Source organism: Anaerotardibacter muris (assembly GCF_943192915.1).
Classification (GTDB): Bacteria; Actinomycetota; Coriobacteriia; order Coriobacteriales; family Eggerthellaceae; genus Anaerotardibacter; species Anaerotardibacter muris.
In genome coordinates, this window is record NZ_CALPCD010000001.1 from 344,714 (window position 1) to 402,384 (window position 57,671).

Consider the following 57,671-nt stretch of genomic DNA (forward strand, 5'->3'; position numbering starts at 1 on the left):
GTGCTGGCCTTTTTGTTTGCCGCGAATCTGCCGGGGGTGCTGAAATCCCTCTGAACTTGGCGAAAAGGCCGTTTCCTGAAAAACCCAAAGTGTAGCCTACATGGGTCTTCCGTATTCGGAAGCTTGCGCCTCAACTACAAGGTCCAAAGAATCAGAATAAGGGCTCTTCAACAGGCCCTTTAATCTGTCGCCATATCTCTCTGTCAAATCCAAAATCAAGTCTTCCATATCGCCTGACCACGGCTCAAATGGAAGTTCGTTACCATCGCTGTCAAGCATCTCAAAATAGTAGTAATCATCCTCATCGATATATGCTCTCACCGAAATGATGCTTCCATGCTCAGATTGTCCTTCATTGGTAGACGCTTGAAAACTATCTGCCGCATCCTCGCTATTAACTTCAAGAAGCATCTTAGCTAGTGAGCCATCAGGGTCTTCAGGGGTGCAATTGCACAAATCCTGATCCAGCCACCCAAGATAGAAAAGCTTGATCGATCCGACCGATTTGATACTAGGATCGTATTCGATTCGAAAAGGAATACCCTTTCTATAAAACTCATCAAAGCCTTTATAGTCAGGAATGGAATTTCCTTCCTCATTCGCTTTTTCGTATTCTTTTTCGAACCATTCCACATAAAGCTTCGCAAGAAGAGCTGTGCTGAGCGGATATTCTTCTGTGCCAATAATAACAGCGTCAACACCGCAATAAGGGCAAAGAGCTGTATCTTTGCCATGCTGCTCTTTTAGCCAATCTTGAACTTCTGAAGCCTTGAACGAGGACCCGCAGTGAAAGCACCCGCAATAGCCTGCATCCTTTATGATGTCTCGATTGAACGCACTCTGCTTGTTCAGCTCATGCTTGGCCTCAAAGTCAAGAGACGGAACGATGGTCGTAGGCGCGTCCTCGATAATATTTGTACGCTTCATCATCAACACCACCTGATCGGGTTGCCGCTTTGAATCGACGCAATAAGCAGATTCTTGATTCTTTCCGCCATCCAGTACTTCCCCTCAAAAAGAAACGGGGCTTTCTTGGAAGCAACATAGAATTCTCGCTCGATTTTCTTACTGCCATCAGGACCTATGGAGTCAAACGAATACGTCTCGGCTCCTGTATCGAGACAGACGATGCGCATGGGCTGACAACCTTGGTTATCAGGGTGACCTATTGGAATCTGTTTGAAATGCGTCGTTTCAACTACAGGCTTTCCCGCCTGAGCGAAAAACACCCTATCACCCGCCATGCCTATCCTGGAATCATAGCTAAGCATCCACACAAAAGAGGCATGGGTTGTGCATGACCAAACCTCTTCTTCGGTCTCCATATCGCACAAGACCCACTCGTTAACATTGCTTACAACATCAATAAAACGATTCAATTCTTCAAGCGTCTTGAGCGCCTTTTCGACAGGGTAAATACCGCCATTTGAATACGGAAGCAGCTTGCTAAGATAGGGGAATTCCTCCTCACCACCCACTTCTTTGACCAGCGATTTAAAATGGGCGCAAGCAGCGATATTTCCCACCCGTTCTGAGCATAATTCACCACTCTCATGAGAGCAGCCATTGCGTGCCCATTCGTCAATCTCTTCCTCGAGCCGCTCGTATCGCGCAAGAAACCGACGGAAGTCTAATGCTCTTGAAGCTTCATCGAGCGTTCTAGATGCAAGGTAGCCATCTCCATCAACATAAATATCGGCTATATCAACAGGGCATGGCCTCATAAGGCCCTTCTCAAAACAATCACAACGCACTGTTGCATCAAGCCCCATTTGAATCACTTCCCTTCATCAGCACAAAACACTCTAATGGAACAGAATGGTTTTCTATGGGGCGTTTATGGGACATCGCATCTTAACGTCTTGTCATACAATCAAAAGATAAGGACAGGATGCAGTTTCTGCCAATTTTTCATACCGTACAGAAAAGCAGTGTAGGAGATATTCGTGTCTGGGAAACCCGAAATATGCCCCGAGTGCGGAGGCACCAATATCGCAGCCATCTTATGGGGCATGCCCGCCTTCAGTGATGGATTGCAGAAGGATCTTGACGACGGACGCGTCGTTCTCGGTGGCTGCTGCGTCAGTGAATTCGATCCAGACTGGCATTGCAACGATTGCGGTCACGAATTCGGAGTACGTGTCGAAGCTCTTCATACTCAAGAAGCAGTCAAGCGAAATAAACTGAGAAGCGTCATTTACGGAGCTGCTGTTGGCGATGCTTTAGGTGTACCTTATGAATTTTCAGGTCGGGACTCTTTCAGCTGCACTGGGATGATCGGCGGAGGTGTCCATGATCAGCCTGCTGGAACCTTCTCCGATGACACTTCCCTTCTCCTTGCCACCTGCGCAAGCCTTAAGGAAAACAATAAACGAATAAACATCGAAGATATGCGTGCTAAATTTCGTTCATGGTTATACGAAGGCGCATTCACTCCTGATGCATTCATATTCGATGTTGGCAACGCTACCGCTACGGCACTTGACCAGGGATTCGGTTGCTCTAACGAACAGTCCAATGGAAATGGTTCGCTTATGCGCATTGCACCGTTGGCATTCATCCATGCTACCGATAATGATATACGTGCAGTGTCGTCCATTACGCACGCGCACTGGATCTCGACGGAAGCCTGTGTGGCATTCGTGCATATTCTTCGTAATGTTCTTGATGGGACATCCTTGGCAAAAGCGATCGAGACGAACAAACCCAAGTCAAAGATATTCGATTGGCTGCATGACCTTAAAAACCGACCGAGAGGAGACCTGCGATCGGGAGGATTCGTGCTCGATACGCTGGCTGCAGCCTTTTGGTGTGCGCTAAACACTACGAATTATAGAGACTGTGTTCTAGCTGCTGTTAATCTAGGAGACGATACGGACACCACAGCTTGCGTCGCGGGCGCGGTTGCTGGCGCACTTTATGGATTTGAAGATATTCCCGAAGATTGGATTGATGCCCTACGTGGTAGAAACCTGATCGATGAATGCCTATTCTAGCAAATGGAGGAAGAATATGGGAAACGACAAAGAGATATTTTGGTCCGCGATCAGCAAGGATGATCTTCTGTTTTTAGGGGAAGCTGCTGGATACCAAACCAGCTTCATAGAAGAAGATGAAGGTTCTGACGCTGATTCGCTAATCCCCTACGAAAAAGATCCTACAAAGATCATTAAGGAAATCTCAGCCAAAGCCATCTCGGAAACACCTGAAGATTTCTGCCGATTCGTCACGGAGAATAAAGAGGAGATATGGCTTGCAGCAGTCTTTGATGATGACGCAATCCGAGCCTTGATTACTGGCTATAAGTTCGGCATCGGGCAGAAATGTGGAGCAAGCGCAAACGATTTGGGCACTCTCTATTATATGGGCGAGCTGGTTGAACAAGATTATGCGAAAGCCGCCGAACTCTACGAGCTAGCAATCGGATGGGGCTGCGATCAGTCCATCATCAATATGGGTTACATCTATGAATATGGACGAGTGGGAAAACCTGATTATGCTAAGGCATTCGAATATTACTCTCTTGGAGTGGCACTCAGTGATAAGAGTGAAGCTTTCTACAAACTAGGAGATATGTATTCTCGAGGAAAAGGCGTGTCGAAAGACCTCAGCAAAGCAGCAGCCCTCTGGCAAAAAAGCCTGAACAGGGCCCGCGGTCTTGTAGAGGTTGCCCAACCAGCTATCAGGCTTGCACCCCTCTATCTTGAGGGTTCAGAAGAAGCAAAAATCGATAAAGATGCTCTGCATGCTCTTCGTCTTTATCAGGATGCAGAAATCGGACTAAGAATCGACATCAAAAACGGGCAAATCTACTACAAGGATCGACTTGTTCAAGCTATCGAAGGCCAAGAACGGGCCAGACGCGTACTTGATACGCTAGCCAATTTCGAAACAGCACAGCTTTCCTAACTCCAATCTTCCAACCTGCATTCCGAACGGAGAATCACAATGCATAGAGCACTCACTTGCTTGGATCTTGAAATTGTTCGTGAACCTAGTACGGACCCCAGGCGCAAGCAGGCTTATATCGAAAGGGTTCCTAAACTTGCGGATCGTCTTTATTCGAACAGTTTTGCCGTTGAAGATTACGAGGCAGTTCTGCTGAAGCACGAGATCAAGATCAAGGATCTGAAGCCCGATTGCTACTCGGATCTCGACATTGACCAAATGGATGAAGAGGCCGTCCTTGCCCTACTAACTGCACTCGTGAAGAAGGAGGAAGCTGTTGGAGGAGACTTCTTAGCAGCGTGCGTGCGCAGCGAACTTATCGACAGCATCTTAGGAAGACTCGAGACGCTGGATTGGGAAAATCGCAAGATTCCACAATGGATCGAGCAAGCAGCTGACAAAGCACTATCCGATCTTGAAAACTTTCCAAAAAATGAAGAGACTTCCTCATACATTGCTATCGAACCATATTTGAAGTATGTCGACAAAGAAGGACGAACAAAAACCCGTGGCTTATCAACACAAGATGAATTCGATATTGACCATGCGCTCCGTCGTCAAGCAAAAGACCATGGCCTGTATCTTGATTCGTCAGCTTACGAAAGAATGATAATAGGCCTTCCAATCAACATCCCATTTAGAGTTTGTAAAGTTGAAATTGGAAGCGAAGGACCTAAAAATGTTTTTAGTTTCAGCATTGGTGACTCGCTCATCACTCGAACTTCTTTTCATATCCTTCTATACGCCAACTCTATTGAAGTCGAATACTACCCCATGGATTTAAATTCCCGCAAACGTATCACCGAGCCAACTTCCCAGCAGTTGAATGCACTTCGTAAATGCGCAATAGATGTAAACTTACAGGACTGGAATGAAGATTATTCAACTCCAACACTGGATGGCTGGAGTTGGTCACTCACGATCAATACAGATGATCTGATTCTCACATCTACCGGCATCAATGCCTACCCTGCTGGCTTTAAGGACCTTGTCCTCTGCATCGCAGATACTTTTGGCTGCGGTGATTTCAGAACCATCCTCGATTCTATCGATCTGGAAGCCTGAGAATGCGCGCTTGGCGCAAAACTTATACGCCGAAAGCAAGAATGCCAGCTCTTAAGCCGGCATTCTTTTCGTAAGGTTGGAAGATTCCCTGAGGAGGATATGGATCGTGTGCCTTATGCAGGCTTTACTGGAGCTCGATCCTCTTCTACCTCGATGTCATCACCCAAGCGGATGCCGCCTTCTTCCTTGAGGCGAGCGATCGTCGCATCGTCTGCGCCGACCTGCTTGAGGTACTTCTCGGTGTCTTCGCCGAGCATCGAAGGAGCTTCGAATTCGGAGATCTCCACCGGGATAGTTGAGATGTGATGCGGAAGACCAGTCTGGAGGACACGGCCAACACGGGGGAATTCGACCCAAGCCAAAGCTTCGGGATTCTCGCGCGTGATCTGCTCGACTGCCTCAGTCTTAGAGTTGACCTTAGCGATGCAGAAGTCCTTATCCTTGAGCCATTCGACCCACTCATCGGTGGTCTTGCCCTTGATGGTCTCTTCCACGATCTCGAACGCTTCAGGAGCTTCCCAACGACGCATCAGGCCTGTGGGCTTGATCTCGGGATGACCGATAGCATCACAGAAGGGCTCCCAGAACTTTGCCTCGACCATGCCAAGTGCCAGCTTGCCGCCATCCTTCGTCTCATAGACGTTGTAAGCGGTAGAAGGATATTCGAGGTCGTCGCGTGAGCAAACACCGTCGTTGAAGCACCAGCGGCTATCGAGCAGGGAGTTCCACCACACGAAGCAATCGAACATCGAGATGTCGATGTAAGCGCCTTCACCAGTGACCGTACGAGCATAGAGTGCAGCGAGCAGCGCCTGACCAGCAACCATGCCAGAGGAAAGGTCGCAAAGATGCAGCGGCGAGGTAGAACCATGGTTGAGCGAGAGGTAGCCCGCGTCAGCCTGCATGTTCAAGTCGTGCTGCGCCTTCTTGGAGCGCGGATCGTTAGCGCCGTAGCCCGAGATGGAGCAGTAGATGATGCCCGGGTTGAGCTTCTTGACTGATTCATAGTCGATGCCCAGCTTTGCAGTAACGCCTGGACGGAAGCTCTCGACGATGATGTCGGCTTCTTTGGCCATCTTCAAGAACCAATCAACAACTTCTTCGTTCTTCAGGTTCAGCGAGACAGACTTCTTGTTGCGACCAAGTGCGGTGATGTAGTAAGAGATACCGCCGCCCTTGGTGGGATAGTCGTGACGCATGAAGTCGCCCAGACCTGTGTCCTCTACCTTGATGACGGTAGCGCCCAGGTCAGCGAGGACCTGCGTTGCGTAACCGCCCGGAAGATAGCGGGAGAAGTCGAGAACGGTAATACCAGAAAATGGAGTTTGTTTTGCCATTATGCAACCACCTTATTTCTTCTTCGAATTCGGACCATAGCTGGGCTCGAGCACCTCAGGAGGCAGCGGATCGCCGTCATATTCCATGACCGCACCGTCTGCTGCAAGCTTGTCCACCTCAGCGTCGGTATAGCCAGCGATGTTCTTCAAGATCTTGCGGGTGTCGTAGCCGATGGGGCGGCTGCGATAGAGCACCGGATCGCCGATGGAGTCCAGACGGAACGGCGGCGTGGTGACGATATATTCATCGTCATCGGTGAACTGAGAGGTGGGACCCTGCTTGACGTACTTGATCTTACGCAGCTGGTCGTTCGCGAATGCCTCTTCGTCCTGCAACACGTCTGCGACGGTCTGGATCTTCTCGAAGGGGATGTCTGCTTCGCGGAAACGACGCTCGAGCTCATCGAAGTCGAATTTCTGAGTTGCTTCCTGCATTGCAGCAACAACTTCAACGTAGCGACCATTGTTGGCCAGTGCTTCGAGGTTGTTGAGCTCAGGATCGGTGTAGTACTTCGGATCCATCTCCAAGGTTTCGAACACCAACTGGCAATACTTGTTGTAGTTGCCGAAGCACATGAGGAACCAAATGCCGTCCTTTGAAGGATAGGAGTTGTTGGTGGGGCACTTTGCCTTTGCGCGGTCCTTAGGATGCTGATCGCCCTGCTGAGCGGTGATGATCGAGCAGGTCATACCCCAGGTACCAGTATGATAGAGGCTGGTGGTCACCTTGTCGCCCTGGCCGGTGCGCAGAGCACCTGCATATGCACCCAAGATGCCTGCAGCCAGTGCGCAGCCCGTATTCCAGTCACCGAAAGCGATGGGGGAATTGCCTGGCTCATAGTGTTCGTTGTTCTGCGGGATCGAAGCGACGAAGCCCGAACGTGCAGCGAACGAGGTTGCGTCGAAGCCCTTTGCGTCCTTCAGCGGACCGAACATGCCGTAGCCGCGGTTCTGAGCCCAAACGAGCTTCGGGAACTGCTTGCGCAGCGTTTCGTAGTCCAAGCCCAAGCGCTCGAGTGCACCGTCGCGCAAGGACGTGACGAAGATGTCTGCTTTGTCCAGAAGGCGCATCATAACTTCTTTACCTTCGGGGCTCTTGCAGTCGATAGCGGTCCATTCCTTGTTGAAGGAACCGCAGTCATATGCGACGTCGTCGAATTCGCTCTTGTAGTTCATACCCCAAGCCATGCCCTGGGTGCGCTGTTCGTCGCCCGTGAACGGTTCGACCTTGATGACGGTCGCGCCCATTTCGCCGAGCAGACGGCTTGCAGCAGGACCTGCAGCATACTGAGTGAGGTCAACGACGATAACGCCTTCCAAACCTGCCATGTATTTCTCCAATCGTGAAAAATGAAACTTCTCTAATAAGAGCCCCGGCGAAACACCGGGGCTCTCGGATTCCCCTTATTCGGGAGATAGCACTATATCGAATGAGATTCGATTAGGGCTCGAGGATGACGCGGAGGCCGTCGCCTGCGTCGATGAGCTCCATGCCCTTTTCGAAGTCAGCCAGCGGAAGGACGTGACTTGCGATAGGAGCGATGTCAAGACCATTAGCGAGCAGTGCCAGGCCCTGACGCCAGTGCTTACGCTCGTAAGCGCGGGAACCGATGATGCTGATCTGGCGCATTGCGATCGGGTTCATGTGGATGGAGGAAGGCTGTGCGGGAAGACCGGTGATGCCGATCTTGCCGTTCTTCGCTACCATTTCCACTGCCTGTTCAGCAACGGTGTAGTGACCAGCAGCGTCCAAGATGATCTCGGGGCCCTTGCCATTGGTGAGCTCTTTCACGCGAGCAACAACGTCTTCTTCAGAACCGTTGATGGTGATAGCGCCCAGCTCTTCAGCGACCTTCAAGCGCTTGGTGTCCATTGCAAGACCCGAGCAGATGACCTTCTGGATGCCATATGCCTGCTTGAGGACAGCAACCATGAGCAGGCCGATCGGGCCAGGGCCCATGACCAATGCGGTGTCACCAGCTTCAGGATGCACACGCTCAACAGCGTTCAACGCAACACCCAGCGGCTCGAGGAGCGCGCCCTGGACAAAGGAAACGTCGTCGGGCAGAGGGATAACGTTGCTTGCACGCATGGGCATGTACTTTGCGAATGCGCCAGGCAGGTCGGTGCCATAGAACGGACGGTTGTCACAGATGTTCACCTGGCCCTTGTCGCAGTAGGAGCAAGTGTTGTCGAAGAGGACCGGATTAGCGGTGACACGCATGCCAACCTTCAGGTTCTCAGGAGCGTTCTTGCCCACTTCAGCGATAACGCCAGAGAATTCGTGACCAAAGATTGCCGGGAAGGTGATGTCATAGGAATTGAACAGAGCTTCCTGACCGCGATGGAGCGAATGGTCGGTGCCGCAGATGCCGCACGCCTTGATCTCCAACAGTACTTCGTCGTCTTTGATCTGAGGAATGGGAGCATCCTCAACATACTGCCAAGGTTCGGTACGACCTACGCAGTGAACTGCATTCATTACACCCTCCATGTAATACCCCTTTCAATAGGTAAGAAAAATGCGGAAGAAAAAGATGCAGCCGCCACGAGTTCTGGCAGCTGCATAAGACATTCGTTTACTGGATGGACCAGCCACCATCGAGGATGAGCGTCTGACCGGTGGTGTAGTCAGTGACCGGCGAGCAGAGGAAGTAGATGGCTTCTGCCATTTCCTCGAGAGAGCCCATCTTGACCTTGCTGGGGGTACGGCCATATACGTACTCCTGCTGAGCGGGATTGTCTGCGAAGACCTTCTCGACCATCGGGGTCATAACGTAGCCCGGAGCGATGCCGTTGACCTGGATACCATAGGGAGCAAAGTCGACAGCCAGGGAGCGGACCATACCCATGACAGCAGCCTTGGTGATGCTGTAGAGTGCGATGTTCTCCATTGCGGAGATACCACGCTGGGAGGAGATGAGGACCATCTTGCCGCCGTGGCCCTTGTCCTTCATGACGCGTGCAACTGCAGTTGCCAAGAAGAAGTTAGCCTTAGCGTTGACTGCGAAGATCTTGTCCCAGTCTGCTTCGGTCGCATCCATAGCGTTCATACGAGGCAGCGAAATGCCTGCGGTGGAAATGAGCATGTCGATATCGCCGAACTCTTCGAGCGTCTTATCGATCATAGCCTGTACTTGATCGGCCTGAGTACCATCGCATACCATGCCGATGGCGTTGCCGCCAGCTGCGCGGAGCTCTTCAGCGGTGTCGACGCAGATCTGCTCAGGAACGCCGCAGATCATCAGATTTGCGCCTGCTGCGTTGAACAATTCTGCGGTTGCCTTACCGATGCCAGAGCCGCCGCCCATGATGATAGCGGTCTTGCCTGCAAGTTGCTCCTTAGGAGCTTTCGAGAACCAATGTGCCATGTTTACCTTCCTTTTCAATTTACGTTCAGACGCAGTTCCTTGGCTTATTCACAAATGATTTCATTGGCTTTCCCGAGCCACCCTTGTGATGAATAAGTAAGGAGAACGACCCCTGAAACAATTCCCTCCGACTACGTATTTGAGTCTGTTCCCATTATCAAGTTAAAAAATGAACGCGTCCAATAGGCGCGATGGACGAACTCATAGCCTGCGTGAATGATATAGGAAGGGTTTATTGGTTGATATTCTATTCATAGGTTAATTGCTATGAATAGGGGTGATTTGCGCCCCAAAATAGGGAATTCGTCCCATAATTCGCAAGAATCAATATGCAAAGTTCTATAGTTTCAAGTGATGAGGATTCAATGGAAGCAAAGTGCTCGGGCTAAGAACCTATGACTGGCTGAGATTAGCGCTGAGCCCATAGCTAAGGCCAGAGCATAAGCTCAGGCTACGACCGAAGCCGCACGTTATTTGCTATCGAAGCCCGCGCAGGGGATCTTCTCGCGCTTGTAATAGTCTTCGAGCGAGCCCACCTTGCCTGAAGGGAACTGCGCGAACTTATCCGCGAATTCGATGAGCTGGTCGGTCACGCAGCTACGGAACGCCTTTTCCTTGTAGGCCATATAGATGGTATGAAAGGGCTTTGGCGCATCTTCGATGGCCACGGACACGAAACCGCGCGTTTGGATGTCGTCGAGGGTCTCGAGCATGATAGCCACCATGTCGGTCTCGGAGACCACCAGCGATGCGGCACTGATCTCGTCATTGAAAGCTTGCTTGGGGTTCAGGTCGGCACGGCGGAAGATGCCCTCGAGCAGCGTAGATGCGAACGATTCCTTACGATAGGACATGAGCGAATAATCCTTCAGCTCTTCGAGCGTCACGCTCTTGCGTTTAGCCAGTTCATGATTCTCCGAAACACCCACTACCAGGTTCTGGGTGATCATGGGCTCGTAAACGATGTCGCGCTCATCGAGCACCATGCCGCAGAATGCGATATCCAGCTTGCCATCGACCAGGCCTTTGAGGCAATCATAGGTAGTGCCCTGGTGGATATCGAAGTCGATGTTGTCGCCGAATTCCTTGCGGAAGGAACTGAGCAACAGCGGCAGGAAGTTGCGCTGGATAGAGATGACCGCGCCTATGCGGATCTGACCTGAAAGGCCGCTGGAGTAGAGCTTCATCAGATCCACTGCTTTATCGATCTCGGAAAGCGCGATGCATACGTGCTCATTGAATTCTGCGCCATAAGAAGTAAGGCGTACGTTGCGGCCCACGCGCTCGAACAGGGGCACGCCCAGGTCCTTCTCCAAGTTGCCGATAGAATTCGACAGCGAAGGCTGAGTGATGAAGAGCTCTTCTGAGGCTTTACCGTAATGTTCGAGCTCTGCAAGTTTTCGGAAATAATAAAGCTGTGACAAGTTCATATCAGGTCCTCTGATTCAAACATGAAACCAAGTATCGCCATTCGTTTCGATGCGCAAGCCAGCTTCGTATGGACGAAGCTTCAGGTGACGAAACGCTCAGTTGCGAAGCGCCGCGCCCACCGCCTGGGCAAGGAAGACCGCGAGAAGCATCTTCAACAGATCTGGGATGACGAAGGGGGCAACTGCCGCAGCGAATGCCGCGCCAGCAGACAGCTGACCAGCGACCATGAGCCACAGCCAGCCGAAGATATAGTACACAGCCGCGAAGAAGATGCCCACTACGAGGTTTCGCAGGAGGAATCCTTTCTTCACCTGACTGCCAAATAGAGAAACGGAGGTGGTGGAGGCGAAGGCCTTGTGCTTCTCGAGCACTGGGCTTAGGAAGAGCAGCAGAAACGCACCGATGACATAACCCATGATGAAGCCACCCGTGGGACCGAAGACCGCACCCAAACCGCCGCGAAAACCAGTGAATACCGGCAGGCCGATAGCACCGAGCAGCACATAACCGCAGATAGCGATAAGAGCATTGCGTGGGCTCAAGGCGAACAGCGTGAAGAATACTGCAAGCGGTGCGAGCGAAAGCGGAACGGGGCCGATCGGCACTGACACCCATGCGGTGACCGCCATGCAGGCGATGGCTGCCGCACAGTACACGATGGTGTGACTGCGAGACTTCGCATGAACGAGAGCTTCGGACATGTGCGTTCCTTTCTTCAGAGGGAGGCTATCGATTCGCCGTGGACCGATAGCGTTATAACTATAGATGATTTCGATAGGTTATGTATATAGGATCGCCGATTCCCTGTATGAATGGTTGAAGTTGCTAGACAAACTTCTTTGTTGGCAAGCGATATGACAGAATGGAACAATGAGCATCACTGAGATCATATTGCTAGGGCTGGCGCTTTCGATGGATGCGTTCGCGGTCACGCTCTCCAACGCCGTGGCGTTTCGTGGGACGGGACGGGCGCGGCGCTTCTTGATGCCAGTGTTCTTCGGCGTGTTCCAGGCCGTGATGCCCGTGATCGGGTTCTTCCTCGGGTCGCTGGTGAGCGAATGGGTAGACCAGTATGCGGGGCTCATCACATTCGTGATCTTGGGCTTCATCGGCGGCAAGATGATCTGGGATGCGCTGCGTGACAAGGGCGAAGACGAAGAGGGGTCAGGCGCACAGATCACCATTCCCGTGCTGTTCTTCCAGGCTATCGCGACCAGCATCGATGCGCTTGCAGTGGGTGTGAGCTTCGCGATGCTATCGATCAACATCGGGATGGCGGCGAGCATCATCGGCGTGACCACCTTCTTGTGCTGCATCGTAGCGCTGTTCATCCAGAAGGGTGTGGGGCGTGTGCTGGGCGACAAAGCTGCCATCGTCGGCGGCCTGGTCCTGATCGCCATCGGCCTAAAATCCCTCTTCCTCTAACCGGGGACGGGTTCATTTCTGTCCGGGACAGAATTGAACCCGTCCCCGGTTAATGGCGGGTGTGGACTTCGCCAGAATTGGCGGCGATACGGGTACCGTCCTGTTGTTCGAGGATGAGCTCGCCAGTTTCGGAGACACCGATCACCTTACCTGTGTAGAGAGTGGTGCCATCGATGGCCTCGAGCGTGACGGCTTGACCAAGATTGAAGAGTTGCGCGTTGTATTCGGGAATGACCTGAGCGATCCCCTGCTCGAGCCATGCATGATAGAGGCCTTCGATCTGAACTAAGAGCTGAGAGAGCAACTGGTCAAGATCGACCGAGTCCGCAACTATATCAACGAGATACGCCGGGGTATTTTCAGCTGGAGCAACGCTTGTCTGGCTCGCTTCAGGACGTGATATATTGATGCCGATCCCGCAACAAAGCTTCTTGTTGATAGCTTCAAGAGAGATCCCGCACAGTTTACCCACCGCTCCCGCTCGAACAACGAGGATGTCGTTTGGCCATTTGATCTTGATCGCATCACTGCCCGTGAACGCCGCTAGGGCAGACTGTACAGCAAGGGACAACAGAAGGCTGAGCGCAGGAAGATCTGCAAGGGTCTTGCCCGCATTCGCATGAGTTCCCAGCGGGTCGAGGATGAACGAGAAATAGAGACCGCCTTCAGGGCTTGACCAGGTCCTTCCCTGCCGACCATAGGCTGCGGTCTGTCGGCGCGCAACAAAACAAGTACCTTCAGGTTCACCTTGCGCTATAGCTTCTTTGATGCGCGTGTTGGTGGAATCGACTTCATCAAAGGCGCGCACATCCCAAAACCCGCTCGGATCCTTTGGCTGCGAAGCACCGCTTGCCGCAACAGGGTCTAGCACTTCCAGGCCTTACCGTATCTCACCTGCTCTTCGGTGACCGCTTCACCATTTGCAAGTTCGTGCTTCGGGAGCAGTTCCAACAAAGGCTTCACCACGAAATCACGCTCGAGCAAGAGCGGGTGTGGCAAAGTGAGCACTTCCAGATCGGACACATAACCCTGGTAGTCGAGGATATCCAGATCGCACGTGCGCGGGCCATTCTTTTGCGTGCGCACGCGACCAAGGCTGTTCTCGATGGCTTGCAAGTAGCCGAGCAGTTCTTGTGGTGGCAGGCCAGTGCGCATCAGCACGACCGCGTTCACGAAAAGATCCTGATCCTCGAAATACGCGGGCTCGCTTTCGTAATAGCTCGAAATATCGATGATCTGCGTATCGGGCAACATGCACATATCCCCGATAGCTTTATTGAGCATGGCGATCTTGCCTTCGCGCTCTTCCCCTTCATCGGCCACAAGTGCTACGTTGCAACCCATGCCGATGAGCGCATACGGGCGCAGATTCTCTTTCAGAGCTTCTGCGGTGAGTGCCACATTGTGCGTACGAATGACCGAAGCGCCCAGTTCGCAAGCCATGAGCGCTTCAGCAGCTGACGCAGCATCGCGCTCTTTCGGGTCTTCGATATGATAAGCATCGCCGATATAGCTCTTGCGCGAGACCGCCACCATCGTGGGAAAGCCCAAACGATTCAGCTCGTGGAAGTTTCGCATCAGCTCTATGGTCTGCTTGGTGGTCTTGCCGAAACCTGGACCTGGATCAAGGCAGATGCGCGTGCGATCGATGCCATGCGCCATAAGGGCTTCTGCTTGCCCTTTCAGGAAATCGCGCACTTCAGCAACCACGTCATCGTAGTGGGGAGCGTCCTGCATGGTGCGCGGATCGCTACCACCCATATGCATGACCACAAGGCCCGCATCACAATTCGCTGCTACTTCGACCATCGCCTGGTCGCGAAACCCGGTCACGTCATTGATGATAGAAGCACCTGCTTCGACCGCCGCCTGAGCAACCGCAGCATGACGCGTATCGATGCTCACGCAAATGCCCTTTTCAGCGAGTGAGCGCACCACTTCGAGCACGCGCTCTTTCTCTTCAGCCTCTGTAACGGGTTCAGCGCCAGGGCGCGTTGATTCCCCGCCCACATCGATGATGAGCGCACCCTCATCGACCATTGCCAACGCATGAGCGATGGCATCTTCGGTAGATGCATAGGCCCCACCATCGGAAAATGAATCGGGCGTAAGATTCAAGATGCCCATGATAATGGGCATCTTTGCGTCGAAATTGTACTGGGAACATTTCCAGATCATCTAAGCGGTCCTTCGATTATTGGGGCGATCCGTTGCTGTCATCCTTGTTATCAGACTGGATGTCCTTGATCTTCTGCTCAAGACTGTTCAGGAATGCATCGCCTTGTTGTGCGGGCGCATTCTGATCGCTTTCAGGAGCCATGGCTTGAGCGGGCATCACCGGGTCACTGGAAGTTGCCTGGTCGTCCGCCGCGGGAGCTGGCTGAGATGCAGGAGCTTGCGCTTCAGTGGCTTCAGGGGTGGTGACTGCGGTAGTAGTGCCCTCTTTTGGAGCCAGCGTATTAGCCGCCTGTTCCAACGTACCACTCTGTTCGAGCTTCAGATAATCGCTCCACTTGTTGTCGAGCAACGCTTCGCACGCCTCGCCATCGACCGTTTCGCGCTCGAGCAGCACGGTTGCCATCAGGTTCATCTGGTCCTTGCGCGAAGAGAGGATCTCGTAAGCGCGATCATGCGCCTCACGCATGATGCGGGCCACTTCTTCGTCGATGCGACGTGCGGTCTCTTCGGAATAGTCCTGGGTATTGCCGTAGTCACGACCGAGGAATACTTCATGATTCGGCTGGCCGAAGACCTGTACGCCCAGATCAGAGCTCATGCCGTAGTTGGTCACCATGGAGCGAGCCATCTTGGTAGCGCGTTCAAGGTCGTTCGATGCGCCCGTGGTGATATCGTCGCAGAAAATCTCTTCAGCAACACGACCACCCAAGAACACGGCCAGTTCGTCGCGCATTTCGTTGCGCGAATTCAGCACCTTATCTTCATCGGGGATCGAAAGAGTGTAGCCCAATGCGCGACCGCGCGAGATGATAGAGATCTTATGCACGGGATCGGCATTCGGAAGCAAGTGGCCAACGAGCGCATGGCCTGATTCATGGAAAGCGATGGTGCGACGGGTATTCTCGTCCAATACGCGACCCTTGCGTTCGGGACCTGCGATAACACGTTCCATGGATTCGGTGACCTCTTGTTCAGAGATGATGTGCTTATTGCGACGAGCCGAAAGGATCGCGGCTTCATTCAGCAGGTTAGCCAGGTCAGCACCCGTGAAACCAGGGGTGAGCTTGGCCAAGCGCGGCAAGTTCACGTCAGCGGCCAGCGGCTTGTTTTCCGCATGGACCTTCAAGATCTTCTCGCGGCCCTTCACATCGGGAACATCCACGACTATCTGGCGGTCGAAACGACCGGGACGGAGCAGCGCGGGATCGAGCACGTCAGAGCGGTTCGTTGCAGCGATCAGCACGACCGAATCGTTCGCCTCGAAACCATCCATCTCCACGAGCAACTGGTTCAGGGTCTGTTCGCGTTCGTCGTGACCACCGCCAAGACCAGCGCCACGCTGACGACCTACCGCATCGATCTCGTCGATGAAGATGATGGCAGGAGCAGCTTCCTTCGCTTGCTTGAACAGATCGCGTACGCGAGATGCACCGACGCCAACGAACATCTCGACGAAGTCGGAGCCAGAGATGCTGAAGAACGGCACACCTGCCTCGCCTGCGACCGCGCGTGCGAGCAAGGTCTTACCTGTTCCCGGAGGGCCTACGAGCAAGCAACCGCGCGGGATCTTCGCACCCATAGCCTGGTATTTCGCAGGATTATCGAGGAAATCCTTGATCTCTTGCATTTCCTCGACCGCCTCGTCGACACCTGCAACATCAGAGAATTTCACGTCAGGATGTTCCTCGACCGACTTCTTGGCTTTGGCTTTACCGAAGGACATCTGCGAATTGTTCGCCTTGTTCATCTGCGAGAAGAAGAAGAACAGCAGGCCAGCGATGAGCAGGATGGGCAGCAATGAGAGCAGGATCGAACCCCACGGCGAAGGCAGGGTGATGCTGTATTCGATCTCGGGATGAGCCGCCATCAGTTCGCCGAGCGAATCCTGGCCGACCCAGGTGCAGGTGAAGTTATGCTTGCTGCCAAGGGTCTTCGCAGACAAGATGCTGGGCTCGATGGTATCGAGACGCGCACCGTCGACCACCATGGTACCCAGCTGGGAGTTGATAGCTTCGATACCAGTGTTGAAGGCATCAGCTGCGGTAACGCCAGCAGTCTGAGCAGGATAATAGGTGCCCGTGACCGTTTCGCCACCTGCGTCGTACACAACGGTCTCGACGCGACCTTGTTCAACAGCCTGCGTGAATTCCGAAGTGACCAGCGCATCGGTTTGCGTGATGCCGTCTTCGGTGCCCGCGGGCATGCGCGTGATCATCGAGAAGAAGAAGATGGCCACCAACGCGAACACCACGATGGTGACGATATTGATCTGCTTGGGCCTATTAGGCTGCTTGTTCGATGACTTGTTGTTCTTTGAGCTTGGATCCTGTGTCATAAAGTTGCGTTCCTTGCGTTTTACGTTCTTTCTTACGATGCATCGACGACCACGCTTGAGCGCAGGACGCCGATATACGGTAGGTTTCGGTAATGCTCTGCGTAATCCATCCCGTAACCCACCACGAATTCATCGGGGCATTCGAACCCAACATACTTGCACGGAAGATCGGGTTGACCAGGGATATCCTTGCGCAGAAGCGCAGCGATCGAAAGCGAGGCAGGTTTGCGCGACTCCAGATTGTCGAGAAGATAGCGCAGCGTCAGGCCGCTGTCGATGATGTCTTCCGCAATAAGAACGTGACGGCCAGATATGTCGGTGGTCAAGTCCTTCTGGATACGCACGATGCCCGAGCTCTTCGCCGCTTTGCCATAAGAAGAGATAGCCATGAAATCCATCTCGAGCGGAAGATCGATCTTGCGGACAAGATCGGCCATGTAGACGGCCGCACCGCGCAAGATCGAGACGACTACCAGATCCTTACCGGCATAGTCGTTCGTGATGGCAGCACCGATTTCGCTCACTCGAGCGCGAAGCTGATCTTCAGTGAACAACACACGCTCAAGATCGGGATGAATTCCTTGCACCGTTCCTCTTTCGTGGCAAACTGTTTACCCGTGCATAAACGTATAGGTAAGTGTATCAAAAGCTCTATGGGGAATGACCACGAGAAACCTTGCACGGCGCAATTCCGAGAAATACGCACCATTTCTTCACGTGATATACGAACTGGGGACTGTGAGCGTGGGGTGAGGGTACTAGGCAAGGGTCTCGGATTCACCCGTTTCGCTGTTCGCCTTCAGCTCATGCGCTGCACTGCCTCATGCTTTGTTCATGCGAAAGCAACCCTATGGGTTACTTTCTGCTTTTCAAGTTAGTGTTCAGAGTGAATCTACGACCCTTACCTAGTACCCTCACCCCACGCTCACAGCGGGTGCGCTTATTGGTCGGTCTTGGTGGAGACTTGGATGGGAACTTCGGTGTTGAGCAGGTCGGGGAAATTCTCGAGGAGCTTATCGACCGGCAGGCCGACGATATTGTTATAGTCGCCTTCGTACTTCTCGACCAGATCGCCGCCTCTGCCTTGGATGCCATAAGCGCCCGCTTTGTCGATGGTCTCGCCAGTAGCTACGTAAGCGTTGATGTCTTCGTCGGTCAGATCTTTGAACGTGACATAACTGGTCTCGGAGAAAGTGCGGAATCCGATGGACACATTACCATCGCCGCCGTTCTCTTCAGTTTCGTTGAGCAGCATCATCCAAACTGAAACCCCTGTGATGACCTGGTGCGTTCTGCCAGAGAGCTTGCGAAGCATCTCGCGAGCATGGTCAGCAGAATAAGGCTTGCCCAGCATCTCGCCATCGAGCACCACCATGGTGTCGGCGCCGATCACAATACCAAGACCGACGGGGTTCTGTGCGAGCACTTCCTGAACCACGGCGCCAGCTTTGCGCTCAGCCAGCTTCTTCACGGCCTCTTCAGGGTTTGCGAGTAGGTCGGGTTCGAGCGTCTCGTCCACTTCGGTCGAGCCGGTGAACGCAACGAACTTCACGCCCGCTTCTTCGAGCAGCTGTTTGCGGCGCGGCGATTTGGACGCGAGGATGATGTTGATCGGCATGGTGGGTTGCTGTGCCATGATTGCTCCTTATATGCAGTGCGCTTCGGGCGCTCGGCGGTTAGTGGTCGCGCTTGCGACGGGCACGAAATCGAACCATCGGCTCTATGAGAACGCCCTGTTTGTTCGCACTTATTGCAAGGTCACCCTGAATATTAACAACATAGCCACCGATCGGCACGCCTTGACGGTCAAAGGCCTGAAGCACCGCATCAACAGCAGCGGCTTCGATGCGCCCTTCGGCACCGATCATGGCTTCAAGGATGCGGCGGATAGCGCGACGCTGAATGGGGAGTGCCAGCTGACCGAACGAGGGCTCCAACTTGAAGAAGCCATCCCCTTCTTCCACGTTATCTGCGATCGCCTCTTCGGCGAGCTGTTCCATGAAATCATCTTCATCGCCGATCAGGTTCATGGTGCGACAGAGCGTATCGAGCAACTGCGGGTTCTGCTCCTTGGCAGCAGGAACGATGGTGTGACGCACATAAGCGCGGAATCGATCGGTATGAGCATTCGTGGCGTCTTCGCGCCAAAGATCGCCCGCTTCATCACGCACCACCAGTTCGCCACACGCGGCGCGGTCTTCCAGATAGGCACGAAGAGCCTCGCGAGAAATATCGAGCAGCGGTCGCACGACTGGACCATTCTGATAGCGCATCGAGCGAAAGCCGCCTGGACCCGTGCCCTTGATGGAGCGCATGTAGAAGTTCTCGACGCGATCATCCTGCGTATGAGCCGTAAGGATACGGCCCTCTGCCAGCGGCAACGCATTATGGAAGCACATGCTCTCGAGCGCTTCGTGCGCCGCAAGATAGCGCTCTTGACGTCCGATAGCTTCGATGTTGCCACCCGCTTCTCGTGCGAGCAGCGCCACGTCCACCTCGCAGCAGAAGAATGGCAGATCGAGCGCTTCAGCCAGCGCAGCCACGAAGCGCATGTCCGCTTCGGCCTCTTCGCCACGCAATTTGTGATTCACGTGCAGGCAAGCGAGCGGGCCGATGAGCCCGCGTTCATGCAAGTCGCGTGCGATATAGGCGAGCGCAGTAGAATCCGACCCACCCGACACCATCAGCAGAGCTGGTGAAGCAGGGTTGAATAGGTCGTGGTCGGTCACGGTTCGTTCGATGGTATCGAGCATCGCATCTCTCTCTTACAGATTGTTTTCAGTTCTGAACTGCTTAGGTCTATTGTGTCGCGCTCGCGTATCCTAAGGAAGCGATCTCATAAGAACGACAGAAGAAAGAGGGTGATCGCCATGAATTTTGTTCTCCGTACGATCGGCATCTTCGTTGCTGTAGCTGTTGCTGTTTGGCTCGTGCCTGGCATCGAGATCGGTGGCGAGGCTTCAACATGGGCCAGCGTGTTGGTCATCTCGTTGATCATCGCGCTCTTGAATATGACCATCAAACCGATCTTGCAAGTACTCGGGCTGCCCATCACCGTTATTACGCTGGGCATCTTCTACCTGGTCATCAACACAGCACTGCTGTATCTGGCGTCTTGGCTGGTAGGAACGCTGTTCGGTATCGATTTCTATATCGCAACCTTCGGATCAGGATTCGTTGCGAGCATCGTCATCTCCATCGTTTCGAGCATTCTCAATGGGGTACTTGGAGCGAACGAATACTAGGCCCTGGGGTGCTGCGGATGTAGGGCAAGGGCGCATAATTTACCCGCTACCCTACTCGCCCTATCGGGCTCGTGCGGTCGCTCTCCAGCTTCATTTACGCGAACCCAGCCAAGCTGGGTTCTCTTTTTTTGCTTGCTATACGAAGTAAATTTTGCACCCTTGCCCTACATCCGCAGCACTACACACGATCGATCTCGGTACTTTCCTGTCCCCAAAGTGTCCGACCGAAGGGCGTTAAAAAAGCTCCCGAATTGGGAGCTTTTTTAATGGGCTTATCCTTGTGCGCTCAGGATTATTCAGCAGGAGCAGAATAGGAGCGGGAAGCGCATTCCTGGTCGAGGTCGTAGAGCGCCTTCGCATCGCCACCGAAGAGCTTCATGCGGGTGACCATGGTGTCTGCGGTGTCTTCCTCTTCGCCCTGTTCTTCGATGAACCACTCGAGGAACTGCATGGTACGGTAATCCTTCACATCTGCAGCCGCAGAATAGATATCATTGATCAGCGAAGTGACATATTTCTCGTGCTCGAGCGCTGCCTCCAGCGGACCGATGAAGTCGGTAAAGGTCTTATTGGGCTGATCGATAGCCTTCAGCTGGATCTTCTGGCTGTTCTCCTGAAGGTACGCGATGAATTTCAACGCATGATCGCGCTCTTCCTGAGCCTGGATCATGTACCAATTCGCGAAACCGCTCAGGCCTTCGTATTCGTAGTAATTCGCAAAATCCATGTACAGATATGCGGAATAGAGCTCTTTGTTGATCTGGTCGTTGAGCAATTCATAGACTTTCTTATCCATGCCGTGCCCTTCCTTTCATCTTCGGCGCGCTCATGCGCGCGACAACGGTCGAATGCTCCAACCATAATACAACCGAACGCCACCACGCATTAGCTATAATTAGGATGATGTAATGAAGGCGTTGATTTGAAAGGAAGCTCATGGGAGAGGCCAAACGCACGAGCGAGCCAACTGGCGATACGGCGCAGAACACCCCTGGGCGCAAAGCCGCTTCGAAGGCCAATCAACGTCAAGTCATCACTGATGCCGCCAGCAAACTATTCCAAGAACAAGGTTATCGCAAGACCTCTTTGAGCGAGATCGCACGTCAGGTAGGGCTCGATCAATCGTCGCTCTATTATTGGTTCCCTTCAAAAGAGGCGATCTTCGAAGCACTCTTCGATGCGAACCGCGCAGTTCCTATCATCAAGCGCGTTAAAGAAGAGGTGGACGATCGCGTAGTTCAGCTCTATATGCTGATCGCTTATGACGTTATCCGTAAATGCGAGCTGCCCTTCGACTTCGTCGAACTGGAGAGCCTCGTAAGCGAACATCCTGAGAAATACCAGGGACTGATCGAAGGCTATCGCGAATACTATCAGGCCTTCGTCGATGTGATCGAGCTCGGCATCGAAGAAGGCGTATTCCGCGAATGCCCTGCCGACGAGCAGGCCGTTACCATCCTTTCGGTCAACGAAGGATTGCAGCACCATTTCCACGCGAACGTACGGGGTGAACTGCTGCTGATCCCTTGTGGCTACAAGGTGAAGCACCACAGTCCTGAGGCTGTTGGATTCATGGCAGCGCGCACCATCATACCGGGTATGCTGACCACGCCCGAAGATGTGAGAGCGATCCGCGACCGCGCCGTTGCTAAGCTTGCAGAAATGGGCTTTTAGGCGAACTGGTCGAAGCTCAGATCCTCGAAGCTTCGTATTGCGATGGTTGCATGATCGGACCACTGTTCGAACGGGATCCCTTCATGCGCATCGAACACTCCCACTGTTGGATAGCCTGCTTCTCTAAGCGCATGAAGCGCGTAGAGCGAATCATCGAAACCCCAGGTCTGATCTTTGGATGTGCCCAGCAATTCGCGCGCATGATGATAGATGTGCGGCTCACGTTTAGAGTGGCCGATATCTTCTACTGAGATGATCTGCGAAAAATAAGGCAGCAATCCCGTGCCCTTCAGTGCCGTTTGCAAATAGAGCTGCGGACTTGAAGATGCCACGGCCAGCTCAACGCCACGACGCTTACATTCTTCCAGGAACGCCTCTACGCCAGGCAGAACGCGGACCGAAGTCGAAAGGAAATCGACCATATAGTCGTCGATGGTCGCGCGCACGGCAGCGGCGCTCTCACCTAAGCCATGTTCGGTGTGAAACCATGCGGCGGTCTCGTCGAGCGTAAAAGTGGTGAGCTTACGGCGGTCTTCGGGCGTTACCTCGATATGAGCATCAGCCGCAAGCGACCCTTCAAGGCTTCGCCAAGCATCGAGCGAATCGACGATCGTGCCATCAAAATCGATGATAGCGCCTGATAGTGCCATTATTCGTAGTCTTTTTTCAGTGCAGCGAATGCGGGGATGGAGCGTTCGATGGTGTCCTGAGCGATGCAATAGCCTGCACGCACCCAGCCTCCCACACCGAAGCTGTCGGAAGGAACCAGCAACAGTTCGTGTTCCTTCGCTTTATTGGAGAAAGCCTGCGCATCGGGCTCGAGTGCCTTGATCCACAGATAGAACGCACCGTCAGGAGCGATGTATTCGTAACCCAGTTCGTCAAGCGCGCTCGTAAGGATCTGGCGGTTCACTGCATACGCTTCAACATTGGTGGGTTCATCGACCACGCGCTCGATGATCCTCTGGAAGAAGACTGGCGCACAGATATAGCCCAATGAGCGACCTGCACCACAGACTGCCAGGTAGACCGCTCGAGCATCATCCACTTCATCGGGAACGAGCACGTATCCGATACGATCGCCTGGGAGCGAAAGTGACTTGGACCAGGAATAACACACGAGCGTGTTGTTGTAGATCGCGGGAACCCACGGCACTTCAACGCCATAGGTGAGCTCGCGGTAAGGCTCATCGGAGATAAGGTAGATGGGATGACCGAAGGTCTTCTCCGCATCCTTGAGCACAGCAGCTAGGCCCTCAAGGGTCTCACGCGTATAGACCGTACCGACTGGGTTGTTCGGCGTGTTGATGACCACCGCCTTGGTCTTGGTGGTGATAGCAGCTTTCAGTGCATCAAGGTCGATCTGGAAATTGTCCTCGCGCGCGGGAACTTCGACGCACACGCCGCCCGCGAACTCGATCCACACACGATATTCAGGGAAGTAGGGTGAGATGACGATGACCTCGTCACCTGGGTTGACCAGCGCCGTGAAGCACGCGGAAAGACACGCGGCCGCGCCCATGGTCAAGTAGAAGTTATCGGCCGTGTATGAAGTACCGAAACGCTTGTTGAGGTTCTCAGCGATGGCCGCGCGCGTAGATTCAAGGCCCTGAGCAGCAGAATAAGCATGCAGTTCAGCAGGCGGAACATCGGCCAAATCGCGAATAGCTTGTGCGACCGAGTCGGGCGCTGGGACCGAAGGATTGCCGATGCTGAAGTCGAATACGTTATCATCACCGATCTGCGCCTTGCGCTCCATGCCATAAGCGAAAAGCTCGCGGATCGCCGAGGGGGCGCTTCCCAGGTTGTACATGGTTTCGTTATGCATCGCATCCGCCTTCATTTGCTCATTGAAATAACCGTATGACTATTATGGCAGAAATCGTTGCGTACGGCGCGCAGCAGCGGCGATTCGGGCGTGGCTTGCTTGCGCTGCGGACTTAATCCGTTATAATTAGTTTCCGCGCCCGAGTGGCGGAACGGCAGACGCGGCGGTCTCAAAAACCGTTGTCGAAAGACGTGCGAGTTCAAATCTCGCCTCGGGCACCAGTTGCATTGAAAGCTCTCATTCGGGAGCTTTTTTTATTGGCCTGAAGGGGACCGGGGAAGATCACAATTTACCCGCTACCCTGCTCATGATTGTGCTCATGATTGGGAACGGGTTCATTTTTTTATCCCGGACAGTTTGGGGACAGGCTCAGATGTTCGAATAGAAAGTTGAACCTGTCCCTATTTTGTCCCGGACAAAAATGAACCCGTCCCCAATCATTCGTGCGGTCGCTCTCCTGTTCTGTTTTTTCAAGTTTGCTATGCGAAGTAAATTCCGACATTCCCCGGTCTCCTCCAGACCGTGCACTAGTGCCAACTCTCGAACAAGCGCTGTTGGTGCCGTGACCGCGACGTGATCTGAAACTTATAGGGTGATCAAGAAACCAAGGCTCAAGGCGGGGCCGAAAGGGAACGTGTTGTCTTGACGGCAAATACGGAAATAGGCCGCCAAGATCAACGCTGCAAACGAAGCCACGAATAGTGCCGCAAGAGCTTGATCGAAGCTCAAGAACAGACAACAAGCTGCGATCAGCTTCACATCGCCAAGACCGAGTGCATCGGTGTGCGTGAATCGACCTGCCAGTGCTCGTGCCACAAGAACACCAGTCGTGAAAGCAAGGGAAACCAAGATCGAACGACCAAATAGGTGAAGCGCATAGACGCCTTCCGTGAATAGTCCTATCCCAAGCATGACCAGGCGTAAAGCAATCAACCCTAAGACCAGAACATTAGGGATACGACGAGTCTGCCAATCTATGAAGGCAACCGCGATCAAAATGATCGCCACTCCCCCATTCACCAGAAGGTTCGCCAGCTCGTAGGGTGAAGACGCAGACATCTTGTTCCTTTCCGCGCCTGCCGCAAAACAAAACGGGAGGCGCCGCATTCTGAGCACCTCCCGTTATTGTGTTGTCGTACCGTGCGGCTTTCCGTTGCCGCGCATCTTAGAGACCAGCTCTTAGAGGCTGAAGTCCTTTTCGCCGTTGAAGACTGCGAGTGCATCTTCTGCGGTGTAGTCCGCCAAGGTGATGGCAGAGATAGCCTTGGTCAGGCGCACCGCTTCATCAAGGGAACGCATGTGGATGTTACGGCCCGTTGCGTTACCGCAAGCGCCACCAACATGGATCTGATCGTAAAGATCGGACAGGAAGACCGAAGCATCAGCCTTGGAACCGCCTGCACAAACCAGGCCCGTACGGCCAGCAGCGGTAGAAGCGATCTTCAGGTTCTGAGCGGAAGTGTGACCATCGGTTGCCTTCGGAGGATTCACCTTCACGAAGTCCGCACCCAGGCAGAGCGCAACACCAGCAGCGCCTGCGATAAGATCGGGATCCTTCTCGTCCGGCACAGCCTTGCCGCGCGGATAGATCCACAGAACCACGAGCAAGCCCTGGGCGTGAGCCTCAGCGATGAGTTCGCCTGCTTCAGCCATCATGGTAGATTCATATTCAGAACCCAGGTAGATGGTGTAGCCCAGACCAACGATGTTCACGCCAGCTTCGCGCATAGCGAGCACTGCTTCCAGATCGTAGAGCTGAGGAGAATAGGGATCGTCCTGATCGCCCTTCACCAAGTTGGTCTTGGAGTTCATCTTCACGATGTAGTTGATCTCGGGATAGTCTGCTGCGTACTGAGCGATAAGACCGCGCTGACCAGCGAGCACACCGATGGTGCCCTGGCTGCCGATCTCGAAGAGGTGCTCAGGGTTCAGGTCGGAGGGGTCGATGCCCTCACCATAGAAGTCCTTGTTCAGGTGCTCGATCTTCTGATCGCATGCAAAGAGCATGAGACGGCCCGTACCACGGGTTGCCTTCATGTAGTTCTCGATGTAATTTTCACGAGCTTCAGGCATGACGTCCATAGGGACTTTGACCTGATCGCGAGTAATGGTAGGCATATCTTCCTCCTTGTTGAGCATTCGCATGATTGCTGAAATGTTGCAATTCATTATAGCGTAAAAGCGCGGGTAACCTCGGTTTCGTTAATCCTTGGCGCCCTTGTCCGTGTCGCCCTCGAGCGCCTTCTTGTATTCGTCCTTGAAAGCCGAGAACATCCCGCGCGTCTTCGAAAGCTGAACACCCAGGTTGTAGGCGCCTTTGTTCACTGCGTCACCTGCTTTTTGGGCAGCTTCTGTGGCCTTGGGCTTCACCTTTTCATTCACGGTATCCTTGACGTTGTCCTTAACGGTACCGACCTTATGAGCCACCACCGCAGCACCAGCGCCAGCCTTTTCAGCCATGCCACCGCTACGCTCGATCGAAAGCGCTTCTGGAGAGACAACGATGGCACCGCGGAAGAAGTCGTCTTCGGAGACCTTCGAAAGATTGTCTCCTATACCGATCTGGAAACCTTCGATAAGACCGGCAGGAAGTTCGGATTCGCCCAGCAGGAAGTCAGCCGAAGCACCCTTGTCGATCTTGAGCGAGATGACCTCGCCCGTCTTCGCATCGAACGAGACATCACCCACGTATCCTAGACGCTCTTCCTTGGCGGTCATCAAGGGAAGGCCCTGCCAGATGACGCATTCATCCCACGAAACGCCCAGGCGCTTGCACGCCGCCCGACCCGTGGACTGACTGTCGTCGTTGATCATGACCACGCCATCGACCACCTGATAGCCATCGAGCGCTACGAACACATCTGAGCGATGGAACATGAGCGCCGCATCAGGGCGCTTCACCGCGAACCCGATGATCCTATGTTCGGACGGATGGAAGATGAAGTGGCGCACGCGGCCGATGCGCTTGCCTGGCTTCTTCGCGTGCTCAACGCGCACTCCCACCAATTCACGTGTTGTATAGATATCTTTCATAGCCCCTCAATGGACGATAAGGCACTCCGAAGAGCGCCTTATCGATTCAAAACAGAGATTCTTTGCGGAATGCGAGCTACTTCTTCTTCGTAGCTTTAGCTGCGGTTTCCTTCACGGCCTTCGCAGCACCTTTTGCGGTGTCTGCTGCCGATGCGGCAACGCCCTTCGCAGCTTCAGCAGCCGTTGCTGCTGCATTCTTAGCAGCGCCAGCAGCGCTCTGAGCTACGTCTTTTGCTGCCTCGGTAGCAGATGCGGCAGCTTCTTTCACTGCCGTGCCTGCGCTCTTAGCAGCATCCACTGCAGCGGGAACCTTGTCAGCTGCGGTTTCCTGAACGCTTTCGGCGTTCTTGGCTACCTGGGCAGCGATGCGTTCACGTGCAGCGTCTATCTTGTCGCGCAGTTCGTCGTTCTTCTCGACGACCGCAGGAGTTGTCTGCTCTACGCGACTAGTTAATCCTTTTTTTACTTCAACACCTTTGTCCCAAACCGTGTTGATGACCTTGGTAGAAGTGTTAGCAGCAGCGCCGACCACCTGATTTGCTGAAGTGGTGACCGCCTTGACTGCCTCTGGATAATTCTCGTTGAGCGAATCCGCGATCAATGCGCGGTTCTCAGCACCTGTACGCGGAGTGGCCAGCAGCGCGATGCCTGCGCCGATCACGCCACCGAGCAGGAGCGTTCCAAATCTTCCCATCGTTCCCCCTTAAGAAGTGTTGCTGATATTAAAAACCCAAGCTCGAATCCAGTTTCGCGCGAAGCGATGATGAATTCGGCCTGGGTTCTATTATAGCCACTAACCCTGGGAAGCGCGGGAGAAACTAGCGCGCCCTTAGGTTTGTTGACGTCGCGTAAGAAGCCGCGACAAATTCTTCAAAAATGACCATATATCGGTTAGGGACAGAGGCAAAAGCGTCCCAGGGATACTCTTGCCTCTATCCCCGATCATTCGCCTTAGCGATCGTGCGTTACAAGGCTGTCCATTACGGCAGGCAGGCTAAGACCAGCAGCTTCGCAGGCCATAGGGAACAACGAATGTGTTGTCATGCCAGGTGAAACGTCCACTTCAAGGATGCGCGCCTGGGCACCATCCCAGATCAGGTCGACACGACCTAGATCTTGGACATTGAAGGCTTGGTAGACTTCTATGGCCGCACGTTCGATCTCGCTACGGATGGACTGGGTCAAGGTCTCATCGGGATGAAGCGATTCAAGACGCACGGGAGTGTAGTAATCTACCGCATCTTCAGAAAGGCGCTCTTCGGCAAGGAACAAGCCTTCGCGCGGAACGATCTCAACAGGCGGAAGCGCGGTGGCACCCCAGCCGCTGCCCAAGATGGCTACCGAAAGCTCGATGCCATCGATCCACTGCTCGATGATGACCTCATCATCGAAGGTGAGCGCATCGAGGATGGCCGCCCCCAATGCTTCTTGAGATTCGACCTTATGAACGCCATGAGCCGAACCGCCACGAGCCGGCTTCACGCACACGGGGTATCCGCCAGGGATGCGCTCAGCCACCATATCAAGCGCGGTTGCCGCGCCCATATCCTTGAACACATCGCCAGCAAGGCAGAAACCTTGCGGCCACCAACCAGGTCCCGATTCGCCCGCATACTGGCGGAACTTCTTCACCGATTCAGGCAGCAACGCTTTGTTGAAGGTGTTGCGGCACACCTGAGCAGGCGAGCCAACATAAGGGATGTCGAGGAAGTCGAGCAGGCTTTGGATAGTGCCATCTTCACCGTGCTTGCCGTGAAGGGCGATGTAGCAGATATCGGGGCGTTCGCCGCGCAGCGTAGGAACCAGCTCCTTGGTGGTGTCGAGTGGAACAACCTTGTGACCAGCTTCTTCAAGAGCTTCGCACACGACCTTGCCGCTTGCCAGAGACACTTCGCGCTCGAAGGACGAGCCTCCCATCAGCACTGCAACTTTCATCTTCTCTCCTTGCCTTGTTCAGCGTCGGGCGTTCATCGCGCGCCCGCTTGGTTCTTTTATGTGTGGACAAAAAGGGCTACGCCCCCAATTTGTCCACGATGTTTCCGTTCTAGATCGCGCCGGCTTCTAGGAAGGCGCGGTACAGCTCGAGTCGGTCTTCGATCACGTTGGCCAGACGACGAATGGCCTCGCGCAGGTTCTCGGGCGTCTCGAAGCAAAATGCCAGGCGCATCGAGTTCTTGCCATCGGTCCCGTTGGGATAAAAGCCGCTACCTGGTGTATAGGTAACGCCGTTTTCCAGCGCAACAGCCAGCATGGAATCGGTGTCCACATAATCGGGCAGGGTGACCCAAACGAAGAAGCCACCCGCTGGATGGGTCCATGTGGCCTCTTCAGGGAAGAACTCATCCAGGGCCTCGAGCATCGCATCGCGGCGTTCCTTGTAGGTTTGGATGAAGGTCTGCAAGACCGCCTGCCACGGCGTGTCGGTGAAGTAATGTTCTACGATCACCTGGTCCATGGCGCTGCCGCACAGGTCGGTACCCTGCTTGACCAGGTTGATCTTTGCCAAGATATCACGTGGGGCGATGATCCAACCTGTACGCAAGCCTGGCGCGAAGGTCTTCGAGACCGTACCCAGATAGATGACGTCGTCGGAAAGTGCGCGCAGCGGGATCATGTGGCCGCCGTCGTAACGCAGGCGTCCGTAAGGGTCGTCTTCGATCACGAGGAAATCGTATTCTTCGGCCAGCTCCAGCAAGCGATGGCGTCGCTCCATGTTCATGGTCACGCCACCAGGGTTCTGGAAGTTGGGGATGGTGTAGAGGAACTTCACCGCGCCCTTGCCCAACTCCTCGAGCTTCTCTTCGAGCAGGTCCATACGCATACCGTCTTCGTCGAAGGGGATGCAGATGATATTGGGTTCGTAAGCAGAGAACGCCTGGAGCGCACCCAGATACGTAGGGCCTTCAGTGATGATGATATCGCCTGGATCGACGAAGGTCTTGGCGATAAGATCGAGCGCTTCTTGAGCCCCCGTAGTGATGAGGACGTCGTCTTCCTTGCAACGAATGCCCAGGTCACGCACAAGTGTTGCGAGCATCTCGCGCGTTTCAGCGCGACCATTGGTGGAACCATATTGCAGCGCGATGGCGCGTTCGTCTCCCAAGGCTGCCTGAACTGCGGTCTGCAGCGACTCGGGCGGAAGCAGCGAAACGTCGGGCATACCGCCTGAAAGCGAGATGATGTCAGAGCGAGACGCCGCAGCAAAAAGATCGCGCACCGCCGATGAGCGCATCTTGGTAACGCGTGAGGCGACCTTGTCACCTGCATGATCGAATTTCAGATGGGCTGATGGCATAGACACTCCTCACTTTCTTCTTGCTCGTGCCGCGGACGCATCGCGCGGCGTGTTCTTATGCTTCAGGTGCACTTGGCTGCGCAAGTGTTCGATTGATAAAGTGTAGCGCTTTTTTGAAGGCGGCTAGGGCGATTAAATCATCTCGAAACGAAACGCGCACAATGGACACATGCGGGTCTTCGACGCTTTGCTGGGTGGTGCCAGTGAATACTACCTGGTGGGCAGTGGAGTCTTCGGGGTGCTGGGCGGCGTATTCGTGCGTTTGCAGGTCGATGACCAGATGCTCGACCAGGTGGGCCAGCGGCGTGTGATCCATGACTGCGCCGAACGTAGGGCCTTTAGCGTTGCGGCACGTGTGGTGCGGCAACGTGGGAAATTCCTCCACAGCATCAGCAATGAGCTCAGGCGTGGTGAACTGATAACGCGGGTCATCGATGCGCACACGCGCCTCTACGCGATCAGGTTGCACGGTCAAACTTTCAAGCACGACCACATCTTGCGCGGTTCGCGATTCGGACGAATTCGGCGCAACGGAAGCACTCACGCGCTACTCGTTTTCTTCAGCTTGTTGGGCGGTCTCGGAACCGTCGACCACGTCAACGCCAGCGGTGTCTGCATTTTCGGCGGTATTGTTGTTCGCAACCTCAGGCTCTCCGATGGCCTGGTTCGACACCTTCAACAAGCTCATGGACTGCTGGGTATCGCCCTCATCAGGGCCGGTGGACACATCAGTAAGTGTGAGCACATCACGTTCGGGCGAGAACACGTACATACCTTCGCCTTCGTAATTCGCGAATTCGTATTTGATGGTCTTCTCGAAAGTATTCAGCTCGTAGGTGAAGCTGACGCTATCGGTCAGACGGATCTCGTCTTCGGTGATGACGATGGAAGCGTTCGAACCTTCGATCTTCCACTGGCCCTGGAAATCGGCAGCGTCATCGTAACGGAAGAGATAATCCCAGACCAGGAATGCACCAGCCGCAAGCGCTGCCACCAGTACCACCGAAAGCACGATCTTCACGGGCAGCGGGATTCGACGCTGTTTTTGCTTCTTGGACTTCTTCTGGCCCTGCTTGCTTTGCTGCTTCTGGGCAGAAGCACGGCCATCGTGCGTAACCTGGGCCTTCACCTTTTTGGATGAAGCCTGACCTTGACCTTGATTTTGACCTTGGCCTTGACCAGGATGCTGCGCCTGAACGCCAATGGTGCGCGGCGTAGGCTTCTTGCCCTGCTGTGCACCAGATTGCTTCGGCGCTGCGGATTGCGAAGCTGTTCCTTGCACAATATTCGCACGAGCAGGCGGATTGGGCGCTACCTTCTGCTGGGGAATCCGCTGGCCTTGGCCTTGATGCGACGCGGGCTGCTTGTTTGCTTGCCTTTGAGCGCCTGGGATCTTAGACGCAGATGTAGATGCAGACGCAGGCGTAGGAGCTGCTGCAGACGGAGCATGCGGAACCGCAGGCGCCGCATGAGCTGCATGCTTTCCGCGCACAGGCTGAGCGCCAGGCGCGGCAGCCTTAGGTTGCTTGTCGTCTTTCGAGCGCTTCGTGACCATCGGGTGCTTTGCCCATCATTTATTCGGGCTTGATGTATTCGATGCCGCCCATGTAGGGAACCAGCACGTCGGGCACCTTGATGGAGCCGTCTTCCTGCTGATAATTCTCAAGGATCGCAGCCATGGTGCGACCTACTGCAAGACCCGAGCCATTGAGCGTATGGACCAAGCGGTTGCCCTTGAAGTTCGCAGGATCCTTGTACTTGATGTTCGCGCGACGTGCCTGGAAGTCTTCGCAATTCGAACAGGAAGATATCTCCTTATACGCGTCATAAGAAGGCAGCCATACTTCCAAATCGTAAGTCTTCGCAGCAGAAAAGCCCAGGTCACCCGTGCATAGGCTGATAACACGATACGGCAGACCGAGCAGCTGCAGGATATTCTCCGCATCCGCCACCATAGACTCAAGATCATCGTAGGATTCTTCGGGCTTGGCATACTTCACCATCTCGACCTTGTCGAACTGGTGCAGGCGAATAAGACCGCGCGTGTCGCGGCCAGCGCTGCCCGCCTCTTCGCGGAAGCACGGCGTGAACGCGCAATACTTGAGCGGCAGCTGATCAACATCGAGTACTTCGTCGGAGTGGATATTGGTAAGCTGCACTTCAGCCGTAGGAATAAGGTAGAGCCCTTCGGTGGTCTTGAAGAGGTCTTCTTCGAACTTAGGGAGCTGGCCCGTGCCCGTGAGCGTCTTGGCATTCGCCATAACGGGGCACCACCATTCCTTGTAGCCGCGCGAGGTGTGCGTGTCAGCCATGAAGTTGATCAGCGCACGCTCCAACTTGGCACCCAGGCCACCGAGCAGCACGAAGCGGGATTCTGCCAGCTTCACGGCACGCTCGAAATCGATGATGCCTAGGTCGATGCCCAAGTCCCAGTGCGGCTTGAAGTCAAAATCGAACGTGCGCGGCGTGCCCCAGCGGCGTACCTCGGGATTTTCGGTCTCGTCCTTGCCCACAGGGGTGGAATCACTCGGAACGTTCGGCACTGCCAGGATGAGCTTGTTCAGTTCGCTTTCAGCCTGATCATGCAAGTCCGAATAGTAAGCGATCTCTTCTTTGAGCTTGGCAACTTCAGCCTTCGCAGCTTCAGCTTCTTCTTTCTTGCCTTCGCCCATCAGCTGGCCGATGCTCTTCGAGATGGCGTTGCGCTGTGCCAACAAGGTCTCTTCCTTGGCAATGGCGCTGCGGCGGTCTTCGTCGAGCTGCAAGAAGCGCTCAGAATCCCACGTGAAGTTACGGCTCTTCATAGCCTCGTTCACTTGATCGATGTTTTCGCGGACGAATCGAATATCGAGCATCGGTTCCCTTTCATAAGATACGGCGGCCACGTGCGCCGAACATCGTCGGTTTGGTTGTTGAGATAGACAGTTCGAGTATACTTTACAACCAAGCAAGATACCACTGCGGGTGCGCCAGCCGACCAATGCGTTACAGGCGGCAAACGCCCTGAACACGGCTATAGAGCAGTGGCCTCGATGCGAAGGAACGACCGACTCGAAAGGGCATCATGGATCTGGCGGCGATCTATCATTTCATCTTCGAAACCTACGCCGGCATTGGGTGCCTGGTGGGTGCGGGCGTGGTGATCAGCGTGATAGCAGCGTTCATCAGCGAACGCAAGACGCGCAAGATGTTCCGCGACCGTGGTGAGCGCGTGCGCGAAGACGAAGATGCCGATACGAGCGAAGATACCGAAAGCGAGTAGATCATGGGACTGCAGAGCATGCCACTTTACGACCATTCCGACCGACCAGACTACATCCCCCGCGTAGGCGCGGTGCATGATCTGTGCGGTTATGGCAAATGCTCGCTGGGTGTGGCCATTCCAGTCATCTCTGCTGCGGGCTGCGATGTGTGCCCGCTGCCAACGGGGCTGTTCTCTTCGCATACCGCATTCCCTGTCTGGCACATGCTCGATACCACCGACATGATGAAGCCCTACATCGACGCATGGGAGAAGGTCGATATCGAACTGGACGCCGTGTATTCTGGTTTCCTAGGTGCGCCTGAACAGGTCGAGAGCATCCAGCGCTTGTATGCTGATTTCCCGAATGCGCTGCGTATCGTTGACCCTGTGATGGGTGACAACGGCAAGATCTACCCCACCTATTCCAAGGAACTGTGCGATGCCATGGCGAACCTGGCCGATGGCGCGGATATCCTCACCCCGAACCTAACCGAGGTTTCCATCATCTTGGGTACGGAATATACGGGTCAGAACGTTTCGACCGAAGAGGTCGAGAGCATGATCAACATGCTGCGCAATCGTGGCGCGAAGAATGTGATCATCAAGGGCGTTGACCGTGAGGATGGCTATCTGCGCAACTACGTGGCAGGGCGCAACACTCCCCTGACCGAGCTGATCGTGGAGAAGCTGCCCGTGATGCTGCATGGCACGGGCGACCTGTTCTGCTCGTGTGTGACCGCGGCCATCATGGCAGGCAAGGATCTGGAGACCGCAGTAGACTTCGCAGGCAAGTTCGTGCACGATGCGATGATCATCACGCTCGAGCAGCCCAACTTCATGAGCCGCGGCATCAGCTTCGAGCCCTTGCTGGGCAAAGTTGCCGCCCTCCTCGCCTAATTGGGGACGGGTTCATTTCTGTCTGGGACAGTTTGGGGACAGGTTCGAACTTCTGATCGAGAATCTTCTGTAGACAAATTGGGGGCAGCCCCCTTTTTGTCTACTTTTTTATCCTGAGACTCCGTGGGAATCAAGCGCTTCATCGAGCGCATCAGAAATGACATTCAGCATGAACTGAACGAATCCGGTGCTGTCCGCACTCGCATCAGCTTTGCCAAGTGAGTCGTAGTATTCCTGCTGATTCTCTTTGATCAGCGACTCGATCGGCAACCACGCGAACAATGAATTCCATCGGCTCAAGATGAGCGTCTGCCACAAACGCCCCATGCGACCATTGCCGTCTGCGAAGGGGTGGATGAATTCGAATTCGTAGTGGAATACGCACGAAATAACGAGCAGATGCATCTCCGTGGTCGCAAGCCACGAGAACAACTCCCTCATCACTTCAGGAACATACTTGGCAGGAGTGCCGGCGTGAATGAGCTGGTCTCCATTGAACACCCCAACGTCGCCGCTCCTGAAACGACCAGCCTCAGGCGTAAGCCCGCGCATCAACAGCGCATGAGCCTCGAGCAGACTGTCGATAGAATCAGGGTCGAACGAATCGAGCGCCTCGTAAGTTGCAAGAGCGTTCTGCACCTCAAGCACATCGCGTGCAGGAGCAAGAACGTGCTTTCCTTCGATCACAGCAGTGACTTGATCGAGCGAAAGCGAATTATTCTCAATAGCGAGCGAAGAATGAATGGTACGAATGCGATTTTCTTTGCGCAACTGTGGGCTGGAATTCAGCTTATCGAAAGCCTCGACCTGACCAACTTTCTCTGCAATGTTAGCCACAAGCGTAAGAATCTCATCATTCGTCGTAAAGGGTGGTTTGTAAGCCATGGTCGCTGCCTCCTCCCGATTCTGCATTCAAGTTACCTATTCCACCTCACTTTTATGCACCGTGGCCTCTTACCACCGACAACAATTCGTCGTAGGTAGAAATGGGTCCTTCGAATCGCACCTGCGAAGTGGACAGCTCATTGAACACTTTCTTTGCACACGCAATCTTCGCCCCTTCAATAGGGCTTAGTTCCATTGTATCCATAGTGCCCTTTGTCTCGGCTATGAAATATACGTGTTGAACACTTCCTTCATTAAACGCAATCGCCCAGTCAGGAGCGTACTCGCCTACAGGAGTGGGTATCTTGAACGTGCGCGGCATCTTTGCGTAAACACAGACCTCAGCAGCCACATCCATCGCCTCTGCGAACTCCTTTTCCTTCTGGCTATCAAAGAACACATAGTCCTGGATATTCTTCTTAGCTTTCAGTGCTTTAGATATGTTCTCTGGCATGCGCTCGGTAAAGATTTTTGTATTGAACTCGTCTTCGATCTGGTGGTAGGTCACATGATCGATGACCGTAGTGGCTTTCTCGTCAACGATAATAGAGCTGGCCTTCTTGATGAACTCCTCAGGATTACGCTTGTAAAGCGAATACTTCAAAGGACTTATGCGAGAAAGGATGGTAGCGGCAGTGCGCCTTGTGACCTTTGCTGCCTGCGCGACCTCACCAACCAGGTCGTAGGTAACGTGTATCTGCTGGTCGAGTTCAAGGACCCTGCTCTCCGTGCTCTTAGTTTTGAAGATCGCCTTCTCTTCAATATCCTCACGCCTTGCGGCCTCCTTCTGAGCGCCAGTCGTAAGAGTATATGAGGGTTCGCTTACTTGGAGGTTCGCATCGATTGCTGCCACAGCCTTACGGATGAGTTCCTCGTCATCGAACGACACCGTATAGGCGTGCTTCTTGTTGATCCTCTTCCAGAGCTCTTGGAACTCGCGCTTGTGATAGTTATCGTTGAGCGCGTTCTTGGCGACCTTGGGGACATTGCCGTTGGCGATCATAGCGGAGAGCACACTCGGCTCATAGACGCTTCTCACGAGGAGTTCGGCTGCCTGAAGCATCGGCTCCTCGCGCATATCCTCGGGCAGATTCACGATGGCGTATTCGTAAAATTCTCCCTCTCGGAACTTCAAGGACGGACGGTCGTTCTCGTCGAGGAAGTCACCTTTGATGAGGCACTTATAGAGTTCCTTGGACTCGCGATCGTTGAACGTTACGGTCTCGCCCGTGTTAGGAAGCGTGACCTGGCGACCCGCGAAGAAATCCATCTCGATGACGATCGGGCGTTCCCGCAGTTCCGCCTTGATGTCCTTCTGCAGAGCATCCACGAACGACGAATAACTCTCCGATGCAATGACGGTCAGTACGTTCACGTTGTGCACATCCCGTGTGCCCAGGTACATTGCATCCTGGCGCTCACCCTCCTGGTCCACGCAGAGTCGAAGACCGCGGCCGACCTCTTGACGCTTGCCGGTTTCTGAGCCAGAGCTCTTAAGGGTGCAGATCTGAAAGATATTCGGGTTGTCCCAACCCTCCCTAAGCGCTGAATGGCTAAAGATGAAGCGTACGGGCTCCTCAAAAGAGAGTAGGCGCTCCTTGTCTTTCAAAATCAAGTCATAGGCTCGGCGCGCATTATCGTCGTTCGCCCCAAGGCCGTTAGTCTGCTCGGCTTTCTTCTCAGAGCTCTCGACGGCATTGCCCTTCTTATCGATGCTGAAATAACCGGAATGCACTTCGTGAGCAGTATCTCGCTTCAGGTAGTCAAGGTAGGATCTCTCTAACTCATCGCCAATGGTCGGGTCAGAGAGGCGCTCCTCAACGGCACGCTCGTATTCTTCCTCGAACACCTTGCCATAGCCGACTGTCTCCTCATTGCCCGAAGTATCCCTGTACTTCGCCACCTCATCAATGAAGAAGAGCGACAGACACTTGATGCCGCGATAGAAAAGTGCCTCCTCCTTCTGCAGATGCGAAGCGATGGTTTCTCGAATCTGAATACGGCGCATATCCGCTTCAGCTGAATCACCGTAAACAACACCCCGTTGAAGAATCTCGCCATTTAGAAAGCGCACATATCCTATGCGACCATCTTGATCTGGCACGATTCCGTCGTTGCCAGATGCGATCACATAATCGCGATAGACCTCAAGGCGGGTATCGCCGGTTTTATCGTAAATGCTCTCACCCTCACTGAAACGCTTGGTCTTTTTGACTACTTTCCCACCAGCAGACATGGCCTTGAATTCTATAACCGCCTCAGGAGCCTTGTCCTTGGAAACGATGATGTCCTTTAGATAAAGATAGCCGTCAGTGCCGCGCATATTCTTAAGCTCGAAACCCTTCACCTCGATACGTTTGACCAGCTTCTCGTTGAACGCATCAAGAGCATCAAGGGCGTACACCATGTTGTGCTTTTCGCGATGTGTAGCTGAATAGTTAAGCACGAACAGTGGATTGAACCGTTCGATACCCTTCCAAGTGGCAGAGTTCTTCTTGCCCATTTTTTGAGGCTCATCGACGATGACGATTGGGTTATTTGCTGCTATGACATCGATGGGTCGGCGGCTCCCGAAGTCATCGCGCTCGTCGAAGATGATACGTGCCGCCTTGTTGTTGGCTCCTTCCTTCATGGAAGAGTTGAACGCCTGCATGTTGATGATCATGACGTTGATGTCGGCGCTTTGAGAGAAGGAGTCGAGCTCGTTCAGCCTATCGGAATCGTAGATGAAATAGCGTATCGAGCGCTCGTATTGCTCGAAGAAATGCTGCTCTGTGCTCTGGAGGCTCTTGTTCACGCCCTCGCGGATAGCAATGGATGGCACCACAATAATGAACTTAGTCCATCCGTAAAGGCGGTTCAACTCGAACATGGTCTTGGTGTAGACATAAGTCTTGCCAGTACCTGTCTCCATTTCTATGTCCAGCTGGCATGCCCCAAGATCGTCCGAGAGCACCAAGGACTCCTCCAGCTGATTGCGCGACTGTACCCGGTTGATGTTACGCAGAAGCTCGTGACTATCCAGAACGAGAGGGGCGTTTCCATAGCCCTCTTCCGATAATCCTACGGAATGCGGGAACATTGAAACCGTATCGGCTTGACCGCGCCTCATCACACCTAGGTTCCTTAAATAAGTGAACGCTTCACTTTTGGGCTGCCCCTCGAAAACATCAGACACAGCATCGGCCGCAGCTGTCTGATAGGGCTGAATCTTGAATTTGAACCGCATCTAGATCACCCGACGGATGGTATCGGGACTGAAGGTCTTGAACAGCTCCTCGAAGTTCGTGGCAGCAGAGTCATCCTTGAAGGATAGATCACGCATGACAGCATAGGTGGGCTCTCGTCGAGCCATCTCCTCAATGACTTCATTGGTCACATCGACATCGAAACATGCCAGCAGTTGCCCATAGTTCACATCGAAGACCTTTTTGCCACATATTTCGAGCGTCTCGATGTGCTCAGAATACGGGATGCGGAATGCGGGGAGCACCTGGAAGAGGATGTCTTCCGGAGTGCGACCGTCTTTCACGTTGTCGATGGCGTCGAGGAGCGATGCCTGGTCGGTCTGATCAGGCGTGAGGTATGTGTCTCTGAAATTTGATGAGTCTATCTTTAGAACACGGAAGCCGATATCAGGAAGTGATTTAGGTTCTTCGCCTGGCTTCAACTGCTTGTTTTCAGTATGAATTGCTTCGACTATTTTGTTTCCAGCGCGTCTAATTCGCTCCTCGCCAATCTCGCAGATACTCTTGAATCCCCCTGAAAGCGGCTCGTTGACTTGAACAAGGATAAACTGCCTCTGGGTATCTTCCTCTGCGTTTAACTCAAATATAGCTTGCGCCAAAGTACCCGACCCTGAAAAAAAATCAAGAGCAATAATATCTTTTGAAGGGTGCATTCTTATTAAGTACTTTATAAGCGATACTGGCTTTGTGTAGTCGAAAGGAACAAACCCAAACATCTCTTTTAATTCTGAATAGGCTTCGTCATTGCGCAGCACGCTGCATTCGTCTTTATTGAGAACATCGGATGGAGCAATGTATTTATTATCAGAATCCAGATAGTAATACATCGTCTGAAAGTTTGGCTTTTTGAATTGAAAGCGCTGACCATTCAGCACTCTCACATTCATCGTCTCTTGAGCCCATTTAAACCGCCCCGTAATGTCAAGAGGATTGTGATTCACTCCGTTTTCAACTATCAAATCATTATGCAAAATGACATACTTCTCATCGTCTCCATATCGTCCAGCAGGATAAACTCCATCTGGGAACGCGCAGTCAATCGATTCAGCCGGAACAGTTAGCCTGGAATGCTTGTTTCCACTATTAAATAAAGGCGCGGCCGTATTATACGAATCCGGCCCCCTCAAGCCTAGAAGCTCAGGCTTTCTATAGCAAAGCACATATTCATATTTATTTCTAATAAATTTGCTGAGGGTAGGTGCTTTACTGGTCTTGTTCCATTTAAAGATACCAACACGCATTTTGCTAGAAAAAATGCTGTCGCATATCGAAAGCATATTTGATAGCTCATTGTCATCGATACTGATAAAGATTACTCCGTCTGCACTTAAAAGATCCTTAGCTAAAAGAAGCCTCGGATATATCATCGAACACCAGTCTGAATGGAATCGTCCATTGCTCTCTAAGTTTGCGACAAGGCGGCCGTCATCTGTGGTTTCTCCACTCTCGTACTCTTCATCGGACATGACAAAATTGTCATCGTATATAAAATCGTTCCCAGTATTGTAGGGTGGGTCAATGTAGATCAGCTTTATCTTTCCTGCGTAGGTTTCCTTGAGAAGTTTAAGCGCATCGAGATTGTCGCCCTCGATGTAGAGGTTCTTGGTAGTATCCCAGTCCACGCTCTTCTCAGGGCATGGGATCATCGTCTTGTCGATTGGACGTCGAGCCTCAGCCTTCGCCTCGCGCTTACCAGGCCAGGTGAACTGATAGCGCTCTCGTTGACCTTCGGCTACATCTCCCAGCAGATCTCTCAGAGCATCAAAGTCAATTGTTTTTTCAATGAACCCCCCCCCCGCGCACGTTTTCGACCTCGGTGGCAACTTGCGGGAACAGATCTATCAATTTCTCAATGTTTTCTTTGGTTATATCGGATGTTTTGGTGTCAATCTTCTTCATTACTATCCTTTCAGCAGGATGCCCACCTCGTTCTTTTGTCGCACTCCGGCAGTAACAAAACCTAATCCTCTTGCTCATCTCTTGAACGCTTTCTGACCAGGTTCCAAGGTGTCCACTTTTTATATTCGCGAAACTGGGGTACTTTAGGGTCTAACCCCAAAGGACCACACATCCGCAGCACCGTGCATGGTTGAACCTGTCCCCTTTTTGTCCGGGACAGAATTGAACCCGTCCCCGGTTATGAGCGAAGGAAGGCTACGTAGCCTTTGAAGGCTTCGTAGATGTCGGCTTTGGACGTTACTTCCCAGGGGGAATGCATCGACAGGACGGGTACGCCGGAGTCGATCACGTTCATGCCGTACTTCGCGGGGATATAGGCGATGGTTCCGCCGCCGCCAGCGTTCACGCGACCCAGTTCGGCAGTCTGGTAATTCACGCCGGCTTCGTCCATGATATTGCGCAAGCTTGCCATGTATTCGGCGTTCGCATCGTTGGAGCCCGACTTGCCGCCAGAGCCCGTGTACTTGTTGAACACCAGACCACGACCACAATAGGCAGAATTCTTCGTTTCGTAGACCGAAGCGTATGAAGGATCGAATGCGGCGCTCACATCTGAAGAGAGCATCGACGAACGCGCCAGGCAACGGCGCAATGCCAGCTCGCTGGGAGCTTCCAGAAGCGCCAGGATCTCGGCCATGGTGTTCTCGAAGAACGCCGAGGTCATGCCCGTGGCGCCAACACTGCCGATCTCTTCTTTATCCACCAGGATGCACACCGCCGTGCGCTTGGGGTTCTTCACGGCTAGCTGCGCCTCCAAGCTGGTGTAGGCGCACACGCGGTCATCCTGACCGTAACCGATCACCATCGAGCAATCCAGGCCACAATCGCGCGCGGGGCCTGCGGGCACCACTTCGATCTCGGCCGAGAGGAAATCCTCTTCTTCGATGCCGTAGTTTTCCAGCAGAAGCTTCAGCACGCGAGCACGCACGGCTTCTTTGCTTGCCATGGCTTCGATCTTCTCTTCGTAGGTCATATCATCTTCGTCGCGCTTTTCATCTGCATCGGCACCTTCGGCTTTCTCGAGCACGAGCGGCTCGCTGCCGATGAGCACATCCAGGCTCTCGCCCTCGACCACTTCGCGACCGTTCTTCTTCAGCTGCTCAGCGCCCAGGTGTGGCAGCAGATCGGTAACGCAGAAGACGGGTTCATCAGGGTTTTCGCCGATCGAAACATCCACTACGGTGCCATCCTTCTTCACGATAACGCCCTGTAATGCCAGCGGCAGCGCCACCCACTGGTAGTTCTTGATGCCGCCATAATAATGCGTATCAAGCAGCACGAAATCGTTCGCTTCATAGAGCGGATTCTGCTTCAGGTCCAGACGCGGCGAGTCGATGTGCGCGCCTAGGATGTTCACGCCCTTTTCGATGTCTTCGGTGCCGATCTGCACGAGCATGACCGCTTTGCCGTAGTTGCTCGCCCATACCTTGCTACCAGGCCTGAGCGGCAAGCCCATAGCGATGGCCTGATCGAGCGGAATGTAGCCTGCGGCCTCGGCTAGCTCGATGGCGCGTGTGGCGCATGCGCGCTCGGTCTTGCATTTCGAAAGGAAGCCCTTGTAGCTTTCGGCGAGCTTCGTCAAAGCCTTACGGTCGGTTTCGGTATAGGTCTTCCAGGCGTTCTTTCGTTCCATGTTCGCTTCTTTCATTGCGCGTGTTGGCGCTTTCCAAGTTAACCGTTCAATTGCAACCGTGCCGTTTATTGCATCGCGCGGTCGCACCTTGTAGAATTCTACCGTAAGAACTGTGTGCTCATTTTGTAAGCGAGAAGAGTACAAAATGGATGCACAGTTCAACTGCCTTAAAACGATGATCGCGCGCGATCGAACAGGAGTGATGAACATGACGCAGCACGTACGTGACGTAATCCCAACCCCGGACAATTCCACCAACTTCAACGTAGTCGCAGACAGCAAGACCACTGTTGGCACCACGCTGGACAACCTGAAGGCTGCTGTTAACGGCGAAACTGGCGCATCCGCAACCTACAGCGCTTATGCAGAGCAGGCAGACGCCGAAGGCCACAAGCGCCTCGCATCCCTGTGGCGTGCAACTGCCGCAGCAGAGCAGATCCATATCGCAATGGAATACAACCTGGTCATGGCCGAGGACGAGAACTGGCCGCGCCCCGAGGTTTCCAAGTCTTCAGACACTCCTCTGGACCTGAACCTGATCGCTTCCGCTAACGGCGAGATCTATGAGACCTCCGATATGTATCCCTCCTTCATCAAGAAGGCTCAGGAAGAGGGCAAGAACGCTGCAGTGCTCGTGTTCACCCGCGCGAAGCTGGCTGAGGGCTATCATGCAGCACTCTACCTCGATGCTTACAACAACATCGATACCCCCAACGATGAGCACTACTACCTCTGCCCCGTTTGTGGCTACATCCACCAGGGCAAGGATTTCGAGAAGTGCCCGATCTGCTTCACCCCGGCAAGCAAGTTCGTCGAGTACGACTTCTAATTGCCCGCAGCCTGGGTGCTGCGCGTTACATACGCATCGGGAAGGCCGCTCACCTCGAGCGGCCTTTTTGTTGTGTGAAAGTGTCTGGGCGAGGTCTTACCAGTTGAAGACTTCGCCAACGTTCATGGCTAAGCAGTGGTCGGCAGTACGGTCGAGCGGGCTGGGGTCGCGGTTGATCACGATGAGGTTGTCGCCTGTGAAGAAATCAGTCAGGCCAGCAGCGGGATAGACCACGCGCGAAGTACCCGCGATGATGAGCGTTTTCGCCTTCGCGATGTCTTCGATAGCCGCTTGCATCACGCGCTGATCGAGCGGTTCTTCATAGAGCACCACATCGGGGCGGATGATGCCTCCGCATTCACAATAGGGCACGCCATCGGCCGCCATCACCGCGTCGAGGCCGTAGCGCATCCCGCACTGCTTGCAATAGTTACGATGGATGCTGCCGTGCAGTTCATGTACGCGCTTCGAGCCCGCCGCCTGATGCAGGCCGTCAACATTCTGCGTGATGATGCTACGTAGGATGCCGCGCTCTTCAAGTTCCGCAAGCTTCTTATGCGCCTGGTTGGGCTGCGCGTCTTCGTGGACCATCTTCTCCTTGTAGAAGTCGTAGAACACATCGGGGTGTTCCTCGAAGAACGAATGGCTGACGATCACCTCGGGTGGATAGGGATAGCGCTGGTTGAACACGCCTTTCGCACTGCGGAAATCGGGGATGCCGCTTTCGGTGGACACACCCGCGCCACCGAAGAAGACCACGCTCTGCGGCTCGGCGTTGTCGATGATGTCGCGTACTACCTGCAAGTCTTCCATCACGTTCTCCCTTTTCTTACTCTGGTCGCAAACACTCGAGCACCATCGGTCCCAAAATCTCATCGCATGAAGAGATCGCGAACGGCGGCCTGTCCCCTTTTTGTCCGGGACAGTTTCGGACCCGTCCCCAAGTCCGATGAGTCCTAGAGATATTCTACGGCAAGGCGATCGAGGGTGCCGTCTTCTTCCATAGCTTTGAGGGCTTCATTGATGGCGTCCTTCAAGTTCGAGGACTGCGAAGGGAGCGCGATGCCGTAGGCCTCCCCTGTCATGATGTATTCGATGATCTGCAGGTCTGCGAAACCGTTCTGGAGGCAATGGTTCGCAACAGGTAGATCGAGCACAACCGCCTGAACCTCTTTCGCCTGAAGGGCCTGCAAGCACTTTTGCGCCGAAGAGTATTCTGCGACTAGCTTCTCACTCGTGAGCGTTTTAGCGGTATCGAGGCATGTACTCCCTTTCACCACTGCAATGCGCGTCGTGTCGCGATCGAATTCCGTAGTGCTCAGATAGGTTGCGTTGCTTGCCTTCGAATCAGGCTGCTTTGCTGTTGTTTTGCTCGATTGCTTGCGCGCATCCGTGGGATACTTCGAGCTTTCCGTGCCTTGCTCGTCAACGGGCTTGCGGCAGATGACTGCCTGGTCGCCCACAAAATACCAATCAGAAAAATCTACCAGCTCGTCACGCTGGGACGTGATGGCCAGCGCCCCGAGCGCCACATCTCCCACGGGTTCAGGTGCTTCATCGGTTTCAGATGCATTCGCGGGCTTTTCGCACGTAAGGACAGAGAGCATCTCTGTGCGCGGAACGTTGACGATCTGCAAGGTAAGGCCCAAACGATTCGCCACCTCTTTGGCTACCGCGATGTCGTAGCCCGAAGGATCTTCGGCACTGCCTGAAGAAAAAGGCGCATAGTCAAGGGCAGTGATGACCGTGAGCGTATCAGGCGTTACGAGCTCTTCAGCCCAGGCAGGCTTGCTATCTTGAGGTTCATCTTGCTCGGCACAGGCCGTGCAAAGACCAAGCACGCACAGCAGACAAGCCGCCAATACCAGGAACGTGAATATGCGAGCTACGTATGTCTTCGCCGTTTTTTGCATCTCTTATGCAGCCGCCCCATCAAGAGCAGGTTCTTCTTTTGCCACCACTGCATCGGCGCTTTCCAGCTTCAGGTCGCCCTCTTTGATCCAGCCACGCTTGCGGAAGAACCAGCCGAAGATGTACGTGAGCACAGCTGGCAGCACGAAACAGATGAGGATGAGGCCTGCCCAGTCGAAAGCAGTGATAGCCGCCATTGTACCTGCGGAAATATCCGCGAGCCAGCCCGTGTAGACGCCAATAGGACCGACCAGACCGCAGGTGCCCATGCCAGCCGAAATAGCAGCACCATCCATGCGCATCTGGAACACACAGGTTGCAATAGGGCCCGTGATCATAGCTGCCAGCGTGGGAGGGATCCAAATGCGTGGGTTGCGGATGATATTGCCCATCTGCAGCATCGAGGTGCCGATACCTTGCGAGATAAGACCACCCCAGCGGTTCTCCTTGAAGCTCATCACCGCGAAGCCCACCATCTGCGCGCAACAGCCAGCAACCGCCGCACCGCCAGCCAGGCCAGTAAGACCCAACGCTGCGCAGATAGCTGCCGACGAGATGGGCAGCGTTAACGCCATGCCCACGAGCGCCGAAACGATGATGCCCATGAACAACGGCTGCAGATCGGTTGCCCACATGATAAGATTGCCCACCCAGGAAGCCGCCGCGCCGATAGCAGGGGCCCACCAATAGGAAAGCAAACAACCCACCATGATAGTGACGAGTGGCGTGACCAAGATATCGATCTTGGTCTCGTTGGCCACGATCTTACCTGCTTCAGCCGCGAAGATCGCGATGATGAGAACTGCCAAAGGACCGCCCGCCCCGCCAAGCGAATTCGAGGCATACCCTACCGCTACCAGGGAGAACAACACAAGCGATGGCGCTTTCAGTGCAAACCCGATGGCTACCGCCATCGCAGGGCCCGCTGCCGCCTTCGCGAAATCGCCGATCTCCACGAGCAAGGGAACGCCTGCCTGCTGACCGATGGTAGCAAGGATGGTACCCATCAACAGCGACGCGAACAGACCCTGCGCCATAGCGCTGAGCGCATCGATCAAGTAACGCTGGACCGAGATCTCAACGTCCTTGCGAGCAAGGAAATCCTTCATTTTCGCGGCCATGGTTATTCCTCGACCCCCAGGATATCGAGCGCTTTCTGATAGCCACCTGTTCCGTAGTTGAGCGCCTTGGACACACGCGCGATGGTAGTAGCCGAAGCGCCCGTGGTCTTCTCGATAGAGGCATATGATTCACCCTGACGCAGCAAGCGCGCAACCTCAAGGCGTTGAGACGTATCCTTGATCTCGCGGATGGTGAACAGATCCTCTAGCAACGCAAAGACCTCGTCGGGGTCGGTGATGCCTGCCAGAACGTTCAGCAAGTCTTCAACTTCTGGGGTGCGCAATTCTGCCATTGCTTGCCTTTCCTCTATGGGGAGTCTTACAAAAAGAGCCCAGACTACACACTGGGCTCTTTGAAAATATGCTTTGACCTGCGCGCTTAGTAAGCGATGCGCGTGATCCATTCTTCGTATTCAGGCACCTTGCCATAGGCGACATCGAAATAACGTGCCTGAAGCTGTTTGGTGATAGGGCCTGGCTTGCCGATGACGCGGTCATCCACGCTACCGATAGGGGTGAGTTCAGCAGCTGAACCAGTCATGAACATCTCATCGGCAACATACAGATCCGAGCGATTGAGGGTTTCCTCGAGTGCGGGAATGTCCATGTCCACTGCGATATTCAGCACAGTGTCGCGCGTGATACCCTCGAGCAGACCATCGCCCAGGGGCGGGGTCATGAGGATGCCGTCGCGCACGATGAAGAGGTTTTCACCCGTGCCTTCGCAGACGTGGCCCACTTCGTTGAGCATGATAGCCTCTGCGTAGCCATGCGACTTCGCCTCGAGCTTCGCAAGGATGGAGTTCATGTAGGAAGCAGTGGACTTCACTGCAGGCGGGATGGCGTTGAACGAACGCTGACGCCAGGAAGAGATGCCTACCGAAACGCCGTTTTCCAGCGCTTCTTCACCCAGGTATGCATCCCAAGGCCATACCGCGATGATGACATCGACTGGAGCACCCGTGGGATCAACACCCATCTGGCCATAACCATAGTAGGCCAGCGGACGAATGTAGCACGACTTCAACTTGTTCGCCTTGATGATATCGATGGTAGCCTGGCACAGTTCCTCAACGGAATAGGGCAGCTCCATGCGCGCGATCTTCGCGCTATTATGCAGGCGCTTCATATGGTCTTCCAGGCGGAAGACCACCGCTTCATCGGTGTCGGTATTGTGATAGCAGCGAATACCTTCGAATACACCTGATCCATAATGCAGGCCATGCGAGAGAACATGAGTAGTAGCCTGTTCCCAAGGCACGATCTCGCCGTTCTTCCAGATGTAGTCGACTGCGGTCAAATCTGCCATGACGATTCCTTTCCCCGAGCGTGTGTGCTTCGATCCGTTTCGCGACCAGCAGGCAAGATTCGCACTGCGGTGGCACATAAAAACGAAAGACCATGACAGTATCACGGTCTTTCGCTATTCTACTCTATTTCAGTGGAGCGGCCGCCCTTAATCGTGAAGTCGGTTGCCTTAATTGTAGAAAAGGATGTCGTTGTAGGTAGGCACAGGCCAGTAGTCATTCTCCACGATGCACTCGAGCGCGTCCACTTCTGCACGCAGAGCATCCATGGCAGGAATGACCTTGTCGGCATACGCATAGGCCTGCTGCTGATGATCGGTGATAGCTTCAGCCGCATCGTGCTCTTCGATGAGCGTGCGAATGCGAGTAGCCACTGCATTCGAGCCTTTGACCAGGCGTGCGAGCAGTTTTTCGTGCTCATCCATGTTTGATGAGGGAATAGCTTCCTTCACTGAAGTGATGGTCTCGGCGATATCGCGCATGTACTTGCTGATGGCTGGCAGATACGTGCGACGTGCCATGCGGATCATCACGCGCGCTTCGATGTTCAGCAGCTTCGTATATTTCTCGAGCTTAACCTCATAGCGGCTGCGCACCTCGGATTCAGAGAGGATGCCGAATTCTTCGAACAGGTCGATGGATTTCTGCGAAACGAAGCACGGCAGCGCCTCGGCGGTATTGCGATTGTTCGCCAGACCGCGCGCTTCGGCTTCCTTTTCCCACTCTTCGGAATAGCCATTGCCGTTGAAGATGATGCGCTGATGATCAGCGAGCAGCTGGCGCACATAGGCGATAGCTGCCTTTTCGAACTCCGCACCTTCCAGGCCTTCGCATGCATCTGCGAAATCCTTCAGGCTCTTAGCCACTGCGGTGTTCAAGATCATGTTGCAATCTGAAAGATTCACGGCCGCGCCTGGCATGCGGAACTCGAACTTATTGCCCGTGAACGCAAAAGGACTGGTGCGATTGCGGTCGGTGTTGTCCTTCAGGAATTGAGGCAGCACTGCTACGCCCAAGTCCATGGAGATGGCTTCAGCGGAATGATATTCATCGCCATTGATCAGGGCTTCCACGATAGCACCCAGTTCATCGCCCAAGAAGATGGACACGATGGCGGGAGGAGCTTCATCCGCACCCAGACGATGGTCGTTGCCCGCAGATGCCACGGACATGCGCAGCAGTTCCTGATATTCGTCGACCGCTTCGATGACGCAGGCAAGGAACACGAGGAAGCGCAGGTTATCGATGGGGTCGTCGCCCGGATCGAGCAGGTTCACGTTGTCGTAGGACAGCGACCAATTATTGTGCTTGCCCGAGCCGTTGATGCCTTCGAAAGGCTTTTCATGCTGCAAGCAGGTAAGGCCGTAATGCGATGCGTCGAGGCGCATCTTTTCCATAGTGAGCAGGTTCTCGTCCACTGCGCGGTTGGCGTTGGTGAAGATGGGAGCAAGCTCATGCTGAGCAGGTGCCACTTCGTTATGCTTGGTCTTTGCGGTAACGCCCAACTTCCACAGGTCGTCATCGAGTTCCTTCATGAATTCGTTGACTGTGGGGCGGATGGCGCCGAAATAATGCTCGTCGAGCTCTTGACCCTTGCTGGGCGGTGCGCCGAAGAGCGTGCGACCGGTCATCATCAGGTCTTGGCGGCGCGCGTAGTCCTTCTCCGAGATGAGGAAGTATTCCTGCTCAGAGCCCACCGTAGCGATGACCTGGTGGCCATCTTCGCCGAAGAACTTCAGCACACGCTGAGCCTGCGTGTCGATAGCGCGCATGGAGCGCAAGAGCGGTGTCTTCTTGTCCAGTGCTTCGCCCGTATAGGAGCAGAACGCCGTGGGAATGCAGAGCACCTCATCTTTGATGAACGCCTGGCTGGTGGGATCCCAAGCGGTATAGCCGCGAGCTTCGAAGGTAGCGCGTAGGCCACCGTTCGGGAAGCTTGATGCGTCGGGTTCGCCCTGGATGAGCTCCTTGCCCGAGAAGGTCATGATGGCAGTACCATCGCCAACGGGAGTGAGGAAGCTGTCATGCTTTTCAGAGGTGATGCCCGAAAGCGGCTGGAACCAATGGGAATAATGGGTAGCACCGTTTTCGATGGCCCATTCTTTCATAACGTGGGCAACAACGTTTGCCACCTCAAGATCGAGCGGTTTGCCTTCTTTGATGGTCTTCTCGAGCGTCTTGTAGGTCTCGGATGGAAGGCGCTCTTTCATAACATGGTCGTTGAAGACGAGCGTTCCGAAGATCTCTGACACGTTTGACATGCTGTTCTCCTCACGTGGATGCGGGGGCGTTTAGTTTAGATTGCATCCGATGCGCGCCTATTCGCGCGCGGTATTCTGCACATTATACCAGTACAACACAAGCGAACGCACTTGATCACGGAAACTGCTAGGGTGCTGCGGCTGCAAGGTAATCGTACATAACTTACCCGTTTCACTGTTCGCCTTCGGCTCATGCGCTGCACTGCCTCATGCTTTGTTTACACGAAGGAACCCTAACGGGTTCCTTCTATCTTTCTAAGTTGGTGTTCAGAGTAAGTTCTGCGCGCTCACCTTACATCCACAGCACCGTGCGCTCTCCTTAAAAGCTTGAACAGATCGAAAACGGTCGGCCTAACCAAAAGCGGAAGCGGAACCCGTTCCAGCAGTGCCAGCGCTTTGAGTGGTGGTAGTGGCGGTAGGCATAAAGGGCAGCGTTGCGCCTGTGAGCGTCATGATCAGGAAAAGGAGCGCTTGGCAGGCGAAACCGATCCACGTAGCGAAGAGCGCTTGCCTACGACGTTTGGGCGAGAGCGTGGTGGTGGATATGAAGGCCATCACCAAGCCAAGCATGCCACCAATGAAGCCGAGCACGAACCAACCGATCTTGAATCCCCAGCTCATGGGCTTTGGGTCATCATCAGGGTCGGAAGGCGTGGCGAAGAAGGAGAATGCGCCATTGGGGCGGAAGGTCGGTTGGGGCTGCTGAGAGTTCGATTGCTGCTGGGTCTGACCTGGCTGCTGTTGAGGGTTCGGCTGCTGAGGCTGACCTTGAGTAGCAGCGTTCGGATCCTGGGCAGGCGCAGGCTGTTGCGGCTGAACGGGAGGTTGTGCGGGTTGCGAGCCTGCGGACTGAGTTGCTGGCTGCGCAGGTTGTGCAGGTTGCGCAGGCTGCACTGGCTGCTGACCAGGAGCAGGAGGTGGAACGGGTGACCCTTGAGGTGCTGGGGCATTCCCTGCATCGTTAGACTGCGTGTTCGGTTTCATATCTTCAGACATAGGAACTTTCCTTGTTCGTTTTGCGAATATGCTCTTTCCATTATCACCGATTCTGCGCGTGATGCGTGGCTTCGACACACAATCGATACCTCAGGCACATCTTCGATGATGCGTGGCACGGTCAAAGAGACCGTCCGATACGAAAAAGGACCGCCTCGATGAGACGGTCCTTTGAAAGGCAATTGCCTGATGGTCTTAGCGCTTGCTGAACTGCGGGCGCTTGCGAGCCTTCTTCAGACCATACTTCTTACGCTCGACCATACGAGCATCGCGGGTCAGGTAGCCTGCACGCTTGAGTTCTGCGCGGTAGTCGCCTGCCTCGAGAAGAGCACGAGCGATGCCTAGACGCAGAGCGCCAGACTGGCCAGACATGCCGCCACCATTGCAGCGAGCGATGACGTCGAACTGATTCATGGTATCGGTCACGCCGAAGGGGGTGAGCGCATAGTCGACGAGCGCCTGGCGACCGAAATAGGTCAGGCCATCACGACCATTGACGGTTACTTTGCCCGTACCAGGAACGATACGAACGCGCGCAATAGCATTCTTGCGACGGCCGGTGCCGTAATAAATTGCTTCGCCTGCCATTAGTTATCCTCCATCTTGATCTCGCGGGGCTGCTGGGCCATGTGCGGATGTTCAGCACCAGCATAGACCTTCAGCTTCTTGGCCATTGCACGACCGAGCGTGTTCTTGGGGAGCATGCCCTTGACCGCGTGCTCGATGACGCGCTCAGGATGCTTCTCCATGGCCTCTTCGAAGGTCTCGCACTTGAGTCCTCCCGGATAACCGCTGTGACGATAGTATTCTTTGTCGGTGAGCTTCTTGCCCGACACGCGGATCTTGTCTGCGTTGACGATGACGACAAAATCGCCAGTGTCGACATGCGGGGTATAGGTCGGCTTATGCTTACCCCTCAAGATCTGAGCAGCCTTCGAAGCAACACGACCAAGGATCTGGTCCTGTGCATCGATGAGAAGCCATTCGCGGTTGACTTCGCCTGGCTTTGCGTAATAAGTCTTCACTACGTTCCTCCATTAGTAACAGTGTTAGTTTTCAAAAGTTGCCTGCTTCTGTCTGAAACGCGAAGGATCCTACCCCTTCGCTGTCTTATCGGCTGGTTCTGGACTACCTTTCGATAAGCTTCAGACCGCATAGCCACACGGGGCTTTTGAAAGCGAACCTTTGCATAATAAGCCTTTTTGCGCGGGTGCGTCAATCATGTACGCGCGTATACGTGCACGCCGCACCCGTCAACGGTGAGCGTAAAGACTCCCGATGCTGCGGCTGCAAGGTAATCGTGCATAACTTACCCGTTTCGTTGTTCGTGTAGACAAAAAGGGCTACGCCCCCAATTTGTCTACACTCATGCGCTGCACTGCCTCGTGCTCTATTTACACGAAAGCAACCCGTTGGGTTGCTTTCTAGATTCTAGGTTAGTGTTCAGAGTAAGTTATGCAGCCTTACCCTGCAGCCACAGCACCGTGTACGGTTGAACCTGTCCCCATTTTGTCCCGGACAGATTTGAACCCGTCCCCGGTTAGTCTTGGACGCGGACGACCGAAGGATAGCCGCCGATGACGGTATCGGGAAGCGCGAGGATCTCGTCGATGACCTTTGCCACGCTGTCTTCGTGGGCAGTGTGCGTAACGAACACCAGGTTCACCGCGTCGCGTGCCTTGGTACCGCGCTGCTGAACGGACTGCAGCGACACGTCGTACTTCGCGAAGATGTCGGCACAAGACGCCAGAACGCCTGCGCGGTCTTCCACAAGGAAGCGCAGGTAATACTTGGTCTGGAGCTCGTCCATGCTGATGACGGGAATGTTGTCCGTACAGGTGCAACCCACGATGGGCTTGATGCCCATCTGGATGTGGCGTGCAACTTCGAGCACATCGCCCATGACCGCGCTTGCAGCTGGACCCGCGCCAGCGCCTTCGCCGAAGAACATGGTCTCACCCACGGCATCGCCCACCACGTAGATGGCGTTGAATACACCGTTGACCTTGGCCAGCTGATGGTCGAGCGGGATCATGGTGGGATGAACGCGCACGCCGATACCATGATCGGTGCGGTGAGCATGAGCGACCAACTTCACGGCATAGCCCATGGTGTTGGCCAGCGCCAGGTCGATCGGGGAAATGCGGCGGATGCCTTCGGTATAGACATCGTCCATGACCACACGGGAATTGAAAGCGATGGACGCCAGGATGGCGATCTTCGCGGCGGCGTCGAGACCGTCAACATCGGCGGTGGGGTCAGCTTCGGCAAAGCCCTTTGCCTGGGCTTCAGCGAGCGCTTCGTCGTAGCTCATACCGTCTTCGCCCATGCGCGTGAGCATGTAGTTGGTGGTGCCATTCACGATGCCCATAACGGCAGAGATCTCGTTAGAGATAAGGGAGTGCTTCAGCGGGCCGATGATGGGGATACCGCCACCAACGCTGGCCTCGAAAGCCACTTCAACGCCCTTTTCTTCAGCGAGGCTCAAGATCTCTTCACCAGAAGTTGCCATGAGCGCCTTGTTCGCGGTGACCACATTCTTGCCTGCAGCGAGCGAATCCATGACCACCTGCTTGGCAACGCCCGTGCCACCGATCAGCTCGATGACGATATCGATCTCGGGGTCGTTCGTGATGTCCGTGAAGTCTTCGGTGAAGATGTCGGCAACGCCATGCGCAGCGGCCTGTTCAGGCTCGCGCGAACATACGCGCACCAGCTCCAGGTCGATGCCGTAATGACGCAGGAAGTCCTGCTTGTGGTTCTGCAAGATGTCGATGCAGCCGCCACCGACGGTGCCTGTTCCAACCAATCCGACTTTAACAGCCATACGATTCACTCCGTTCATAAACTAAGGTTCTGTGATTATACCCGCAGATACTCAGAATCTTCGAGCAAGCATGTCGCCCGCTCGATAAGCAGCCTGGATAATCCATCTTGTGGCTTAACCCGACCGGTGAGTTTTGGGCACACAGTGAGGCTATCTGGGTTGGGTTGTAGATTCTCTCTGAACACTAACTAAAAAGAAAGAAGGAACCCAACGGGTTCCTTCGATTAATAATGCATGAAGCAGTGCAGCGCATGAGCCGAAGGCGAAACAGCGCCAGCGGGTGAATCCGAGACCCTACCCCTGCAGCCTTGCTGTGTGCGGGACCAACTTACAGTAGGTCGGCGTCGATGTCGCAAGCCATGAGATCATCGTAGGTTTCGCGTCGGGTGACCATGCGAGCCTGGCCGTCCTTCACGAACACGATGCCCGGACGCGGCTGACCGTTGTAGTTGCTCGACATGGAGTAGCAGTACGCGCCGGTGCCAAACATGCAGATGATGTCGCCTAGATCAGGGTGCTGCAGCGGACGATCGATAGCCACCGCATCGCCGCTTTCGCAATGCTTACCGCACACCGTAACGATCTCGGTTCGCGGCTGATTGGCCTTGTTCGCGATGACTGGCTCGTATTCCGCGTGATAGAGCGCAGTGCGGATGTTGTCGGACATGCCACCATCGATGGCCACGTACTTGCGAATGCCCGGCAGCGTCTTCAAGATGCCCACGGTATAGAGCGTCACGCCCGGAACCGCCACCATTGAACGACCGGGCTCGCACAGCAGGCGCGGCAGCTTGAAGTTATATTCCGCGCAGTACTTCTTCATGGAATCGGTGACCACCTGAGCGAAGTCATCGATGGTCGCGGGTTTATCTTCGGCAGTGTAGGCAATACCCAGGCCGCCGCCCACATCGATGTCCTCAACTTCAACGCCGTAGGTTTCCTTCACGCGCGCGGCGAATTCGACGATGACCTTGATGGCTTCGTCGAACGAATGCAGGGCGAAGATCTGCGAGCCGATGTGCATGTGGAAGCCCACCAGGTTCACGTTGGGCATATCCAGGATGTCGCCCACGCACTTGAAGGCGAAATCCTCGCGCATGGTGAAGCCGAACTTCGAATCTTCGCAGCCCGTGCGGATATATTCGTGAGTGTCAGCCTCAACGCCTGGCGTGATGCGCATGTAGATATCTTGGGTCACACCAACCTCGGATGCGATCTGAGAAACGCGCGTCGCCTCGATGCGCGAGTCGACCACGATGCGACCGACGCCCGCCGCGATAGCTTCCGAAAGTTCCTGCGAAGTCTTATTATTGCCGTGCACGAAGACGCGCTCCATCGGGAAATCGACCGCGCGCGCCACAGCCAATTCGCCGCCGCCAGACACATCCAGGCACAGATCATGCTTGTTCACCAAGCGGCAGACCGCCTTGTTCAAGAACGCCTTCGATGCATAGATGATGTCGGAATTCGGATAGCGCGTCCTGAATGCCTCGCGATAGGTCTCCATGCGATGCTCAAGATCAGCCTGGTCGTAGACGTACAGCGCCGTACCGGCATCTTTAGCCAGCTCGACCATATCAACGCCACCGATATACAGGTGGCTATCGATGACTTCGGCGGTCATCGGCAAGCATTCGCCAAGTTCCATCGTAGTGCGTTCGTCGGGCTGAGCATCGAGCTTAGGTGCTGGGAGCGACATGGAATCCCTTTCTCTCTTGATCGAATAAAGCGTGAACGTAGTTAATAGAGGCTAACTTATTTGTTCTCCCCTAATAGTAAATGGTCTACTGGAAGCTCGCTACGAGAATAGGGCGAAGAAACGAGATAGAAAACTTTCGTCTTCGGGCTCGACCTCATCAGGCTCTGGATCGGGCAGCGTGATAGCCTCGGTGGTCATGACGAACTGCACAAGATCAACGTTGGTATTGCGCGCATCGACGAAGCTTCGCAGAACAAGATCACTCTTGTCGTATTCGGCCAGCATGTCATCGATCTGAGCCTGGAGCTCATCGGGGATATTCTTGGTCTCAGCGCTCAGCTGATCGGTGCCCTCTGCCAGCTGAGCTGCACCGTGAGAAAGCTGTGCGGTGCCCTGGGTGATGCTGCCCGTGGAATTCGCCAACTCCGAAGCTCCCGCATCAAGTTCACTCGAGCCACTGGTGAGCGCCCCACCCTGCTGCGCCAGTTGCGCAAGGCTGCCAGAGAGCTGCTGAAGTGGGTCGTTGATCTGATCATAGGCGGAAGCGAGCGAGCCCACACCTGAAAGATAGGCATCAAGTTGATCGAACTGGCCAGACATGCCCGAAAGCTTGCCTAGGATCGCCTGCTTTTCTGCATCAGAGAGCGAACTGGCTTGGATAGCGGCCACCAGATCTTGCATATCGCCTTTGGTTGCATCAAGGGACTGAGCGATAGCATCGCTGGACTGCTGAAGACCCGCGAGCTTCTCAGCGAACGTAGCCGAGCCAGCCGCAACCTGCGAAAGACCCTGGTTCACCTGGGTAATTCCAACCATATAGGCCGTCATTCCTGTTGAAAGCTCTGCTGCCCCACTTTGGAGCTTACCCACTCCTTCGTCGAGCTTTTGAGCGCCCGCGTCGAGCGCCTGGGCGCCACTATTCAAACGCTTCGCGCCCTTATCCAACTGGTCAGCGCCATCGATGAGCGCATCGAATTGCGCGGTGAGAGAATCTGAATCTGGCGCGTCAATAGCCATGGAGAATGGGATGGCCGCAATGCTGATGCCATCCATCTCGAAGTTGCTCACCTGCGCGGTGAGCGAGAACGATCCCGCCTTGCCTGGCATCGCGTTGAACGAAACCGCTGAATCCGAACCCGAGAGCGCAAGCGTGCCGCCATCGGTCTCGATGTCCTTAGCGTGCTCCATGGGCAACGTACAAGTGATCTGCAGCAGGTAATTCTCGAAATAGAGCGGATCGACCGCCGCGTTCTGTGCGGTCTCGATGGACACCTTCAGCATGCCCGACTTGCCCGCAAGGTCGGCCGCCGCGATGGGGACACCATCAAGCTCGTAGGAGATCTGCACGTTCCAAGGAAGATTCGTATCCGACAAGTTTCCCTGATAGACGAAGGATCCATCCTCGATCACCAGTGCCACGCCTTCGGCATCCACTGCCAGTTCCGACTCATCGGTAAGGTTCAGTGTTTCGCTATAGGCGCCATAGTCGCGCACCATCACGGGCGCTTCAGAGAACAGCTCGTTCACCACATAGAGGTTCTTCACCGCACCTGCAGCGGTCATGCTGGCGTAAACGACCTCCTGCTTCTCGCATGAACCATCGATAAGCCCGGTGATGTTCGCAGTGCTGGGAAGCTCTTGGTTCTCGGCAGCGAAATATGTTTCGCCGTTAGCAAGCTGAGGTAGCGCGCACGCGCCATAGAGCGTTGTTGCGAGCACACCCGCAACTACCACGTTCGTAACCTTCACCTTCATAGTGTTCACCTTCCATGAACAGCGTACGCCTTGATCGAGCATACACCGCGATCCTGCTTACATTGCCTGCGCCTTCGCAAGGTCTTGGTCTTCTGAGCGGCCGCCCGGTCTGCGGCTGGGACGTGTCTCGCGATAGAAATGTGCGCCAAGCGTGGTCTTCTCGATGACGCGATCGAATAGCATGAAGAGCATCGGCAACAGCAAGAACGTATTGAGCGCAGCGATGAACGCGCCGCGGCCGATGAGCGTGCCAAGCCCCGCAATAACGCCGTTGCTCGAGATGATGCCGATGAATGCGCCGCACACCGTAAGGATGGTGGCCGAAGTAAGGATGGTGATAGCGCTGTGCGAAATAGCCTTGATGATGGCTGGGCGCTTGGGCATTTCGCGCCGCTTCTCCAAATAGGATCGGGACAAGATGATGGTGTAGTCCACGGTCGCGCCCAACATGATAGCGCTGATGATGAGATAACCGATGTACTGGACGGACTCACCCGTGAAATACGGGATGGCCAGATTGATCCAGATAGAGAGCTCGATGGTGAAGAGCAGGATGAGCGGGATGGACAAGCTCCTGAACATCACCAAGAGCACCAGGCCAATGGCCACGATGGAAGCGATGAGCACGCGCATCGAGTCGTCGTTCACGATCAGCGACATATCGTAGCTGGTCACTGTCCCGCCAACCAATTCGGCCGTACCAGGGTAGTAGCGATCGCTCACGTCGCGGATAGCCTGAACAAGCCCGAAAGCTTCAGGGCTTTCGCCCGAGAAGTCGGTGCCGATGATGATGCGCGAATAGCCGCCAGCGATAAGCTGACTCAAGCTCTCATCAGGTACGATCGCGGTAGGGACGCGTTCGGATACCGTAGTGACGTAAGACGTGACCGAGGTTACGTGCGGCAGCTCATCAAGCGCGTGGACCAATTCGCGC

52 protein-coding genes and 1 tRNA gene (1 of these 53 cut by a window edge) are annotated in these 57,671 nt (G+C 54.4%); 10 read left to right on the plus strand and 43 right to left on the minus strand.

Annotated features, from left to right (window positions below; translation table 11 throughout):
* Positions 1 to 96: 96 nt before the first annotated feature.
* Positions 97 to 930 (minus strand): hypothetical protein, encoded by an 834-nt coding sequence (locus NFR25_RS01305; RefSeq protein ID WP_251197448.1) that lies wholly within the window; start codon positions 928 to 930, stop codon positions 97 to 99.
* The gene (locus NFR25_RS01310) at positions 930 to 1,772 is read right to left on the minus strand and encodes a hypothetical protein (RefSeq protein WP_251197449.1); all 843 of its coding nucleotides are present in this window, start codon (positions 1,770 to 1,772) and stop codon (positions 930 to 932) included. Before NFR25_RS01310 ends, NFR25_RS01305 begins: the two co-directional genes overlap by 1 nt.
* Positions 1,773 to 2,012: 240 nt before the next feature.
* Here NFR25_RS01310 and NFR25_RS01315 point away from each other — a divergent pair, with 240 nt between their 5' ends.
* Genes NFR25_RS01315 through NFR25_RS01325 form a run of 3 tightly spaced genes read left to right on the plus strand, consistent with a single transcriptional unit; the run spans position 2,013 to position 5,013 of the window.
* Positions 2,013 to 2,996, plus strand: a complete 984-nt coding sequence (locus NFR25_RS01315) for an ADP-ribosylglycohydrolase family protein (protein ID WP_251197450.1) — start codon at positions 2,013 to 2,015, stop codon at positions 2,994 to 2,996.
* A 16-nt stretch (positions 2,997 to 3,012) separates the two neighbouring features.
* On the plus strand, positions 3,013 to 3,909 hold the full coding sequence (locus NFR25_RS01320) for a tetratricopeptide repeat protein (protein WP_251197451.1): 897 nt from the start codon (positions 3,013 to 3,015) through the stop codon (positions 3,907 to 3,909).
* A gap of 60 nt (positions 3,910 to 3,969) precedes the next feature.
* On the plus strand, positions 3,970 to 5,013 hold the full coding sequence (locus NFR25_RS01325) for a hypothetical protein (RefSeq protein WP_251197452.1): 1,044 nt from the start codon (positions 3,970 to 3,972) through the stop codon (positions 5,011 to 5,013).
* A gap of 113 nt (positions 5,014 to 5,126) precedes the next feature.
* Here NFR25_RS01325 and NFR25_RS01330 read toward each other — a convergent pair whose 3' ends face one another.
* The 6 genes from NFR25_RS01330 to NFR25_RS01355 form a co-directional block, all read right to left on the minus strand.
* Positions 5,127 to 6,350 (minus strand): CaiB/BaiF CoA transferase family protein, encoded by a 1,224-nt coding sequence (locus NFR25_RS01330; protein WP_251197453.1) that lies wholly within the window; start codon positions 6,348 to 6,350, stop codon positions 5,127 to 5,129.
* A gap of 12 nt (positions 6,351 to 6,362) precedes the next feature.
* The gene (locus NFR25_RS01335; RefSeq protein ID WP_251197454.1) at positions 6,363 to 7,679 is read right to left on the minus strand and encodes a CaiB/BaiF CoA transferase family protein; all 1,317 of its coding nucleotides are present in this window, start codon (positions 7,677 to 7,679) and stop codon (positions 6,363 to 6,365) included.
* 112 nt (positions 7,680 to 7,791) lie between these two features.
* Positions 7,792 to 8,844, minus strand: coding sequence for a zinc-dependent alcohol dehydrogenase (locus NFR25_RS01340; protein ID WP_251197455.1), 1,053 nt, complete (start codon positions 8,842 to 8,844; stop codon positions 7,792 to 7,794).
* 85 nt (positions 8,845 to 8,929) lie between these two features.
* Complete coding sequence (locus NFR25_RS01345) at positions 8,930 to 9,721, minus strand: SDR family NAD(P)-dependent oxidoreductase (protein WP_251197456.1); 792 nt, start codon at positions 9,719 to 9,721, stop codon at positions 8,930 to 8,932.
* 470 nt (positions 9,722 to 10,191) lie between these two features.
* Positions 10,192 to 11,151, minus strand: coding sequence for a LysR family transcriptional regulator (locus tag NFR25_RS01350; RefSeq protein ID WP_251197457.1), 960 nt, complete (start codon positions 11,149 to 11,151; stop codon positions 10,192 to 10,194).
* 96 nt (positions 11,152 to 11,247) lie between these two features.
* Positions 11,248 to 11,853: a biotin transporter BioY gene (locus NFR25_RS01355; protein ID WP_251197458.1), complete on the minus strand. Its 606-nt coding sequence runs from the start codon at positions 11,851 to 11,853 to the stop codon at positions 11,248 to 11,250.
* Positions 11,854 to 12,022: 169 nt separating this feature from the next.
* Between NFR25_RS01355 and NFR25_RS01360 the strand changes: the two genes are divergently transcribed.
* The gene (locus NFR25_RS01360) at positions 12,023 to 12,577 is read left to right on the plus strand and encodes a manganese efflux pump MntP (protein WP_251197459.1); all 555 of its coding nucleotides are present in this window, start codon (positions 12,023 to 12,025) and stop codon (positions 12,575 to 12,577) included.
* Positions 12,578 to 12,626: 49 nt separating this feature from the next.
* On the opposite strand, the gene NFR25_RS01365 is transcribed toward NFR25_RS01360, so the two are convergent.
* The 6 genes from NFR25_RS01365 to tilS all read right to left on the minus strand — a co-directional run bounded on the left by NFR25_RS01365 (position 12,627) and on the right by tilS (position 19,843).
* Positions 12,627 to 13,448, minus strand: a complete 822-nt coding sequence (locus NFR25_RS01365) for a biotin--[acetyl-CoA-carboxylase] ligase (RefSeq protein WP_251197460.1) — start codon at positions 13,446 to 13,448, stop codon at positions 12,627 to 12,629.
* Positions 13,442 to 14,755: a dihydropteroate synthase gene (folP, locus tag NFR25_RS01370; RefSeq protein WP_251197461.1), complete on the minus strand. Its 1,314-nt coding sequence runs from the start codon at positions 14,753 to 14,755 to the stop codon at positions 13,442 to 13,444. Before folP ends, NFR25_RS01365 begins: the two co-directional genes overlap by 7 nt.
* Before the next feature lie 16 nt (positions 14,756 to 14,771).
* Entirely contained in the window at positions 14,772 to 17,090 is a 2,319-nt protein-coding gene (gene ftsH, locus NFR25_RS01375) for an ATP-dependent zinc metalloprotease FtsH (protein ID WP_251197462.1), read from the minus strand.
* A gap of 32 nt (positions 17,091 to 17,122) precedes the next feature.
* A complete protein-coding gene (hpt, locus tag NFR25_RS01380) occupies positions 17,123 to 17,677 on the minus strand; it encodes a hypoxanthine phosphoribosyltransferase (RefSeq protein ID WP_420840595.1) in 555 nt (184 codons plus the stop codon).
* Between the two features lie 353 nt (positions 17,678 to 18,030).
* Entirely contained in the window at positions 18,031 to 18,726 is a 696-nt protein-coding gene (locus NFR25_RS01385) for a Maf family protein (protein ID WP_251197463.1), read from the minus strand.
* Positions 18,727 to 18,766: 40 nt separating this feature from the next.
* Positions 18,767 to 19,843 carry a tRNA lysidine(34) synthetase TilS gene (gene tilS, locus NFR25_RS01390; RefSeq protein ID WP_251197464.1) on the minus strand — a complete coding sequence of 359 codons (1,077 nt, stop codon included), beginning with the start codon at positions 19,841 to 19,843 and terminating at the stop codon, positions 18,767 to 18,769.
* A gap of 117 nt (positions 19,844 to 19,960) precedes the next feature.
* On the opposite strand from tilS, the gene NFR25_RS01395 reads away from it, so the two are divergent.
* Positions 19,961 to 20,335, plus strand: a complete 375-nt coding sequence (locus tag NFR25_RS01395; RefSeq protein ID WP_251197465.1) for a phage holin family protein — start codon at positions 19,961 to 19,963, stop codon at positions 20,333 to 20,335.
* 292 nt (positions 20,336 to 20,627) lie between these two features.
* On the opposite strand, the gene NFR25_RS01400 is transcribed toward NFR25_RS01395, so the two are convergent.
* On the minus strand, positions 20,628 to 21,131 hold the full coding sequence (locus NFR25_RS01400) for a ferritin (RefSeq protein ID WP_251197466.1): 504 nt from the start codon (positions 21,129 to 21,131) through the stop codon (positions 20,628 to 20,630).
* Between the two features lie 140 nt (positions 21,132 to 21,271).
* Between NFR25_RS01400 and NFR25_RS01405 the strand changes: the two genes are divergently transcribed.
* The gene (locus NFR25_RS01405) at positions 21,272 to 22,009 is read left to right on the plus strand and encodes a TetR/AcrR family transcriptional regulator (RefSeq protein ID WP_251197467.1); all 738 of its coding nucleotides are present in this window, start codon (positions 21,272 to 21,274) and stop codon (positions 22,007 to 22,009) included.
* On the opposite strand, the gene NFR25_RS01410 is transcribed toward NFR25_RS01405, so the two are convergent.
* Both NFR25_RS01410 and NFR25_RS01415 read right to left on the minus strand, forming a co-directional pair.
* Positions 22,006 to 22,659 (minus strand): HAD family hydrolase, encoded by a 654-nt coding sequence (locus NFR25_RS01410; protein WP_251197468.1) that lies wholly within the window; start codon positions 22,657 to 22,659, stop codon positions 22,006 to 22,008. The genes NFR25_RS01405 and NFR25_RS01410 overlap by 4 nt on opposite strands.
* On the minus strand, positions 22,659 to 23,837 hold the full coding sequence (locus tag NFR25_RS01415; RefSeq protein ID WP_251197469.1) for a pyridoxal phosphate-dependent aminotransferase: 1,179 nt from the start codon (positions 23,835 to 23,837) through the stop codon (positions 22,659 to 22,661). The genes NFR25_RS01410 and NFR25_RS01415 overlap by 1 nt, the downstream gene beginning before the upstream one ends.
* Positions 23,838 to 23,974: 137 nt before the next feature.
* Here NFR25_RS01415 and NFR25_RS01420 point away from each other — a divergent pair.
* Positions 23,975 to 24,058: transfer RNA gene (locus NFR25_RS01420), tRNA-Leu, on the plus strand.
* 364 nt (positions 24,059 to 24,422) lie between these two features.
* Here the strand turns inward: NFR25_RS01420 and NFR25_RS01425 are convergent.
* From NFR25_RS01425 to serS, 9 genes are all read right to left on the minus strand, one after another.
* Positions 24,423 to 24,896 carry a prepilin peptidase gene (locus NFR25_RS01425; RefSeq protein ID WP_251197470.1) on the minus strand — a complete coding sequence of 158 codons (474 nt, stop codon included), beginning with the start codon at positions 24,894 to 24,896 and terminating at the stop codon, positions 24,423 to 24,425.
* Positions 24,897 to 25,016: 120 nt separating this feature from the next.
* Positions 25,017 to 25,955, minus strand: a complete 939-nt coding sequence (locus NFR25_RS01430; RefSeq protein ID WP_251197471.1) for a beta/alpha barrel domain-containing protein — start codon at positions 25,953 to 25,955, stop codon at positions 25,017 to 25,019.
* An 84-nt stretch (positions 25,956 to 26,039) separates the two neighbouring features.
* A complete protein-coding gene (locus NFR25_RS01435; protein ID WP_251197472.1) occupies positions 26,040 to 26,870 on the minus strand; it encodes a PRC-barrel domain-containing protein in 831 nt (276 codons plus the stop codon).
* A 76-nt stretch (positions 26,871 to 26,946) separates the two neighbouring features.
* The gene (locus tag NFR25_RS01440; RefSeq protein ID WP_251197473.1) at positions 26,947 to 27,564 is read right to left on the minus strand and encodes a YtxH domain-containing protein; all 618 of its coding nucleotides are present in this window, start codon (positions 27,562 to 27,564) and stop codon (positions 26,947 to 26,949) included.
* Between the two features lie 257 nt (positions 27,565 to 27,821).
* A complete protein-coding gene (locus NFR25_RS01445; RefSeq protein ID WP_251197474.1) occupies positions 27,822 to 28,805 on the minus strand; it encodes a D-alanine--D-alanine ligase family protein in 984 nt (327 codons plus the stop codon).
* A gap of 109 nt (positions 28,806 to 28,914) precedes the next feature.
* Positions 28,915 to 30,165: an aminotransferase-like domain-containing protein gene (locus NFR25_RS01450; RefSeq protein ID WP_251197475.1), complete on the minus strand. Its 1,251-nt coding sequence runs from the start codon at positions 30,163 to 30,165 to the stop codon at positions 28,915 to 28,917.
* A 55-nt stretch (positions 30,166 to 30,220) separates the two neighbouring features.
* Positions 30,221 to 30,709 carry a cyanophycin synthetase family protein gene (locus NFR25_RS01455; protein WP_251197476.1) on the minus strand — a complete coding sequence of 163 codons (489 nt, stop codon included), beginning with the start codon at positions 30,707 to 30,709 and terminating at the stop codon, positions 30,221 to 30,223.
* 3 nt (positions 30,710 to 30,712) lie between these two features.
* The gene (locus NFR25_RS01460; RefSeq protein ID WP_251197477.1) at positions 30,713 to 31,720 is read right to left on the minus strand and encodes a hypothetical protein; all 1,008 of its coding nucleotides are present in this window, start codon (positions 31,718 to 31,720) and stop codon (positions 30,713 to 30,715) included.
* 19 nt (positions 31,721 to 31,739) lie between these two features.
* Positions 31,740 to 33,020 (minus strand): serine--tRNA ligase, encoded by a 1,281-nt coding sequence (gene serS / locus NFR25_RS01465; RefSeq protein WP_251197478.1) that lies wholly within the window; start codon positions 33,018 to 33,020, stop codon positions 31,740 to 31,742.
* A gap of 209 nt (positions 33,021 to 33,229) precedes the next feature.
* Between serS and NFR25_RS01470 the strand changes: the two genes are divergently transcribed.
* On the plus strand, positions 33,230 to 33,427 hold the full coding sequence (locus tag NFR25_RS01470) for a DUF6724 family protein (protein WP_251197479.1): 198 nt from the start codon (positions 33,230 to 33,232) through the stop codon (positions 33,425 to 33,427).
* A 3-nt stretch (positions 33,428 to 33,430) separates the two neighbouring features.
* Positions 33,431 to 34,306, plus strand: coding sequence for a pyridoxamine kinase (locus tag NFR25_RS01475; RefSeq protein WP_251197480.1), 876 nt, complete (start codon positions 33,431 to 33,433; stop codon positions 34,304 to 34,306).
* Positions 34,307 to 34,414: 108 nt separating this feature from the next.
* On the opposite strand, the gene NFR25_RS01480 is transcribed toward NFR25_RS01475, so the two are convergent.
* The 4 genes from NFR25_RS01480 to NFR25_RS01495 form a co-directional block, all read right to left on the minus strand.
* Positions 34,415 to 35,191: a Fic family protein gene (locus NFR25_RS01480; protein WP_251197481.1), complete on the minus strand. Its 777-nt coding sequence runs from the start codon at positions 35,189 to 35,191 to the stop codon at positions 34,415 to 34,417.
* A gap of 52 nt (positions 35,192 to 35,243) precedes the next feature.
* A complete protein-coding gene (locus NFR25_RS01485; RefSeq protein WP_251197482.1) occupies positions 35,244 to 38,147 on the minus strand; it encodes a restriction endonuclease in 2,904 nt (967 codons plus the stop codon).
* Positions 38,148 to 38,420: 273 nt separating this feature from the next.
* Positions 38,421 to 40,061, minus strand: a complete 1,641-nt coding sequence (locus tag NFR25_RS01490; RefSeq protein WP_251197483.1) for a site-specific DNA-methyltransferase — start codon at positions 40,059 to 40,061, stop codon at positions 38,421 to 38,423.
* Between the two features lie 515 nt (positions 40,062 to 40,576).
* Complete coding sequence (locus tag NFR25_RS01495) at positions 40,577 to 42,031, minus strand: aminopeptidase (protein WP_251197484.1); 1,455 nt, start codon at positions 42,029 to 42,031, stop codon at positions 40,577 to 40,579.
* Between the two features lie 145 nt (positions 42,032 to 42,176).
* On the opposite strand from NFR25_RS01495, the gene NFR25_RS01500 reads away from it, so the two are divergent.
* The gene (locus tag NFR25_RS01500) at positions 42,177 to 42,860 is read left to right on the plus strand and encodes a rubrerythrin family protein (protein WP_338024366.1); all 684 of its coding nucleotides are present in this window, start codon (positions 42,177 to 42,179) and stop codon (positions 42,858 to 42,860) included.
* A 96-nt stretch (positions 42,861 to 42,956) separates the two neighbouring features.
* On the opposite strand, the gene NFR25_RS01505 is transcribed toward NFR25_RS01500, so the two are convergent.
* From NFR25_RS01505 to NFR25_RS01565, 13 genes are all read right to left on the minus strand, one after another.
* Positions 42,957 to 43,673 (minus strand): NAD-dependent protein deacylase, encoded by a 717-nt coding sequence (locus NFR25_RS01505; RefSeq protein WP_251197485.1) that lies wholly within the window; start codon positions 43,671 to 43,673, stop codon positions 42,957 to 42,959.
* Positions 43,674 to 43,816: 143 nt separating this feature from the next.
* Positions 43,817 to 44,773 (minus strand): ABC transporter substrate-binding protein, encoded by a 957-nt coding sequence (locus tag NFR25_RS01510; protein ID WP_251197486.1) that lies wholly within the window; start codon positions 44,771 to 44,773, stop codon positions 43,817 to 43,819.
* Positions 44,774 to 44,776: 3 nt separating this feature from the next.
* Positions 44,777 to 45,892 carry a PTS sugar transporter subunit IIC gene (locus NFR25_RS01515; protein WP_251197487.1) on the minus strand — a complete coding sequence of 372 codons (1,116 nt, stop codon included), beginning with the start codon at positions 45,890 to 45,892 and terminating at the stop codon, positions 44,777 to 44,779.
* 2 nt (positions 45,893 to 45,894) lie between these two features.
* Positions 45,895 to 46,185, minus strand: coding sequence for a YerC/YecD family TrpR-related protein (locus NFR25_RS01520; RefSeq protein WP_251197488.1), 291 nt, complete (start codon positions 46,183 to 46,185; stop codon positions 45,895 to 45,897).
* Between the two features lie 86 nt (positions 46,186 to 46,271).
* The gene (locus NFR25_RS01525; RefSeq protein WP_251197489.1) at positions 46,272 to 47,201 is read right to left on the minus strand and encodes a branched-chain amino acid transaminase; all 930 of its coding nucleotides are present in this window, start codon (positions 47,199 to 47,201) and stop codon (positions 46,272 to 46,274) included.
* Positions 47,202 to 47,369: 168 nt separating this feature from the next.
* A complete protein-coding gene (locus tag NFR25_RS01530; RefSeq protein ID WP_251197490.1) occupies positions 47,370 to 49,460 on the minus strand; it encodes a glutamine synthetase III family protein in 2,091 nt (696 codons plus the stop codon).
* Between the two features lie 351 nt (positions 49,461 to 49,811).
* Positions 49,812 to 50,456 carry a hypothetical protein gene (locus NFR25_RS01535; protein WP_251197491.1) on the minus strand — a complete coding sequence of 215 codons (645 nt, stop codon included), beginning with the start codon at positions 50,454 to 50,456 and terminating at the stop codon, positions 49,812 to 49,814.
* A gap of 195 nt (positions 50,457 to 50,651) precedes the next feature.
* Positions 50,652 to 51,044 carry a 30S ribosomal protein S9 gene (gene rpsI, locus NFR25_RS01540; RefSeq protein ID WP_251197492.1) on the minus strand — a complete coding sequence of 131 codons (393 nt, stop codon included), beginning with the start codon at positions 51,042 to 51,044 and terminating at the stop codon, positions 50,652 to 50,654.
* Positions 51,044 to 51,481: a 50S ribosomal protein L13 gene (gene rplM / locus NFR25_RS01545; protein ID WP_251197493.1), complete on the minus strand. Its 438-nt coding sequence runs from the start codon at positions 51,479 to 51,481 to the stop codon at positions 51,044 to 51,046. Before rplM ends, rpsI begins: the two co-directional genes overlap by 1 nt.
* Before the next feature lie 515 nt (positions 51,482 to 51,996).
* Positions 51,997 to 53,283 carry a homoserine dehydrogenase gene (locus NFR25_RS01550; protein WP_251197494.1) on the minus strand — a complete coding sequence of 429 codons (1,287 nt, stop codon included), beginning with the start codon at positions 53,281 to 53,283 and terminating at the stop codon, positions 51,997 to 51,999.
* A gap of 328 nt (positions 53,284 to 53,611) precedes the next feature.
* On the minus strand, positions 53,612 to 54,982 hold the full coding sequence (gene lysA, locus NFR25_RS01555) for a diaminopimelate decarboxylase (RefSeq protein ID WP_251197495.1): 1,371 nt from the start codon (positions 54,980 to 54,982) through the stop codon (positions 53,612 to 53,614).
* A 99-nt stretch (positions 54,983 to 55,081) separates the two neighbouring features.
* Entirely contained in the window at positions 55,082 to 56,737 is a 1,656-nt protein-coding gene (locus NFR25_RS01560; RefSeq protein ID WP_251197496.1) for a hypothetical protein, read from the minus strand.
* Between the two features lie 57 nt (positions 56,738 to 56,794).
* Positions 56,795 to 57,671 carry the final stretch of an efflux RND transporter permease subunit gene (locus tag NFR25_RS01565; RefSeq protein WP_251197497.1) on the minus strand. 1,271 nt of this gene lie beyond the right edge of the window, so the window shows 877 of its 2,148 coding nt (coding positions 1,272–2,148); its start codon lies off the right edge, out of view; the stop codon is at positions 56,795 to 56,797.

Coding starts and splice junctions, on each gene's coding strand:
- NFR25_RS01395 (WP_251197465.1), top strand. CDS start 19,961: ATGAATTTTGTTCTCCGTACGATCGGCATCTTCGTTGCTGTAGCTGTT.
- folP (WP_251197461.1), bottom strand. CDS start 14,755: ATGATCTGGAAATGTTCCCAGTACAATTTCGACGCAAAGATGCCCATT.
- NFR25_RS01520 (WP_251197488.1), bottom strand. CDS start 46,185: ATGGCAGAATTGCGCACCCCAGAAGTTGAAGACTTGCTGAACGTTCTG.
- NFR25_RS01510 (WP_251197486.1), bottom strand. CDS start 44,773: ATGCAAAAAACGGCGAAGACATACGTAGCTCGCATATTCACGTTCCTG.
- NFR25_RS01550 (WP_251197494.1), bottom strand. CDS start 53,283: ATGGCTGTTAAAGTCGGATTGGTTGGAACAGGCACCGTCGGTGGCGGC.
- NFR25_RS01470 (WP_251197479.1), top strand. CDS start 33,230: ATGGATCTGGCGGCGATCTATCATTTCATCTTCGAAACCTACGCCGGC.
- tilS (WP_251197464.1), bottom strand. CDS start 19,843: ATGCTCGATACCATCGAACGAACCGTGACCGACCACGACCTATTCAAC.
- NFR25_RS01450 (WP_251197475.1), bottom strand. CDS start 30,165: ATGCCATCAGCCCATCTGAAATTCGATCATGCAGGTGACAAGGTCGCC.
- NFR25_RS01515 (WP_251197487.1), bottom strand. CDS start 45,892: ATGGCCGCGAAAATGAAGGATTTCCTTGCTCGCAAGGACGTTGAGATC.
- NFR25_RS01335 (WP_251197454.1), bottom strand. CDS start 7,679: ATGGCAGGTTTGGAAGGCGTTATCGTCGTTGACCTCACTCAGTATGCT.
- NFR25_RS01560 (WP_251197496.1), bottom strand. CDS start 56,737: ATGAAGGTGAAGGTTACGAACGTGGTAGTTGCGGGTGTGCTCGCAACA.
- NFR25_RS01385 (WP_251197463.1), bottom strand. CDS start 18,726: ATGGCACAGCAACCCACCATGCCGATCAACATCATCCTCGCGTCCAAA.
- ftsH (WP_251197462.1), bottom strand. CDS start 17,090: ATGACACAGGATCCAAGCTCAAAGAACAACAAGTCATCGAACAAGCAG.
- serS (WP_251197478.1), bottom strand. CDS start 33,020: ATGCTCGATATTCGATTCGTCCGCGAAAACATCGATCAAGTGAACGAG.
- NFR25_RS01480 (WP_251197481.1), bottom strand. CDS start 35,191: ATGGCTTACAAACCACCCTTTACGACGAATGATGAGATTCTTACGCTT.
- NFR25_RS01340 (WP_251197455.1), bottom strand. CDS start 8,844: ATGGAGGGTGTAATGAATGCAGTTCACTGCGTAGGTCGTACCGAACCT.
- NFR25_RS01530 (WP_251197490.1), bottom strand. CDS start 49,460: ATGTCAAACGTGTCAGAGATCTTCGGAACGCTCGTCTTCAACGACCAT.
- NFR25_RS01345 (WP_251197456.1), bottom strand. CDS start 9,721: ATGGCACATTGGTTCTCGAAAGCTCCTAAGGAGCAACTTGCAGGCAAG.
- NFR25_RS01310 (WP_251197449.1), bottom strand. CDS start 1,772: ATGGGGCTTGATGCAACAGTGCGTTGTGATTGTTTTGAGAAGGGCCTT.
- lysA (WP_251197495.1), bottom strand. CDS start 54,982: ATGTCGCTCCCAGCACCTAAGCTCGATGCTCAGCCCGACGAACGCACT.
- NFR25_RS01430 (WP_251197471.1), bottom strand. CDS start 25,955: ATGCCTACCATTACTCGCGATCAGGTCAAAGTCCCTATGGACGTCATG.
- NFR25_RS01460 (WP_251197477.1), bottom strand. CDS start 31,720: ATGGTCACGAAGCGCTCGAAAGACGACAAGCAACCTAAGGCTGCCGCG.
- NFR25_RS01410 (WP_251197468.1), bottom strand. CDS start 22,659: ATGGCACTATCAGGCGCTATCATCGATTTTGATGGCACGATCGTCGAT.
- NFR25_RS01400 (WP_251197466.1), bottom strand. CDS start 21,131: ATGGATAAGAAAGTCTATGAATTGCTCAACGACCAGATCAACAAAGAG.
- NFR25_RS01525 (WP_251197489.1), bottom strand. CDS start 47,201: ATGGCAGATTTGACCGCAGTCGACTACATCTGGAAGAACGGCGAGATC.
- rpsI (WP_251197492.1), bottom strand. CDS start 51,044: ATGGCAGGCGAAGCAATTTATTACGGCACCGGCCGTCGCAAGAATGCT.
- NFR25_RS01535 (WP_251197491.1), bottom strand. CDS start 50,456: ATGTCTGAAGATATGAAACCGAACACGCAGTCTAACGATGCAGGGAAT.
- NFR25_RS01425 (WP_251197470.1), bottom strand. CDS start 24,896: ATGTCTGCGTCTTCACCCTACGAGCTGGCGAACCTTCTGGTGAATGGG.
- NFR25_RS01405 (WP_251197467.1), top strand. CDS start 21,272: ATGGGAGAGGCCAAACGCACGAGCGAGCCAACTGGCGATACGGCGCAG.
- NFR25_RS01475 (WP_251197480.1), top strand. CDS start 33,431: ATGGGACTGCAGAGCATGCCACTTTACGACCATTCCGACCGACCAGAC.
- NFR25_RS01415 (WP_251197469.1), bottom strand. CDS start 23,837: ATGCATAACGAAACCATGTACAACCTGGGAAGCGCCCCCTCGGCGATC.
- NFR25_RS01350 (WP_251197457.1), bottom strand. CDS start 11,151: ATGAACTTGTCACAGCTTTATTATTTCCGAAAACTTGCAGAGCTCGAA.
- NFR25_RS01315 (WP_251197450.1), top strand. CDS start 2,013: ATGCCCGCCTTCAGTGATGGATTGCAGAAGGATCTTGACGACGGACGC.
- NFR25_RS01445 (WP_251197474.1), bottom strand. CDS start 28,805: ATGAAAGTTGCAGTGCTGATGGGAGGCTCGTCCTTCGAGCGCGAAGTG.
- NFR25_RS01500 (WP_338024366.1), top strand. CDS start 42,177: ATGGATGCACAGTTCAACTGCCTTAAAACGATGATCGCGCGCGATCGA.
- NFR25_RS01495 (WP_251197484.1), bottom strand. CDS start 42,031: ATGGAACGAAAGAACGCCTGGAAGACCTATACCGAAACCGACCGTAAG.
- NFR25_RS01330 (WP_251197453.1), bottom strand. CDS start 6,350: ATGGCAAAACAAACTCCATTTTCTGGTATTACCGTTCTCGACTTCTCC.
- NFR25_RS01440 (WP_251197473.1), bottom strand. CDS start 27,564: ATGGGAAGATTTGGAACGCTCCTGCTCGGTGGCGTGATCGGCGCAGGC.
- NFR25_RS01505 (WP_251197485.1), bottom strand. CDS start 43,673: ATGGAAGACTTGCAGGTAGTACGCGACATCATCGACAACGCCGAGCCG.
- NFR25_RS01360 (WP_251197459.1), top strand. CDS start 12,023: ATGAGCATCACTGAGATCATATTGCTAGGGCTGGCGCTTTCGATGGAT.
- NFR25_RS01305 (WP_251197448.1), bottom strand. CDS start 930: ATGATGAAGCGTACAAATATTATCGAGGACGCGCCTACGACCATCGTT.
- NFR25_RS01355 (WP_251197458.1), bottom strand. CDS start 11,853: ATGTCCGAAGCTCTCGTTCATGCGAAGTCTCGCAGTCACACCATCGTG.
- NFR25_RS01320 (WP_251197451.1), top strand. CDS start 3,013: ATGGGAAACGACAAAGAGATATTTTGGTCCGCGATCAGCAAGGATGAT.
- NFR25_RS01435 (WP_251197472.1), bottom strand. CDS start 26,870: ATGAAAGATATCTATACAACACGTGAATTGGTGGGAGTGCGCGTTGAG.